This is a genomic window from Methanomassiliicoccales archaeon, from assembly GCA_013415695.1.
Classification (GTDB): Archaea; Thermoplasmatota; Thermoplasmata; order Methanomassiliicoccales; family JAAEEP01; genus JAAEEP01.
Map to the genome: position 1 here is coordinate 1 of JAAEEP010000017.1, position 45,992 is coordinate 45,992.

General features: G+C 52.5%; 44 protein-coding genes. 26 read left to right on the top strand and 18 right to left on the bottom strand.

Annotated features, from left to right (window positions below):
* Positions 1–119: YjbQ family protein (locus GKC03_08325; GenBank protein ID NYT12534.1), on the top strand; the 119-nt coding region annotated here is incomplete at its 5' end.
* A 161-nt stretch (positions 120–280) separates the two neighbouring features.
* Here GKC03_08325 and GKC03_08330 read toward each other — a convergent pair.
* The 4 genes from GKC03_08330 to GKC03_08345 all read right to left on the bottom strand — a co-directional run bounded on the left by GKC03_08330 (position 281) and on the right by GKC03_08345 (position 6,284).
* On the bottom strand, positions 281–979 hold the full coding sequence (locus tag GKC03_08330; protein NYT12535.1) for a hypothetical protein: 699 nt from the start codon (positions 977–979) through the stop codon (positions 281–283).
* A 96-nt stretch (positions 980–1,075) separates the two neighbouring features.
* The gene (locus GKC03_08335; GenBank protein ID NYT12536.1) at positions 1,076–1,867 is read right to left on the bottom strand and encodes an alpha/beta hydrolase; all 792 of its coding nucleotides are present in this window, start codon (positions 1,865–1,867) and stop codon (positions 1,076–1,078) included.
* Positions 1,864–2,664 (bottom strand): epoxyqueuosine reductase, encoded by an 801-nt coding sequence (locus GKC03_08340; protein NYT12537.1) that lies wholly within the window; start codon positions 2,662–2,664, stop codon positions 1,864–1,866. The genes GKC03_08335 and GKC03_08340 overlap by 4 nt, the downstream gene beginning before the upstream one ends.
* Positions 2,665–2,879: 215 nt before the next feature.
* Positions 2,880–6,284 carry a hypothetical protein gene (locus GKC03_08345; protein ID NYT12538.1) on the bottom strand — a complete coding sequence of 1,135 codons (3,405 nt, stop codon included), beginning with the start codon at positions 6,282–6,284 and terminating at the stop codon, positions 2,880–2,882.
* Between the two features lie 13 nt (positions 6,285–6,297).
* Between GKC03_08345 and GKC03_08350 the strand changes: the two genes are divergently transcribed.
* The 4 genes from GKC03_08350 to GKC03_08365 all read left to right on the top strand — a co-directional run bounded on the left by GKC03_08350 (position 6,298) and on the right by GKC03_08365 (position 9,107).
* Positions 6,298–6,471: a hypothetical protein gene (locus GKC03_08350; protein ID NYT12539.1), complete on the top strand. Its 174-nt coding sequence runs from the start codon at positions 6,298–6,300 to the stop codon at positions 6,469–6,471.
* Between the two features lie 225 nt (positions 6,472–6,696).
* Positions 6,697–7,140, top strand: a complete 444-nt coding sequence (locus tag GKC03_08355; GenBank protein NYT12540.1) for a hypothetical protein — start codon at positions 6,697–6,699, stop codon at positions 7,138–7,140.
* 81 nt (positions 7,141–7,221) lie between these two features.
* Entirely contained in the window at positions 7,222–8,703 is a 1,482-nt protein-coding gene (locus GKC03_08360) for an NAD(P)/FAD-dependent oxidoreductase (protein NYT12541.1), read from the top strand.
* Positions 8,704–8,786: 83 nt separating this feature from the next.
* Positions 8,787–9,107, top strand: coding sequence for a Rieske 2Fe-2S domain-containing protein (locus tag GKC03_08365; GenBank protein NYT12542.1), 321 nt, complete (start codon positions 8,787–8,789; stop codon positions 9,105–9,107).
* A 146-nt stretch (positions 9,108–9,253) separates the two neighbouring features.
* Here GKC03_08365 and GKC03_08370 read toward each other — a convergent pair whose 3' ends face one another.
* Positions 9,254–9,997: a hypothetical protein gene (locus GKC03_08370; protein NYT12543.1), complete on the bottom strand. Its 744-nt coding sequence runs from the start codon at positions 9,995–9,997 to the stop codon at positions 9,254–9,256.
* Between the two features lie 117 nt (positions 9,998–10,114).
* Here GKC03_08370 and GKC03_08375 point away from each other — a divergent pair, with 117 nt between their 5' ends.
* Positions 10,115–10,645, top strand: a complete 531-nt coding sequence (locus tag GKC03_08375) for a nitroreductase (protein ID NYT12544.1) — start codon at positions 10,115–10,117, stop codon at positions 10,643–10,645.
* A gap of 21 nt (positions 10,646–10,666) precedes the next feature.
* On the opposite strand, the gene GKC03_08380 is transcribed toward GKC03_08375, so the two are convergent.
* The 3 genes from GKC03_08380 to GKC03_08390 form a co-directional block, all read right to left on the bottom strand.
* Complete coding sequence (locus tag GKC03_08380) at positions 10,667–11,440, bottom strand: hypothetical protein (protein NYT12545.1); 774 nt, start codon at positions 11,438–11,440, stop codon at positions 10,667–10,669.
* 46 nt (positions 11,441–11,486) lie between these two features.
* Positions 11,487–13,595 carry an AAA family ATPase gene (locus GKC03_08385; GenBank protein ID NYT12546.1) on the bottom strand — a complete coding sequence of 703 codons (2,109 nt, stop codon included), beginning with the start codon at positions 13,593–13,595 and terminating at the stop codon, positions 11,487–11,489.
* An 84-nt stretch (positions 13,596–13,679) separates the two neighbouring features.
* Positions 13,680–13,844 carry a hypothetical protein gene (locus GKC03_08390; GenBank protein NYT12547.1) on the bottom strand — a complete coding sequence of 55 codons (165 nt, stop codon included), beginning with the start codon at positions 13,842–13,844 and terminating at the stop codon, positions 13,680–13,682.
* Between the two features lie 252 nt (positions 13,845–14,096).
* Between GKC03_08390 and GKC03_08395 the strand changes: the two genes are divergently transcribed.
* The 3 genes from GKC03_08395 to GKC03_08405 all read left to right on the top strand — a co-directional run bounded on the left by GKC03_08395 (position 14,097) and on the right by GKC03_08405 (position 20,958).
* Positions 14,097–15,122, top strand: coding sequence for a phosphotransferase (locus GKC03_08395; protein ID NYT12548.1), 1,026 nt, complete (start codon positions 14,097–14,099; stop codon positions 15,120–15,122).
* Positions 15,119–16,402, top strand: coding sequence for a phosphopyruvate hydratase (gene eno / locus GKC03_08400; protein ID NYT12549.1), 1,284 nt, complete (start codon positions 15,119–15,121; stop codon positions 16,400–16,402). The genes GKC03_08395 and eno overlap by 4 nt, the downstream gene beginning before the upstream one ends.
* A gap of 380 nt (positions 16,403–16,782) precedes the next feature.
* Positions 16,783–20,958, top strand: coding sequence for a hypothetical protein (locus GKC03_08405; GenBank protein ID NYT12550.1), 4,176 nt, complete (start codon positions 16,783–16,785; stop codon positions 20,956–20,958).
* A 23-nt stretch (positions 20,959–20,981) separates the two neighbouring features.
* Here GKC03_08405 and GKC03_08410 read toward each other — a convergent pair whose 3' ends face one another.
* On the bottom strand, positions 20,982–22,019 hold the full coding sequence (locus GKC03_08410; GenBank protein ID NYT12551.1) for a polyprenyl synthetase family protein: 1,038 nt from the start codon (positions 22,017–22,019) through the stop codon (positions 20,982–20,984).
* 148 nt (positions 22,020–22,167) lie between these two features.
* On the opposite strand from GKC03_08410, the gene GKC03_08415 reads away from it, so the two are divergent.
* Together GKC03_08415 and GKC03_08420 are read left to right on the top strand one after the other, a co-directional pair.
* The gene (locus GKC03_08415; GenBank protein NYT12552.1) at positions 22,168–23,889 is read left to right on the top strand and encodes an ABC-ATPase domain-containing protein; all 1,722 of its coding nucleotides are present in this window, start codon (positions 22,168–22,170) and stop codon (positions 23,887–23,889) included.
* A 63-nt stretch (positions 23,890–23,952) separates the two neighbouring features.
* On the top strand, positions 23,953–24,348 hold the full coding sequence (locus GKC03_08420) for a CBS domain-containing protein (protein ID NYT12553.1): 396 nt from the start codon (positions 23,953–23,955) through the stop codon (positions 24,346–24,348).
* Here GKC03_08420 and acsA read toward each other — a convergent pair whose 3' ends face one another.
* A complete protein-coding gene (gene acsA / locus GKC03_08425; GenBank protein ID NYT12554.1) occupies positions 24,349–26,076 on the bottom strand; it encodes an acetate--CoA ligase in 1,728 nt (575 codons plus the stop codon).
* Positions 26,077–26,617: 541 nt separating this feature from the next.
* Between acsA and GKC03_08430 the strand changes: the two genes are divergently transcribed.
* Positions 26,618–26,863, top strand: a complete 246-nt coding sequence (locus GKC03_08430; protein ID NYT12555.1) for a hypothetical protein — start codon at positions 26,618–26,620, stop codon at positions 26,861–26,863.
* Positions 26,864–26,929: 66 nt separating this feature from the next.
* On the opposite strand, the gene GKC03_08435 is transcribed toward GKC03_08430, so the two are convergent.
* Positions 26,930–27,274, bottom strand: a complete 345-nt coding sequence (locus GKC03_08435; protein NYT12556.1) for a hypothetical protein — start codon at positions 27,272–27,274, stop codon at positions 26,930–26,932.
* A 220-nt stretch (positions 27,275–27,494) separates the two neighbouring features.
* On the opposite strand from GKC03_08435, the gene GKC03_08440 reads away from it, so the two are divergent.
* Entirely contained in the window at positions 27,495–28,748 is a 1,254-nt protein-coding gene (locus tag GKC03_08440; protein ID NYT12557.1) for a 3-isopropylmalate dehydratase large subunit, read from the top strand.
* Positions 28,749–28,750: 2 nt separating this feature from the next.
* A complete protein-coding gene (locus GKC03_08445) occupies positions 28,751–29,236 on the top strand; it encodes a 3-isopropylmalate dehydratase small subunit (protein ID NYT12558.1) in 486 nt (161 codons plus the stop codon).
* Between the two features lie 3 nt (positions 29,237–29,239).
* Here GKC03_08445 and budA read toward each other — a convergent pair whose 3' ends face one another.
* Entirely contained in the window at positions 29,240–29,962 is a 723-nt protein-coding gene (budA, locus tag GKC03_08450; protein ID NYT12559.1) for an acetolactate decarboxylase, read from the bottom strand.
* Positions 29,963–30,155: 193 nt separating this feature from the next.
* On the opposite strand from budA, the gene GKC03_08455 reads away from it, so the two are divergent.
* The 6 genes from GKC03_08455 to GKC03_08480 all read left to right on the top strand — a co-directional run bounded on the left by GKC03_08455 (position 30,156) and on the right by GKC03_08480 (position 34,246).
* The gene (locus GKC03_08455) at positions 30,156–30,329 is read left to right on the top strand and encodes a DNA-directed RNA polymerase subunit K (protein NYT12560.1); all 174 of its coding nucleotides are present in this window, start codon (positions 30,156–30,158) and stop codon (positions 30,327–30,329) included.
* A 9-nt stretch (positions 30,330–30,338) separates the two neighbouring features.
* On the top strand, positions 30,339–30,950 hold the full coding sequence (locus GKC03_08460; GenBank protein ID NYT12561.1) for a 30S ribosomal protein S2: 612 nt from the start codon (positions 30,339–30,341) through the stop codon (positions 30,948–30,950).
* 52 nt (positions 30,951–31,002) lie between these two features.
* Positions 31,003–31,815, top strand: a complete 813-nt coding sequence (amrB, locus tag GKC03_08465) for an AmmeMemoRadiSam system protein B (protein ID NYT12562.1) — start codon at positions 31,003–31,005, stop codon at positions 31,813–31,815.
* A 94-nt stretch (positions 31,816–31,909) separates the two neighbouring features.
* Positions 31,910–32,827, top strand: a complete 918-nt coding sequence (locus GKC03_08470; protein NYT12563.1) for a DUF4234 domain-containing protein — start codon at positions 31,910–31,912, stop codon at positions 32,825–32,827.
* Between the two features lie 164 nt (positions 32,828–32,991).
* On the top strand, positions 32,992–33,516 hold the full coding sequence (locus GKC03_08475; protein NYT12564.1) for a hypothetical protein: 525 nt from the start codon (positions 32,992–32,994) through the stop codon (positions 33,514–33,516).
* A 214-nt stretch (positions 33,517–33,730) separates the two neighbouring features.
* On the top strand, positions 33,731–34,246 hold the full coding sequence (locus GKC03_08480) for a hypothetical protein (protein NYT12565.1): 516 nt from the start codon (positions 33,731–33,733) through the stop codon (positions 34,244–34,246).
* A 16-nt stretch (positions 34,247–34,262) separates the two neighbouring features.
* Here GKC03_08480 and GKC03_08485 read toward each other — a convergent pair whose 3' ends face one another.
* From GKC03_08485 to GKC03_08495, 3 genes are all read right to left on the bottom strand, one after another.
* On the bottom strand, positions 34,263–35,156 hold the full coding sequence (locus tag GKC03_08485) for a hypothetical protein (protein ID NYT12566.1): 894 nt from the start codon (positions 35,154–35,156) through the stop codon (positions 34,263–34,265).
* 2 nt (positions 35,157–35,158) lie between these two features.
* Positions 35,159–36,481 (bottom strand): DNA-binding protein, encoded by a 1,323-nt coding sequence (locus tag GKC03_08490; GenBank protein ID NYT12567.1) that lies wholly within the window; start codon positions 36,479–36,481, stop codon positions 35,159–35,161.
* A 123-nt stretch (positions 36,482–36,604) separates the two neighbouring features.
* On the bottom strand, positions 36,605–37,216 hold the full coding sequence (locus GKC03_08495; GenBank protein NYT12568.1) for a hypothetical protein: 612 nt from the start codon (positions 37,214–37,216) through the stop codon (positions 36,605–36,607).
* 145 nt (positions 37,217–37,361) lie between these two features.
* Between GKC03_08495 and GKC03_08500 the strand changes: the two genes are divergently transcribed.
* A complete protein-coding gene (locus GKC03_08500; protein ID NYT12569.1) occupies positions 37,362–37,877 on the top strand; it encodes a hypothetical protein in 516 nt (171 codons plus the stop codon).
* 70 nt (positions 37,878–37,947) lie between these two features.
* Complete coding sequence (locus GKC03_08505; protein NYT12570.1) at positions 37,948–39,018, top strand: formate--phosphoribosylaminoimidazolecarboxamide ligase; 1,071 nt, start codon at positions 37,948–37,950, stop codon at positions 39,016–39,018.
* Positions 39,019–39,393: 375 nt separating this feature from the next.
* On the opposite strand, the gene pdxS is transcribed toward GKC03_08505, so the two are convergent.
* A complete protein-coding gene (gene pdxS / locus GKC03_08510; GenBank protein NYT12571.1) occupies positions 39,394–40,302 on the bottom strand; it encodes a pyridoxal 5'-phosphate synthase lyase subunit PdxS in 909 nt (302 codons plus the stop codon).
* A gap of 183 nt (positions 40,303–40,485) precedes the next feature.
* Here pdxS and GKC03_08515 point away from each other — a divergent pair, with 183 nt between their 5' ends.
* Positions 40,486–41,640 (top strand): pyridoxal phosphate-dependent aminotransferase, encoded by a 1,155-nt coding sequence (locus tag GKC03_08515; protein NYT12572.1) that lies wholly within the window; start codon positions 40,486–40,488, stop codon positions 41,638–41,640.
* Position 41,641: 1 nt separating this feature from the next.
* Here GKC03_08515 and GKC03_08520 read toward each other — a convergent pair whose 3' ends face one another.
* Positions 41,642–41,824: a Trm112 family protein gene (locus GKC03_08520; protein ID NYT12573.1), complete on the bottom strand. Its 183-nt coding sequence runs from the start codon at positions 41,822–41,824 to the stop codon at positions 41,642–41,644.
* A gap of 84 nt (positions 41,825–41,908) precedes the next feature.
* Here GKC03_08520 and GKC03_08525 point away from each other — a divergent pair, with 84 nt between their 5' ends.
* Together GKC03_08525 and ltaE are read left to right on the top strand one after the other, a co-directional pair.
* Positions 41,909–42,895 carry a Gfo/Idh/MocA family oxidoreductase gene (locus GKC03_08525; GenBank protein NYT12574.1) on the top strand — a complete coding sequence of 329 codons (987 nt, stop codon included), beginning with the start codon at positions 41,909–41,911 and terminating at the stop codon, positions 42,893–42,895.
* 59 nt (positions 42,896–42,954) lie between these two features.
* Positions 42,955–43,983 carry a low-specificity L-threonine aldolase gene (ltaE, locus tag GKC03_08530; GenBank protein NYT12575.1) on the top strand — a complete coding sequence of 343 codons (1,029 nt, stop codon included), beginning with the start codon at positions 42,955–42,957 and terminating at the stop codon, positions 43,981–43,983.
* Here ltaE and GKC03_08535 read toward each other — a convergent pair.
* Complete coding sequence (locus GKC03_08535; GenBank protein ID NYT12576.1) at positions 43,972–45,294, bottom strand: nucleotide sugar dehydrogenase; 1,323 nt, start codon at positions 45,292–45,294, stop codon at positions 43,972–43,974. The two genes, ltaE and GKC03_08535, sit on opposite strands and share 12 nt — an antisense overlap.
* A gap of 226 nt (positions 45,295–45,520) precedes the next feature.
* Here GKC03_08535 and GKC03_08540 point away from each other — a divergent pair.
* A partial coding sequence (locus GKC03_08540) for a hypothetical protein (GenBank protein NYT12577.1) occupies positions 45,521–45,992 on the top strand: 472 nt, incomplete at its 3' end.

Sequence of the window (45,992 nt, forward strand, 5' to 3'; positions counted from 1 at the left end):
CCCGCACATTCCCGATCAGAGGGGGAAGGCTCGTGAAGGGAACCTGGCAGAGCATTTTCCTGCTGGAGCTCGACGGTCCAAGGAACAGGCAGGTCGTGGTGGAGATCATGGGCGAGTAGAAGTCAGATCAGGGTCAAACCGCACCTATCATTTCGGTGAAAGGTATCGGACAGCATCCACGAAGAATGAGACATGCATCACAGCGATACCATGACAGGGGGGCTCAAGCGGTCAGAGCCGGAAGGGCAACAAGGTCCCAGAGAGTCCCACCCCGTCGAGGTCACTTGTAGCAACTCTCACCCGCGTCGTCGTGATCCTGGGGAAAGAAGGGACATTTCTCCTTGATGCAATCGCCGTTCAGTTCGGTGAATTTGCATCTTCCCCTTGCCCCGCTGATAGCCAGGTTGTGTCCTGCAGCTCCAAGCTCCAGAGAGGCCAGCTCGAAGGCGGAGTAAGCCGCTCTGGGGCAGCATCTGGGTCCACCGATCTCAGCCGCACAGGCAAGTGCCCTTGATGTGACCCTCATGACCATCGATCTCCCCCCGTCATGCATGGGGGTGATCTTCTCCACAATGCTGAAGGCGACGCCCACACCGACCGCTCCTCCGCAGGCTCCATGAAATCCGCAGGAGCCCCCGGGGATATTCATCCCTCTCTCCAAGGCCTCTTCGACGTCCTCGACTGAGAGATCCTCTCCAGAGTTGGCGAGGCACTTGATGATTATTCCAGGTACAATGGCATGATGCCAAGCTCCATGGACGGGAAGATGATCGGAGGCGGACCATTCCTGTCTCATGGCATCGATCACCTGCTCGTACATGAGAACCGGATCTGCCCCGGTCATGGAATGAACGATCTCGAATATTCTAGGATAGAAGGATTGGAGCTTTTTCATGTCCGTTCCTTTCCTCCGGTGAGCGGTCTCCCCGAATTCCATCATTCTCCAGATCTCTCTAATATCCTGAGCATCGTTCTCCATTCCATCACCTCAAACTCCTGCCAACCAAGGCACGAAACGACATAACCTTTCCCATGGACCAATCGGGAGTTGGGGGCCATTGTCATAGTGGGGATTTCATCCCTCGATCTCCTTTCGGAGCACCTCGAAGAATGTATCCCTGACCATCTTCTCCATCCATGGTTTGTGACCGCAATCCTCCAGCAGAATGAATCTGAAATCCCGAAGGACCCTAGAGAGCGGTTCTCTGACGCCCTCGGCCGGATGAGGGTCGAAGTCGCCTTGAATGGCGACGACTGGGCACTGGACCTCTGCCGCGATCTCCAGAAGCCTCCCGCTCCTTCTCAGTTCATGGGCCTCACCCCATACACTCTGGTATACATCATAGCTGATCTCCACCTGCTCATCATCAGCCACAGGGTGAAACGAATCTGCCACGGATATCAGGAAACCAAGTCTGGACATCTTCTCGTCCTTATCGATCTCCAAGGGGTCACGAAGATCCTCAATGATCGATAGCACCTCCCCCCTCTCCATCTCCCCCATCCTCTCCATTCTGGTCCTCATGATGCTAGCAGCGTATTTCTCCTCGAAGGGCCCACTTCCGACAAGGATGAGCTTACTGATCAGACGGGGTGATCTGGCGGCGACTATCAGGCTCAGCCAGGCTCCCCACGACCAGCCGATCAGAATTGCAGGTAAATCGGAACTGCTCTCGACGATCGAGCTGAGCTCCTCGACCTGACCTTCGAGCGAATCGACGATCTGGAATGGCTCCAGTACTCCCCTGGTCAACGAGAGCTCACGGGCGACAGGGGCCATCTCCCCGGGAGCACCAGGTCCACCGTGCACCACCACAATGTCGAAGGGCGGTTGACCGTGTCTCCTGGGATTCCCGTTCTCAATCATATATCGGCTTCCCCTTCGCTCACCGGGTCGATGTGTTCGCAGGGTACGCCGGTCTGGCAAAGACCGCAGCCGTAGATCTCGATGCCGTACCTTTCCCTGATCATGTCCGCCTGACCGTAGACGAACTCGGAGCACTTCACCTTGTCATGCCCCTTCTCGGAGATGGCGTTCACAGGGCAGCGCTTGGCGCAGACCTTGCAGCCCCCGTTGTTGAAGTATATGCAAGCGGCGTGGATGTCCCTTTGTCTCTCAGGGGATCGGAAGGGAAAATTCACGATGACGCTGCCTATCCTGTGTGCCTTCCCCCTGGCAGTGATCAGACCGTCGGAGAGGCCGAAGGTACCCAGTCCGCAGGCGAACGCCACATGACGCTGTGACCAGTTCGAGGCCTTTCCCACCCTCGCGTCGTCGACAGTTCTGAAAGCCTTGCTCTGCTCTGGTGCGACTGCTACATACCCCCTGCTTTCGAGTAACGAGACGAGGTGCCTTTGAAGGCACTTATTGAACATCTCCCCGAAGAGTCGAGTGTGGGACCAGCGCTCGGAGGGGCCATCTTTCATCGAGGCATTCTCTCTTCTTGTAGCCTCGGAGATTGGTAGTACGAATGATATTACTCCTACCCCATTCGCCCCAGGAGCGTTCCTGCCAATGTTCTTACAATAACTGGCCATCACCTCCTGAGGCGTCCTATGAAAATCTCCGATGATCTTCTTGAGCTCCATGAAGATGGGATCCCCGCCCGATGCGAAACCCACGAGCGGTTCATCGAAGAATGGTGAACAATCTACGCCTGTCATCCTGTTATCCTCGTCCTCCAGGACAAACCGTCTTATCTCAGACGCTACCCATTCCTCAAAACCATTCACCCAATGACCTCCATGACGCACTCTTTATCAAATGGAGGGATGCCCTCAATACTCTTTCTCTTCAAAGTAGGTCATGAACTGACATCATTGCGGAAAAAGGAAAATTGTGCCCCATGTGGGGCATCATATGTTTTTCCAAAGGTTTCTCAAATGATTTCCGGCTTCACCGCAACTACCTGAATAGTTCCAGTCTCCAACGAATGCTTCTTGCCTCGTTCATCGTACCACTTGAGTGTCGCACCAGAGTTGAGATCGTATGTTCCAGGGGAAGTGTATTCCTGCTTTCCAGCGGGATTGAGCTTGGTGTACACCGTCATCTGGAGCATGAAGGCCTCTCCCTCCACTATCTGGTCGAGTGACCATTCCATCCTGACCTGTTTCATTGTTCCTTTGGAATACGAGATATCGTACTCGGTAAGGAGGTTGGCCATCACCGAGTCGGCTATGTAGTCCAGCTCGGCTCCGAAGTGATCCTTCAGGATGGCGTCCACCATGTCATAGTCGAAGTTGTTCTTCACGATGAAGGTGAACTCCCAGCTGTTGTTTGTGTTCACGATGACCACATCTGGACCGTCGGCGGTTTTGGAGAGTGTGGCCCCCTCGTAGACCAGGATCATCAGGTCATCGGACACTCCGAGGGATATCGCGGGGAAGCATGGTAGCTTGACCTCGACCAAGACACTGTTGCTCACCGTCGTGTCCACGGCGTGAGCGCGGTTGATCCTAACCTCGTAGGTGATGTTCTGATCACCTGTTCCCAGGTCGAATACTAGCTGCTGATGGGGTGGCGGGGTCATCACCTCGTTCACGGTGGGCTCGATGGGAGAGCCGTTCCGGGTCGCAGAGTGCATCACGAAGCTGAACTCGTTGGGAAGGTCATCGGTAAGGTTCAGTGTTTCAAGGTTGTCGATGGCCCATGTTGTGGAGATCTCGATGGAGACCATCACGGGCTGCGCCAGCTCCGCTTCGTCCTCCCAGATGTTCTTCTTCACCCCCATGTAGTGGGCGGTGTACAGCGCTCCCTCGAAGAAGACTTGGACAGTGGGTGGTGCTGCGTATATGGTGAGTACGGTATAGTTGACGGTCCAGCATACGAGGATGTACTTCTCGCTCTGATCGATCTCGATCAGCTCTGTTGCCGTGAGGGTCGTTTCATAGTGCGTCCAGTTGGTCCAGCTGAAATCATTCGCCGAGGAGAGCACGACCACGTAGTCGTCGATATCTCCTCCGGAGACGCTATCGGGCCAGCTCGGATTCGCCGTTCCGATCGTCACCTCGGTCGAAGTGGAATCCGGCAAGCCCTCGGCGGCGAGGGTGATCTTGAACTCCAGGTGGTAATCGAGGACGTAGGTAGTCGCGGCCAACACGGTGTACGATGTCTGATCGTTGGTGTGACATCTCATATCAGAATCGATCAGCACGATCTCGCTCATGGTGATGGTGCTCCCTATGTCGCACCAGTCCTGCCATGGACTGGCGTCACAGTAGTATCCGGTCTGTGCGGTTCCGAACTGCTCATAATTCACTTCTCCAGGATGAAGGGATGAGAGACACATTCCCGTGGCTTGCACGCTGCATTTGTACTGCTCCCAGTAATCCAAAATCGTGGTTGCAGACCCAGTGACCTGATAACTGGTCGTGTCGGGTGTGAACCACCTATGGCTGGCGTCCGATGCTGTTGAGGGATTGGAGAATGTGTAGTAGCTGTTCTCGTCCATCCAGGTCGAGAGGGAAACGGCGTCGTAGAGGTCGTAACTCAGGCTAGCTTCATCCAACTCGTAGTCCAGGTTGACGTGATTCGCCACGTTAAGATCGGTATAGCCCACGGTATCGACACCGCAATTGATCCAATACTGATGGATGTAGTCGACCGTGGCCGTGATATCACCGTTCACGGTCCAGGATGTAGTATCCGTGGTGTGATACCTCTCGGTGGAGCTCACCACCACCACATCCTCGATCTGCACCGTTGTACCCGCATCGCAGAGCTCGCTGAAGCCAGCACCATCCCAGATCAGCTTGGACTTAAGGACCCCATTCTGGGTGTAGCTGACGGAAGCTCCTGGAATCATCGGCATGCCGTTGGTGTTGATGGTGACCTGGTGCTGCTGGTAGTACTGGACTTCGAGATCGATGATGGGCTCCACCACGATGAAGTTCACCTGATCATCGGTCGTGTACATCGACCCAGGTACTGTGGGATCGATGCTGAGGGAGGTGCCATGGTCGCAGTCGATCGAGGTTATCCCGTTCCCGACGTTGATGGACTTGGCGGTGCCACCCTCAGTGTAGGTGACGGTGGTCAGGCCAGCCGGTGCCAGGCCGCTCACATCGATATTCACCGCGTGCTTACCGGTCATTCTCAGCGTTGGATCACCTGTGAGTGACATCCCGTAAACCCACTTCCTGTCGACCTCGGCAGTGGAGGCGAACCAGTCGCCGAACGCCTCACCCACGGTGTCACCGTTACCTATCGGAGTATAGAACGGACCTTCGTTGAACATGCTCCCTGTCTTGGTGGATGCCAGGGCGATCAGCGTCGTGCTTGGATTGAGCACCTGCCAACCCGCGAGGTAGTCTTCGGAGGTGAAGCGACCTCCAGAGCAGACGAACAGGTTGTAGAACATGTTTGGTGAGTCGGTCTCGTCCCATCCTTGCACATCAGGGACCGCATCCACCCTGGCTCCTGGCTCCCATATCGATACGGCGGGATTGTTTGTATCGGGAACCTTGAACCTGTGGCCCGTAGGGGAACCGTGACACATCACGTGGACTATTGTGTATCCGTCGTCAAGGTGGTCAAGGTAGTTGGCCTCGCATGTTGTAGCCTTGTCCGTCACGTGCGTTCGTGATGATATGGCGTATCCTACCCTGTCATAGACATCGTTGGCCGGTGTCCAGTCATCGTCAACATACACCAGGGCTTCTTGGTCATAGGAGATATCGCCAATCCTGAAATCGTGGTTCTTGTCGAAATAGTCGGTCAGTAGGGTGATCTCGTCCCCGGACATCAGATCCGCGCGAATTCTCCCAAGCCAGATATCGGCCTCGATATCACCGCTACCTGCGGTATGGATATTGTACATTCCATCGGTGTCGTTATCCTCCCAGTACCCGTCTAGATCCATGTAGAACAGGTCACAGGGAAACTCCTCATGCTTTGGTGGAGCAGGGCTAGGATCCCATTGTGATTCCATCTCGAACCAGGCTGCAGTGATATTGCCCACCATGAAGCACCCCTGGAGTCCAGAGGCCCAGGCCGTACTGAGATGAGACCTTATGGTATCCGGAGAGGTCCCGGTTGCCACGGTGAAGATACGGACTCCAAGGCCCGTCTTCTCCACGTCGTCGGCATACCTGTCCAGCTCATCATCGATGTCACTGTAGATCCTTGACTCCACGATCACATCCATGAAGGGCGAGAGCGTGGTATCTCGCTGCATTATCGGAATGAAGGAGATGTAGATCGGGAAAAGATAGATGTCCAAAATACCAAGATCCAGTATGAGATTGTAGTAATCAGGAGCAACTCTGTCAACTTCCGTTGTCAAGAGGTTCTCCGATGTGTCAGTCGCTGCGGAGCCCTCACTGGAGCCAGGTAGGATGATCAAGCACGATGTCACCATTCCCAGGGCAACCAAGATGCATACTATGGCCATTGAGATATTCTTTGGATTTCTTCTTGCACTTAAGTCGATATTCTTCGACATAGCTATCACTGTTCTGCGTTCTTCTTGAATAAATAGGTAGAGTTTGAAATCGACAGTAGCCCTTCTGAGCCGAAACTACTTATAATTATATTTAATATATTATATTATATTATATTAACACCATTAATATTTCGAGGAAACTGATGGGGGGTGTCCAAGACGATAACCTATAAATCTTGATGACCTCTATACTAGCCTCACCACAATTTGGCTTGTGAATAATCAAGTCTGGGGAAAGTAAGGAGTCTAACAAATGCTCCGAAGATCAATGATCATTACCTTCATCGCACTGGTTTCGATCACATGCCTTCTAGCACCTTCGGTCGCAGGTGAAATGGCAGACGACCAGACGACGCTCCCCGCTACGATCACGGGACGGACGGTCGATCCCTTTGACGAGCCCATTTCCGGTGTACTCGTTATTATTGATACAGGAGAGAACACCACTACTGACTCCCAGGGCCATTTTACTCTCTTCACCACCAGACAGGACCACACAATCAGCTTCTACAAGGAAAACTACACCACCGAGACGTTCTTCATCTCAATCTCCCATGACCAGGGCACTCTTAACATTGGTGAGATCACACTACAAGGTGATCCCAATCCTAACATGACGATGATTTTCATCATATTCATCGGCTGCACCGCTTTCATCGTCATCGTTTTGGCATTGGCTTTCATGAGCAAGGATTAGCTGGCATAGCAGATCTCGTAGTCAGGTTTATTATGAATGTTCTCAGATTGAAAAGGGAGACAATTTCTTTGGAGATTCTAAATGTCACGCAGATCGATCTTGATCATTGGAGGGGGCATCGCCGGTCTGTCGACCGGATGCTATGCCCAAATGAATGGATACGATACCACTATCCTTGAAATGCATGACCGCCCTGGGGGCATGTGTACCTCTTGGCAAAGGAAAGGCTACACATTCGATTACTGCATCCATAATTTGGCGGGAACAAGACCCGGTTCCGGATTGAGTCAGATGTGGGATGAACTGGGTGCGTTCAAGGGGACGGAGGTGATCGACCACGAGGTCTTCCAACGGGTGGAATCCTGCGACGGAAAGGAGTTCAACCTGTACTGTGACCTAGACCGTTTGGAAAGGCATATGAAGGAAATATCTCCCGATGATTCCAAGGTCATCGATGAGTTCGTGAACGCGGCGCGATCCTTCTCCAAGATAGACTTCTTCGGAATGGGCACGGGCGGCTTCAAGCTGGGCATGATCAGCAAGATGGGTAAGCTCATGAAGTACAGCAAGATGACGATCGAGGAGTTCTCCAGCAAATTCAAGGATCCCTTCCTGAGAAGGGCGTTCCGAACGGTCCAGTACAATATGTCGGAGATCCCAATGACGGTCATTCTGGTATTCATGTCCGGCTTTGACAATGGAGACCTTGGATGGCCCAAGGGAGGTTCATTCGAATTCAGCAGGCGGATCGAGTCCCGCTTCATAGAGCTGGGTGGGGAGATTAGGTACCGCCATAAAGTAAAGAGGATAATCGTGGACAACAACCGAGCTGTGGGGGTGGAGATGGAGGACGGGTCGGAGCAGATCGCCGATATCGTGATCTCCGCGGCCGATGGTTATTCCACAATATTCGGGATGCTCGATGGCCGATACCTGAACGACAGGATCAACTCCTACTACGAGGCCATACCAAAGAACGAACCGTTCGGCATAGAGGTCAATCTGGGAGTGAATCGCGATGTCTCCAGCGAACCGCACGCCATCACCCTACTTCTCGAGACCCCTCTCAAGATAGAGGACAGGGAGGAAGATTCAATCTACCTCGAGCTCTTCGACAACGATAGCGGATTGTGCCCCAAGGGCAAGGGTATCATCAAGGCCGATCTGGTGGGTAGTTACGAGTACTGGAAGGCGCTCCGCACCGACCTGGAGAGGTACCGTGCGGAGAAGGACGAGATTGCCAGGCGCGTGATCGATATCCTCGAGGAGAGGTTCCCCGGGTTGAGGGACCAGGTCGAGGTCGTGGATGTCACCACTCCCGTGACCTGCGAGAGGTACACCGGCAACCTTCATGGGTATCAGCCATGGCCATCAAAGGTGCACACCAGGAAAGTCATGAAGGAGGGTCTGAGCAGGACGCTACCAGGACTCGAAGGTTTCTTCATGGTCGGCCAGTGGGCCGGAGCCACCGTCGGCGTGAGCACCGTAGCCCTCATGGGAAGGGACACGATCGAGAAGCTGTGCAGGATGGACAAGAAGAGATTCGTGAGCCAGATTGTTTGATGAGTAATTCACCACCCAGCGAATCTTTCAAGCATTCGGTAACTAGTATATATGCCGGGTTAGAATCGATTAGGAGGGATACAATGGCCAAGGTCAAAGTGGCAGCGAAATCGGAGCTTGGTACGAACAAGATGATGGGGCTGGACCTGCAGGGTAGATACATTCTTCTGGTGAATATAAATGGGGAGTATCATGCGATCGATGGGCTTTGCTCCCACCTCAAGGGAAGGCTCTGGGAAGGAAGCTTGATGGGTAACATCGTCAAGTGCCCACGGCACGGGGCAGAATTCGATATTCTAACAGGCAGGGCTGTCAAGAAGCCGAGGATCCCACTCGCCAAGGCCAAGAACCTGAACAAGTACGAGGTGACTGTGGAAGGGGACGACATATTTCTTGACCTTTGATCCGAGACGATGGGGTTTGTCAGAGAACTCTTAGGAACCGACGATATTTCACTCTTTGTACACATCAGAAGAATACAATTCAAACGCTGGAAGGGGTCAGATATGGATATCGATGATGCGTAAGTACCGACATCCTCTAGATCATCTCAAAGACGGAATCTGATGGGTCTTTCCAGTGTCGTAATGCCCAGGCAGTCCACCTCACCGCCTATCTCCCTTGGGAGCTTAGATGCCTCATATAGGTCTGAGATGAACTTCACCCAAGCTGCAAGGAACCGGATCCTGCCCTCCAGAGAAGGATAAGGGACGTCGAAACCGGTTAACGTGTTCACCCTTTCCAACCCCTCCTCGACCCCGGTCCGAAGGTTCTTGTATAGGCCGTAGTCTCCGTTATACCAGACCGTCTCGACCTTTTCATCAGGTTGGAGGTCATGTCCGTACTCCTTTCCGGTGATGTAATCGTGGATCTCCAGATCCGTGTAACTTCCCTCGCAGTTGCGCACATGATAGAAAGCGGGCCACCTTTGTCCCCTGAGCTCCTCGTATCCGGCCAGGTGGAAACCAAGAGGCCTCTTCTCCTCACCCATGGACTTCTGGAGCTCTTCTCTGAGGGCATCGGCGAAATCACCCAGTGTGGCTATTCCTTCGTACCTGCGGATGAAATCCTCCATCCAGATATCGGCGAACACCTCGCCGGTAATTGATCTGATCCTGCCGGCTCCCCACATGGATACCCCCGCGTTCAGGTAAGGGATGTATTGAAGCTTTCTAGCACCCTGGAGAACCCTCTGCCGTATGGCTCCTGAGGGCGTCAGCTCCCTGAAGTTGTAGGCACTGTCGGCGACCATCGCTATACCGAACGGCGTGATCTCGGTGATTATCAGGGTCATGTGTTCACCACTTATTGGATGGATATCGAATTCCTTTAGGTATCATTTAAGGTTGCTGAACCGCTTCACCCATAATCTTAATATCATTGCGCAAGGGTTGAGGACACAGGTGTTCAATTGGAGGTTTGGGAAGCAATAGAGACCCGTCGTTCTATCAGAGCATATCAACCCGATCCCATCCCAGATGATGTCCTGAATAGGATTCTTGAGGCAGGCAGGCTCTCTCCATCAGCTGTAAACAGACAACCCTGGCACTTCGTGATCGTCAGGGACGAGAACATGAGAGGCAAGTTGGCCAAGAACGCGAGGTTCGGCAAGTTCATCAAGGAGTCGCCTGTGGTGATTGTCGCTTGCGGTGATACTGAAAATTCTTCCAAGTGGTATATGGTGGACACAGCCATCGCCGTCCAGCAGATGGTGCTGATGGCTACCTCGGAGGGCATTGGCAGCTGCTGGATTGGAAGCATGGACAAATCCGAGGTAAGTGAACTCCTGTCCATACCTGAGAAGTGGGAGGTCGTGGCCATGCTGACACTTGGATACCCTCGGAAGAAGATGAATCTCGGTGCAAAGATCATCGGTGCGCACCGGAGAAAATCGCTGGACGAGATCACTAGCTGGGAACTCTTTGGCTCACCCTTGCACTGAACCTTATGATCCAGTTGGAGATCAACGCTCATCTGAGAGGTACTCTCCCAGTAGCAGCCTGGTATCCTCGGATATCTCTCCCAGGACGCTAATGTCATAGGCTACCTGCATCTTGATCGTTGGGGGGGAAGATCTTAAAAGCTCTCTCAGTCGGCTCTCGGTCGGTTCGGGTCCAAAAGGATGCAGCAATCTGAGGGTCATCGAATATGTTGACCGGAGATCGTTCTCCTTCGGAATAGGATGGGATAGAACGATGTCCAGCACGTCCTCGCCAGGAAGTGTTTCCTCATTGAGTGCGATGTTGATCGCCCTCATTGCAGCGGATCTGCGAGATGGAGCATTGCTGGAGAATTGTTCCCTTAGCAAACCCAATACCTCGTCTGGATCGCTTCTTGCCGCTCCCCCAAGAAGGGCGGATGCAAAGATGGCCGTCACCTCCTTTTCCTCGGAGAGGAGATCCTTCGCATGGGACAAGGCTTCGTATGGTTTCTTCTCTGCCCCATCGACCAAACCGCTCCAGAACATCTCCCCCGCTAGCTTCTCGTTGACCTTCCGAGATAGTTTTTCGATCATAGGCATGAAGTCGGGACTGCCTATCTCTGATTCAAGAACGTGACAGACAACCGGAAGCCAGTACCAAAAATCTGTTTCCAGCATCATCGAGAAGGCGGTCGTCCTCTCTTCGCTGCTCATCTGGAGACTTCTCTCGTCCCAGTTGACGATCAGCGCCTCATGGCTTTCCGAATCCGATCTGATGGTATATAGAATCTCACCGATCTCTCCGTCCGAGGTCATTGGTCCAGTTAGGTGGCTTCCCATCTATTATGATTCCCATGGCTGTCTATTCATCCTCAAGAACCAGTTCCAGGAAGTGGTCCGCGTCAACATGAAGGTACAGCTGATCCTTAGGGGGCAGGGCGGCCGGCTCGAACTCTTGCCTATCGGAGAGAAGTGACATGTCGATAACCGCTTCCATTGAGCGGACGCCGTGCTTGTATCTCCTGACCTTGATGAGAGCCCTTATCACTCCTGGATTGATGAGCGCCTTCCCGTCCTTGTCGAATATGTGTCCAGCCTTTGCCCTCAGGATGGATCGGAGGATCATGGCCCTCCTGATCATGTAGCATCGATCCGTCTTGTTGGCCGGATTGATGCCCATGATGTTGACGTATCCCCTAAGCCGGCTTACGAAATCTGGCCCCTTCGCTTCGCAGAACTGATCCCATTCCTCCCACGCGTGACGGGCCTCCTCCATGTCGTTGAAATCGTTCTCATCGGTGTACTCCGTGAAGAAGTCCTCGAAGGTATGGCTGGTCCCACCAGCGAAAACGAAAATGGACTTGCCTATGGGGTGGAATGTCTCTCCATCCCTGAATATGCCGTCCTGCATCGGTGCCAGGAAGTACTTGAGCCATCCCTTTCTCTGACCGTAGAAGCAGTCAAACTCGTCGAAGAAAACCAACGGGATCTTCCCTTCAAGTCCAGTGCTCTGTACCTTATGGAATGCGTTTACAAGATCATCCAGCGAACGGAACTGGGAGACGTTGAACTCCAGCTTCTCGATCTTATCGGGCTGAAGGCTCTTCGATATCTGAGTGACCCCGTATGTCTTACCTGATCCAGGTTGTCCGAACACCGCGATGGAAAGGGGTGTAGTCACATCCCTCTTGGAGAGGTACTCGTCAAGCAGGTTCATGATGCTCTTGTAGCTCTCGATCTCGGTGCGGTCCACCGTTCGAAGCTCTCCGAAACTGGCCACAGGCACGCGGATCATGGGTGATACCGCTCCTTCGATCACCAGCTTATAGGCGATCTCCTCGAGCTCCTCTCCTGCCAGCTCATCCAATATCGTCCAATGCCGCCCCTTTCCCTCACTGAGGGAGGGAATGTCGATACTCGTGAACAGTGGATCGGTCTGGTGGGACTCGAAGATCTCCTTCAGCAGGTAATCTGGTTCGTCTGGTGGACTTCCGTAACCGTGGAGGAAGAGTCTCCTTGCCGCGGCGAGCCCGTCCTGCACTCCCTTGCCTATCACCTCCATTCCATCCTGGAACAGCCTAGCGGTGAGAGCGGACACGAAAGCCGAGGTTAGGCCCTGCATCTGGCCTGGCCAGTCATCCTTGTAGTCATCCTCCATGACCATCGGGTCGTAATAGAGGGTGTTCATCATCGTCTGCTGATCCTTATGGCAGAGAATGGCCCCCTCTATGCCGAACATCACCACCAGGTACCGCGATCTCATCAGCTGAGTGATCACCGGGTCGTGATAGGCGTGCCATTCGAAATCCTGGGCTGTCCGCTCCCAAGAAAGCCTCCTGGAGATATTGATCCCGCACAGCCTGAGGCTGTTGGCGTTCACCACCGTTACCAGGTTCTCACCGTTCTCCTCTACAAGGTGTTCCCAGAGAGGTCCCTCGGCCAAGGGTCGGTTCATCTTCACGATCACCAAGGGCTTCGATTCTCCATCAAGGACAGAAGGCCAGACCTCCGGCCGATCACGAAAACCGTTTCCACTATCGTCCAGGACGACAATATCGACCTCATCGATATCTCTGCTAATGGTGAGAGGAGAGAGTACGCAACTTCTGGGTCCAGAGTACCCCTCGAATTTCTCCACCCGGTATACCAATTCTCCCTGGTCCTTATCCAGATTTGAGAGGGAAAACACCCCCACCTCTGCCATTGAGTGGAGGACATCCTCCGAGGACACGTCAGATAGGTCCTTCACTTCCTGCCCGATCACCTGGGCACTGGTAGCGGCTTCCACCATCTTTGCTAGGAGAAGTGAGCCTCCCGGTCTGGGCACCATCTTGAACACAGGCCCGGCAAGCCAGTTCTGCTCCCCCTCATCCTGACGAACCTGGCATTTCCATTGGAGCCAGTCTATTGCGGCATCACCCGTGACCACTAGCTTCCTGGTTCGAGGCGATGGTTTAGATTCCTGATGCATTGGATCGAATCTCCTAGGTTTCCCTCAATTCTACAGACGGACTTAAAAAGGTATCTGAAGGCCAGGCTTCTCTGGGCAGTGGTATCAGCTCTTGCGGTCCACGTTGCGCTCTTCTTCCTCCATGTATGCGGAACCACATGCAGGGCAGGTATTGGGCTTGACGCCCTCTCTCCTGAGCCAGGAGTGACCACAACTTCCGCAGCGGACCTTGTTGAATTCTATGTCCTTTATATCGGCGTTGGATATCATGTCTCCATTCCTCTGAAAATCAACACACCGAGTTCCATATAAGGACTTCGGAGCTAATCCGTGCTGATAACGACCGGACGATATTAGGGAATAATCACGCATTTTCAATGAGGGAAAGAAGGGATTTCAGCTCAATGAAACTCGATGTACCGGCATCCACGCATTTCGCAGGTCCACTTGAAGACAAGTTGTTCAAATACCAAGAATTACAAACTCTATTGCCCATTAGCTCCCTAGCTAGGGAGAATCATCATGCTGGAGATCAACCCACGATCCGCGGTGGACTATCTGAAACGAATTGAAATGACTCCAGAGGATTCCAAGCCGACCGCAAGACCACTTGGCGGTGGGATTTCCAATCAGGTCATCATGATAGAATGGGACGATGGTTGCCTCGTGGTCAAGCAGCCACGTGAGAAACTCAATGTGAAAATGGATTGGCCGGCTGACCTTCGAAGGATTCATATCGAGGCCGATGCGCTGAGAACATATCGAAGGCTGATGGAGGAATCAGACCTGGACTGGGCCAGTGTTCCGGCGGTACACCACGAGGATTTTGAGGAGCACATCATTGCGATGGAGTGCATACCTAGCGAAAAGACAGAAATGTGGAAGACCGAGCTCCTGGGAGGTGATGTAGATATCGAGGTGGCCCAAAGATTAGGAACTCTATTAGGAAAGGTACAGTTCCTGGCTTCGAAGGATTCCCGTATAAGGTCCAGGTTCTCCTTTAAGGAACACTTCGATGAGCTCAGGATTGATCCCTACCACCGTACCACGGCAAGCAGGAATCCGGACGTTGCCAAAATAATTCTCAAGGAGGCGGATAGGGTGTACTCGGAGGGGATGACCATCGTCCACGGAGATTACAGCCCTAAAAGCATCCTGGTGAACCGCTCTGGACGTGGAGCACAGCTCTGGTTATTCGACATGGAGGTAGCCCATTGGGGAGATCCCTCCTTCGATACGGGATTCATGCTCAACCACCTGTTCATCAAGTCCGTCCATTTGACAGACAGGAGAGAAGAGTTCATAGAGGCGGCCATGAGATTCTGGGAGTCGTACGACACATGCGTCGATTGGGATATTGAGAAGGAGACGGTGAGCGAGCTGGGATGCCTGATGCTGGCCCGAGTTGATGGGAAATCTCCAATCGAATATCTGAACTCAGCTCGAGAGGCGCAAACTCTCAAGCGGATCTCCAAGAGATCGTTGAAGGAGGGCCTGAGATCGCTGCAGGATTTCGCCGATATCGTCAGAGAGGAGGTAAATCAATGACTGTCATTAGGGAAGTCGATGCCTGGGAGGTCCTCGATTCGAGGGGAAACCCTACGGTCAGGACAATGATCCGAACCGATAGTGGAAAAGGGATATTCACCGTACCTTCTGGTGCTTCAACGGGAGCCCACGAGGCGCTGGAGCTGAGAGATGGCGGATCAAGAATGGGTGGAAAAGGAGTACGCCGGGCTGTCGAAAACATCCTGAAGGAACTTGCGCCTGTGGTACAGGGCATGGATGCATCAGACCAGAGGGGCATAGATCTCGCCCTGGTCGAGAAGGACGGTACTGACAATCTTTCCAACCTGGGAGCAAACGCCGTACTGGGAGTATCTGGAGCGTCAGCTCATGCCGCTGCTAATTCACTGGGCATACCGCTTTACGTCCACTTATCTGACGGGAAACCTGGCAGAATTCCCATGCCCCTGTTCCAGATGCTCAATGCTGGAGTTCATGCCCAGGGGGGCATCGAGGTCCAGGATTTCTCGATCATCCCCACCCGTGCCCATTCTCTCATGGAGGCCTATGAGATTGCCTGGGCGGTCTTCAATGAGATAAGGGGAATGGTCATCGAATCCGGTAACCAGCCTGTGGTGGGAGACGAAGGCGGCCTTTCGCCACCGCTGGGAAGTATTGCTGAAGCGTTCGAGCTTGTTGAGGGAGGCATCGAGAGGGCAGGGCACAGCCATTCGCGGGGTGACGTAGCTCTGGCGTTGGACGTTGCATCAACACATTTCTGGGATCCTGCTTCTGGCGATTACCTGTTGGAGAGCGAGGAAAAGAGGTTCTCCAGAGAAGAATGGGTCGATCAAATCAGTGAGTGGGTCGAGGACCATCACATCGTTTCCGTCGAAGACCCCTTAGGAGAGGATGACTGGGATGGCTGGAGAGAGCTCACACTCAGGATCGGTGGTAGATGTCAGGTGCTTGGTGACGACCTTCTCGTCACCAACCTGGAGCGGCTGAAAAGAGCAATAGAGGAGGGGACAGCCAATGCCATTCTGATCAAGCCCAACCAGGTTGGAACGATTACCGGTGCGGTGGCGGCCACAAGAAAAGCAAAGGAGGCAGGCTTTGGAACTGTCATATCGGCAAGGTCGGGGGAAACCTGTGACACGACCATATCCGACCTAGCAGTAGGTCTCGACGCCGGGCAGTTAAAGCTCGGCTCTCACATAGGCTCCGGGAGAACATCGAAGTACAATCGGCTCTTGGAAATCACCAAAGAATACGGAGCGAAATATGCGGGATTCGCAGCCCTTTCCTTTAACGGCGATTAATGTTAACACCATTGAATTATCCACCTAGAAAACTTAGAGAATAATCAAATTTTTAGAAAAGAGCGCACAATATTATTATTCTCAAAATAGATAATATGTGATTTTACGAATGTAACTTAACGGAGTTTATATCTATTTTTCTAGACAATTTTGTATATAATTTTCTTGCTATTTCCCTTATTAATCCAGTAGAGAAGTACTTATAAGGTGAGAAGGGTTCTCCGACCCAATGGCAACCCAACATTGGAAGGGATTGTTGGGTATATTCGATGATTAGGGGGCTTCAAAGAGCAGCTTGCCTTTTTGAAAGCAGCATTGAATCGATAAATGCCGTGAACAGAAACCCTCCCACAAAAGTAGGACGGAAGGGGGAGGAACGTTTGAAGCAATCGAACAGAATACCACACATGCTAGCCACCATCATAGTGGTGGCTGTTGCGGCGATGTTCATCGGTACAGCGATTTCTGGGATATCTAGCTCAGCTGGTGAGCATCAGGAGCAAATAGACATCTCCGTGGGGGCGGACAGTCCCCCAATCATGATGAGTATCGTCAATAGCAATCTAAGTATCACTTACCATAATCCGTCTCAAGATGATTTAGCGAGTTTGAAGAGCGTCTGGGGTGTAAGGGATGAGAGTGGCAATTACAATGTGCTCATGGACAAGATGGGTACAGGTCTTGCCCCTCTGACCAGTAGTGAATGGGACGCTTTATCCAGCAGTATCAACCTGGTAGATGGCGTAACCAGCCTCGGAAGCATACCGAGCTCGGTCGACATCTCCACCGAACCCTACTTCCCCAAGGTCGCTACCCAGGGGCTTCAAGGTTCATGCGCTGCGTGGGCGATCACTTACTACGCCTATGGATATCTCGAAGCAAAGGACAATGGATGGACCGGTGCCAGTACTGGTAACCCCGCCCACCTGATCTCCCCCGCATGGACATACAACCGTGCGAACGGAGGTACGGATTCAGGATCCTCGATCATCAGGAACACCGACATCATAAAAGAGTGGGGGGTGGCAACGATGGCTACCATGCCTTACTCCGACACAGATTTCAGTTCCTGGGGAAGCGAGAGTGCTATGAGAGAGGCTCCACTTCACAGGTCTGTTGATTTCTTCACAATGAGTTTCAACGGCGATGCTACCGTTGAAGACGTGAAGGAACTTCTCGCATCAGGGACCCCAGTAACGATCGCCTTCGATGCCAATATGTATCAGCCTGGATTCGCTGATGGCAACTGGAAGATCTCCTCAATTGAGTACGCGTCCTCCACAATTAACCATGCCCAGACAATCGTGGGATATGATGATTATGTTAGTGAGGATGGGGAGGTCGGTGCCTTCAGGATTGTGAATTCCTGGGGTTCCAATTTTGCCGATAGCGGATACTACTGGCTCACGTACGAAGCGTTCAAGGAGATAGGTGACAGACTCGGTACTGGATACTTCATTGATTCCACTGATTACCAGCCCAAGCTGCTGGCGACATGGGAGTTCTCCCAGTCGCCTACCAGGGATGCTGACATCTCATTTGACATTTCTTCCAACGGCATGCAGAGGGACAGCAAGGACCTATACTACGCAATTAACAGCGGTGGAAGCACTCTAAGATTCCCGAACTTTCTGTGCTTGGATATCACTGAGTTCAACAACGATCTCCTAGCTGGTGCGGATGAGTTCTCCATGACCGTGGGTTCATCGACCTACTACGGTCAGGTGAGCTCGTTCAAGGTGGAAAAGTACAATGCTTACACACCTGGAGATCCCGATGACATATCTGCAATGCCCGGAAATGTCCCAGCCTACACGCCCTGCGAGCTGACTACCAGCTTCGCATCTTCGGGGCCTTCTTTACCAGGATCGCCCACGAATCTTCAGGCTTCGGCCGGAGATGGAAGGGTGTCTCTAGGCTGGAGCGCCCCATCGAATGATGGCGGTTCGTCGATCACCCAGTACAGGATATACAGGGGAACTAGCTCCTACAGCCTGTCCCTGGTGACCTCGGTCACCTCAACATCCTACACCGACAGCTCGGTCACCAACGGAAACACCTACTACTATTCAGCCCGGCCAGAGGCTTCCTCGGGTACCGATGTTCCATCGGCACCTCAGAACCTCGTTGGGACCCCAGGGGACTCTACGGTTGTTCTCTCATGGAACCCTCCGGCTGATGATGGTGGATACCAGATCACCGGGTACAAGATCTATCGAAGGACCGAGGGGGCTTCGTGGTATTACGTCTACACCATAGGGGTCCAGACCTCGTACACCTTCAGTGGGCTGACGAACGGAGTTACCTACCTATTCTCTGTCTGCGCCATGAATGATTTGGGCTACGGGCCGAAATGCAGTGAGATCTCTGCAGTTCCTGGTGCCTCTGCGTCCACAGTGCCTGGGGCCCCAACATCGCTCTCGGCGACCCCTGGAGATTCCCGGGTTACATTGAGCTGGAACGCCCCATCGAATGATGGCGGTTCGTCGATCACCCAGTACAGGATATACAGGGGAACTAGCTCCTACAGCCTGTCCCTGGTGACCTCGGTCACCTCAACATCCTACACCGACAGCTCGGTCACCAACGGAAACACCTACTACTACGTGGGGGAGGGGCCAAAGTCCAGCCAGGTTTCAGCAAAACCTGAAGCACAGTCGAATGTACCTGGAACTCCGGTAGGGCTCTCAGCCTCACCTGGTGATTCCAAGGTCACACTCAACTGGCAGGCACCTGCCGATGATGGTGGCTCCCCAATCACTGGATACAGGATATACAGAGGATACAGTTCTGGCTCGCTTTCTTTCGTGGCATTAGTGTCCTCGACCCAGTACCAGAATACCGGGCTCACCAACGGTCTGACCTACTACTTCAGCGTGTCTGCGGTCAACTCGGTGGGTGAGGGATCTCGCTGCACGGCGGTCTCTGCGACCCCGACCCAATCGACCTCTCCTCCATCGGCACCAATCGGACTCAATGCCAACGCTGGTAACAGCAGGATAGACCTTAGCTGGAACGCTCCCTTGGACAATGGAGGCGCGGAGATCACCAGTTACAAGGTGTACAGGGGAACCAGTTCCTCCTATCAGTCCTACCTGACAACTGTGATCTCAACGTCGTACGCTGACACTTCCGTGACCAACGGGGTGACTTACTACTACTCCGTATCAGCGGTGAACTCAGCGGGCGAGGGAGACAGATCTAGCGTTGCGTCGGCCACTCCGCAGGAACCTGCGGAGAAAACGGTTCCATCGGCACCTCAGAACCTTGTCGGGGTTCCAGGTGAAACAACCGTCATTCTCTCATGGAACCCTCCGGCTGATGATGGTGGATACCAGATCACCGGGTACAAGATCTATCGAAGGACCGAGGGGGCTTCGTGGTATTACGTCTACACCATAGGGGTCCAGACCTCATACACCTTCACCGGATTGACCAGTGGCCAGAATTACCTGTTCTCCGTCTCCGCCATGAATGATTTGGGCTACGGGCCGAGAAGTGAGGAGATTACGGTGAAGCCGGGAGGGGGCATCTCAGTACCCTCCTCCCCGCAGAACCTCAATGCCGTTGGTGGTAATGGTGAGGTTAGTCTGAGTTGGCAGACTCCCTCTAGCGATGGGGGTTCACAGATCACCAGCTACAGGGTATACAGGGGGACCTCTTCCTCAACACAGTCTTTCCTCGTACAGGTCTCAGGACTTGGATATGTGGATAGCTCTGTTGTCAACGGGCAGATCTACTACTACAGGATAACCGCTGTGAATCTTGCTGGCGAGGGGCCAAGCTCCTCTACCATTTCGGTGACACCGCAGGCCACGATAGAGAGACCGTCGGCACCTCTCTCTTTGTCGGCATCATCTGGAGACGGTACGATCGGCCTGACCTGGTACAAGCCAGCAGATGACGGAGGTTCTTCGATCACCGGATACAGGGTCTACCGCGGGACCTCTTCAAGCTACATGCCTCTGTTCACCACGCTGACCGGGACATCATTTACCGACAGCTCGGTGACCAACGGCGTGACCTACTACTACAAGGTCACCGCGGTCAACGCGGCGGGCGAGGGAGATTCCACCGGAACAATATCCGCGACACCCAGGTCATCTTCAGAGTTGACCGTACCGGGTAAACCATTGAACCTCTGGACCGAGACTGGAACCCAATCGGTGATCCTACATTGGAGCCCTCCGGCAGATGACGGTGGATCTCAGATAACCGGTTACAAGGTCTACAGAATGATGGAAGGCCAATCATGGTACTACGTCTTCACGGTTGGCAACGTCAACCAGTACACACTCAGCAATCTCAACAACGGCCAGACGTACTACTTTTCGGTGAGTGCGGCAAATGAGGTCGGCTATGGACCACGATCGAATGAGGTGTCCGCCACCCCGACCCTATCGGCGCTGAGCGAGTCGTCAATCTCAGAAACACCGTTGCTACTCGCCGCGCAGACTATGCCTGACACATCGTCTCTACCTCAATTGGCCGCGAAGACCGGGATAATTTCCGCAGATCCTCAGATAGATCCTTTGATCTGGCGAACCACCCATTAAACCTCTTTCTCTTCTTTTCATTCTTAACTATACCAATCCAGGCTTTCTTTCACAAAGTCGATGAAAGAGATGAAGAAATCCTTTGATCGATCCTCCATGCTGGTGGCCCTGATCCTTTCAATTGCGATATCAGCATGTTGCCTGGAGATATCCTTTGCTTCTTCCAGGGCCCCCGATTCGACGATTCTGTTCCTGACCTCATCCACCTCTACTGCACCTTCCCTTCCGTAGGCTTGGATCATCAGCTGGGCAAATCGATCGTCCTTTTCCATCGCCAGGACGATGTGGAGAGGCTTCTTACCCTTATGGACATCACCGCAGGGCACTCTTCCATACTGTTCCTCGGACGCGAAGGTGTCGATGATGTCATCCTGGATGTCAAAAGCGAAGCCGATGTGTTCCCCCGCTTCTCTCAAGAGGAACAGGTCCTCAGCTGGGGCTTCGCCAAGGATGGCACCCGCGAGAAGGGTTGCCCTGAAAAGTGAGGCAGCCCTCTTGCTTGCCATGATCTCCCACTCGATCCTGTCAGGGGAGGTGTACTCGAACATGAGGTCGAGTATCTGGCTCTCATTGACCTCCTGGTACTCGGTGTTGATCATGTCCACCACCTCCATGATCTTCTCTGCCTCGAACCCGGAATGGATGATAGGCCTCAACGCCATGGAACTTAGAATATCACCGGCGAAAACCGCCGTTCCCTCCCCGAAACGGTTATCCATTTCACCTATCATCATCATATGCAGCGTGCCACCGCCCCTTCGTGTCTCGTCCCTGTCCACGAGATCATCATGGACCAGGATGCAGTGCCTGTACACTTCGACACCGCAGGCCACCTTAACGATCCTGTCGTCAATATGGCCCGTGTATCCTTCATAGGTGACAAGCGTCGAGCAGGCGGCCAACCTCTTCCCGCCTCTGGTAGAGTACTCCTCGATCGCATCGTAGAGCTGTCCGATCAATCGGTGGTATCCATGCCCTCTCAGCCTCTCTTCTCCCAAGAACCTCTTCAGCTCTACCTCCACTAACCTGCTCTGTTCGTCCAGTACCTCTTCGAAGCTCATATTACCTTTCGGAACTATTGTTGTCAGAAACGAATAACCTTTTTGATTCGAAGGAGAGGATCGAGACTTCTAGGGATGGATATCGCTTTTCAAGAAGACCGCACAAGAGTTATCATGGACGATCACGATAGCCCAAAAGGTCTGAAGTATGAAGAGGGAAATCGATCTAAGAAACACTCTCAGTCGCATCGATGGAAGGGGATACAAGGCCTACTTGGACATCCGCGGAGAGTACAATTTCGATCTCTTCACACTCATCATCGACCATGTTCAGGGAGATCCATTCGCGACTCCGAGTCGAGTGAGGGTCATGGTCCCACAGCGTCTTGCCGGCTTTCCAAAGGAGACCTTTGCAGGCAAGAGCAGATCAATTGCGTTAAGGGATTTCATCACTCGTAGATTCTACGAATCTGCCCGCCAATACTCGAAAGGCAGCAGAGGTATGGGTAAGGGAGGGTTGATCGCCATCGATCGTCCCGGCCAGGAGATCCTGGAAAGGACCTCAGCTTTCATCGATCCAGGGAAGGTGGAGGTCCGCTTCGTGATGGGGCTTCCAGCGTTTGGACGCCGTGTGGCCGGAACCCATGCGATTTCGATGTTCATGGAGGAGCTTCCCAGCATCGTGCGAGCGTCCCTCCTCTTCGAAAGCATGAATGAAAGGGCACTCTTTCAACACATCAAGGCGGCGGAAGATGCGGATTTCCTTCGTGATAGTTTGGATGGAATGGGACTTGTGGCCTTCGTGGCAGATGGGGCGGTGCTGCCCAGAGCCAGCGGTGTGGACCCGCGTCCTCTGAGAACTGGTAATGTGGTAGGATTTCGATCCCCACGATCCCTTCGTATGGAGGTGAACTTGCCCAATGCCGGTAAAGTCAGTGGAATGGGCATACCAAGAGGGGTCACCCTCATAGTGGGGGGAGGATATCACGGCAAGTCCACCTTCCTGAATGCATTGGAGCTGGGCGTCTACAATCACATTCCCGGAGACGGTAGGGAGCTGGTCGTCACCGACCCAACCGCCATGAAGATCAGGGCGGAAGATGGAAGGAGGATAGAGAAGACGGATATCTCCCCTTTCATAGACAACTTGCCATTCGGAAGGGACACGGTCCAATTCAGTACCGAGGATGCCAGCGGAAGCACTTCCCAGGCGGCGAACATCGTTGAGTCGCTCGAAGTGGGCTCATCCCTGCTGCTCATCGACGAAGACACCTCGGCCACAAATTTCATGATCCGCGACCAGCGGATGCAAGAGCTGGTCTCGAAGGAAAAGGAACCGATCACCCCCTTCGTGGACAAGGTGCGCCAACTTCACAGCGACCTGGGCGTCTCCACCATACTCGTGATCGGGGGATCAGGTGATTACTTTGAGGTGGCGGACAGGGTTATCTGCATGATAGACTACCTTCCTCACGACCTCACGGATGAAGCACGGAATGTAGCCGAGAGGTACAGGACTCAGAGGATTCAGGAGGGAGGGGACGCGTACGGCAGTCTGACGCATCGCATTCCACTGGCCCGCAGTTTCGATCCATCGAAGGGGAGGAGGGATGTGAAGATATCCTCCAAGGGACTGCAGTCTATCACCTTCGGCACTCACAACATTGATCTGGGAGAGGTGGAGCAGCTCGTAGACTCCTCCCAGACCAGGGCAATAGGGGATGCCATTTACTATGCCATGGGTCTAATGAGAGAGCACATGACCATCAAGGAGCTGGTGAGCAGGGTCATGGAAGACATCTCCAAGCGTGGGTTGGATGTCCTAAGCGAAAGGCCTGTTGGCGACTATGCCCTTTTCAGGGCTCAAGAGCTCGCTGCTGCGATCAACCGATTGAGGACGCTCGAAGTTTACCAATCTCACAGAGGTTAATGCCGGAACCGAACCCCAGGACAATTAACTTAATTTACCATATTCCAATCACAGTACGATAAAATGGCTCGAAAGGTCAAGGAATTCATGACCCCCAAGAACGAGATCGTGACTCCGGGGGACTCTGTCATCACCGCGGTCGAGGTCATGGTGGAGAATGACAAGGGCAGTGTTGTTGTCATTGATGATGACAAGTTGGTCGGGATCTTTACCGAGAGGGATCTGCTCAGGCACTACCTCATGAGCCAGTCTAAGTTTCTTTACATGAGCGTTTCCGAGGTCATGAGCTCCCCACCAGTTACAGTAGGTCCAGAAGATGACCTCATAGATGCATTCACGATCATGGCCCAGAAGGATATCAGGCACCTACCGGTCGTAGGGGAGGATCAGGAGCTGGTGGGTTTCCTCAGCTGGAAGAGCATGTTTGACTGGTGCTCGGCCAAGATCGCCTTTGAATGATCAATCCTCGAGAGTTGAGGTATCTCCTACCTCAAGTCCCATCTCCCGAGCTTTGAGGAGGCGCCTCATTATCTTCCCGCTTCTTGTCTTGGGAAGGTTATCAACGAATTCAATCTCCCGTGGCTTGGCATGTGCGGCCAACCTCTGACCAACGAACTTGATGATCTCCTTCTTGAGCGCTTCTGAGGGCTTGTAACCAGGACGAAGGGTCACGAAGGCCTTGATGATCTCTCCCCTCAATTCGTCAGGCTTGCCGATAACGCCCGCCTCGGCGACCGAAGGGAATTCGATGAGGGCACTCTCCACCTCGAACGGACCGACCCTCTCTCCTGAGGTCTTAATGACATCGTCGGCGCGGCCCATGAACCAGAAGTATCCTTCCTCGTCCATTATGGCCACATCGCCTGAAACGTACCATCCAGGCACCCGGAAGTACTCTTTGAATCTGGGGACGTTGCGCCAGATCCCGAGCATCATGGCGGGCCATCCAGGGCGAATCGCCAGGAATCCCTCGTTCCCAGGGGGCAGCTCATTACCATCCTCGTCAACTACCGCAGCGCTGACGCCTGGGATGGGCCTACCCATGGAACCTGGTTTGATATCCATGCACGGATAGTTGCAGATCATGTGACCTCCCGTCTCCGTCTGCCACCAGGTATCGTATACTGGGAGGCCAATGATGCTTCTCGACCATCTTATCACTTCAGGGTTGAGAGGTTCTCCCACGCTGCAGATATGCCTCAGAGATGAAAGGTCGAATTGGCCGACAAGCTCGTCGCCAGCCTTGATGAGCATCCTCAGTGCCGTGGGGGCAGTGTACCAGACGGTGACGCCGTATTTCTCAAGAAGCGAATACCAGGTAGCGGCATCGAATCTTCCCGAGTAACAGACTATGGATGATCCAAGCAGCCAGGGACCGAAAATACCATAAGATGTTCCAGTCACCCATCCAGGGTCGGCGGTGCACCAATAAGTATCATCCTCCTTGAGATCAAGCACCCACCTAGATGTGGTCAGTTGGTGCTGCATGGCCCTATGGCCAAGTAGAACGCCTTTGGGTTTCCCCGTTGTGCCTGAAGTGTAGTGGATGGCGTAGGGATCCGTGGGCGAAAGCGGGACAACCTCGAAATTCGAAGACGCATCCTTCATTATGTCCAAGTAATGGACGCACTTCTCGTCCAGTGGTTCGCAATCTCCCTCTATAAGAATTACTTTCTCAAGGGCGGTAAGGTCCTCCATGATGGGCTCGATCCTCTTGTAGAGGTATGGTTGGGTGACAAGGAACTTGGCCCCGGAGTCCAGCATACGGTCCTTAACGGCCTCGGGTCCAAAGGCCGAGAACATGGGTCCAAAAATGGCGCCCATCTTGATTATCCCCATTGCGGAGACGTAAATCTCGGGGATTCTGTCCAGGAAGACCAAAATACGGTCACCCTTCTCTGCGCCCATGTTCTTCAGAGCATTTGCGAACTTGTTTGAAAGTGACATCATCTCCCCGAAAGTGAATTTCCTCTCCTCACCATTGGGGCCAGTCCAGTACAGGGCGATCTTGTTCTTGCGCCAGCTATTGGCGTGGCGGTCGATGGCCTCATGGGCGATATTGTATATGCCACCATCATCAGCCCAGTTGAAATCGCAATCTACCGATGCCCAGCTGAACTCCTTGCTGATCTTTTCGTAATCGCTAAGATTGCCTATAGCATCCGCTGCAATCCTCTCATTCACCATAATCTAGCTCCCCTGTTGGAAGAAAGGTCAACGTGTGCTTATTATTAAAAATTATCGAACAATGGGTTCGACAATTGCAGAAGTGTAAAGGGCGTTTGCACTCGATACATTATGCGAATCTCGAAAAAACCAAACACCGTAATAACCGTTTTGGAAGTTCATTCGCAAAAACATTAAATGTAATGAGAGAACGGGCAATTCCAGAAGTTGTATCATTCTCTAGATTTCTTTTCGGGAGAATGGTTATGGTGGTCCGCCATTTGAGAATCAGGAGGCAAGGTGTTCTTGTAAATTTCTCCATGTTTAACAATGTGAGTATTAGGGGGTCCATCATTGACAGGAAAGCCGCGGTTCCATTGGTGGCAGAGTTCATACTCACATCCATCTGTCATGACCGCCGTTATCCTCTTGGTAGCTGGTGGCATCGCACCAGATCCCCTCCCTGAACCGCTGATGGCATCTACTCAAGCTAAAGGATAGCTCTGGAATAAGATCGACCTTATTCCATAGCATACCTGACACAGAATTCATTCAATTCAAGTTGGCTGCCTATCCACCAGGATCACTCGATGCTCTCGTTGCCACATTCGACGGTCCATCGAGTTATCAGCTTAACGAAACACTCACGCTTCATCTCTTAGACATAGCTGGAGATGGCCATGTCAGCAATGGCGGCTATCTGACCATTGCAGGCTCCTCGGAATTCGATAAAGGAATCTGGACATTCCATATGATCTTACTGAGCAACGGCGCTGCCGCGGTATCGATCTGCCTGATCGTCATTTGAAAGGAACGAATGCAGAGCTCGAAAATTGAATTCCAATCTAGTGAGGTCACTCATGGCAAACGTCATTCATGGCTTACCCAATCTCTCCTCATGGAGGCGGGAGATCTTCCATTCGCCTTTACTGATCTTGGTCTCTATCACATGCATTCGGATGCCATGGACCGTATCCACAATACATGTCTCCCGCGTAGGTTCACCTTCCTCGTTATCGTATTCCGCTATCTCTTCGAAACGAAGACCATATCTCTCTCTGAATTCCGGATCCCTCGCCACCCTATCGATCCATTCAATCCAATCCTCGACCCTGAGTTCTTCTCTAATCGTGACCAGTTTCCTCTCGCATCCACATTCAGGGCATTTACCAGCCTCAATATCGAAATCCACCCCGCAGATGGCGCATATGACGGTCATGCTATCAGGAAAATTCACGAATGATTTCCTATTTAAGGTTCGGGCGATTCGACCTGCCCCAGAACGATAGATGGACAGATCAATTTGGGAGTGGTATGCAATAGGTCATAGGCGGGTGAAATCTATGCGGGTGTCTTTGTTACCCCGCAGGCGGACTGTGTAGGTTTCCACCAAATGAATACCAATATAGATTTATCCGGGCAACCGTTTCCCATCTCAGATGGCCGGAATGACATTTGCCCAGAAAGTTCTTGAAAGGGCTAGCGGAGAGAAGGCCATGCCGGGGCAGGTGGTCAATGCCAAGGTAGATCTGGCAATGTCACACGAGAGCGCTGCGATGGTCCTCAAGTCCTTCAGAGAGATCGGAGCCCAAGAGGTTTGGGATCCCAATAGGATAGTGATACTCTTTGATCACAGGGTACCAGCATACTCTACCAAGGCCGCGGAAAGCCATAAGGTGGTCAGGGAATTCGCCAAAGTGCAGGAGCTTCCCTACTTCTACGACCTGGGGGAGGGAGTATGTCACCAGGTTCTTCCTGAAAAGGGGCATGTCCTCCCAGGCATGCTGATAGTGGGCACCGACAGTCACACCACCACCTACGGCGCATTCGGAGCCTTCTCCACCGGAATTGGAGCGACGGAGATGGCTGCGATCTGGGCAACGGGGGAGATATGGATGAGAGTTCCCGAGACAATGAGAATACACGTCGATGGATCTCTTCCTCAACGGGTAGCTTCCAAGGACCTCATTCTGGAGATCATTGGTACTCTGGGAGCGGATGGTGCGGACTATATGTGCGTTGAATTCGTAGGGCAGGCTATTGATGTGATGAGCATTGAAAGCCGCATGACCTTGTCCAATATGAGCATGGAAATGGGGGCTAAGGTCGGAATATGCTTCCCGGATAGAAAAACCGCAGATTGGCTGAGGGAAAGGACTCCGAATGAGTTGAAACCGGTTTTCACCGATCCCTCTGCAATAATCGAGAGGGAAGAATGGTTCAATGCTTCCCTGCTCCAGCCAAAGGTGGCGTGCCCTCATAGGGTCGACAACGTCGTAGATGTGGAAGAGGTGCAAGGAAAAAGGATCGACCAGGCCGTTGTGGGATCGTGTACCAACGGCCGGCTCGAGGACTTCGCTGCAGCAGAGAAGATACTCAGGGGAAAGAAGGTCGCAAAGGGCACCCGACTGATTGCAGTGCCTGCTTCTCGAGACGTTTACCTGCAGGCCATAGAATCGGGGATTGCCATCTCCCTTATCAGATCGGGCGCGATAATCGTGAACCCCGGTTGCGGACCGTGTCTGGGGGGGCATCAGGGTCTTCTGGCCTCAGGCGAGGTGTGCATTTCTACCACCAATCGCAACTTCAGGGGAAGAATGGGCAGTGCCAATGCGGAGATCTATCTCGCTTCGCCGTACACTGTCGCCGCGAGCGCATTGAAGGGCCAGATCACTGATCCTAGAGAGGTATGAGCATGGCCAGGGTCTGGAAGTATGGTGACCATGTGAACACTGACCTGATAATTCCTGGGAGGTATCTCGACGACTACGATATCACCTCACTTTCGAAGCACGCCATGGAGGACATCGACCCGAGCTTCGCCAATGCCGTGGCGGGGGGAGACGTGATCGTATCGGGTCGCAACTTCGGCTGCGGATCCAGCCGGGAGCAGGCCCCAGCAGTCTTGAAGGAGAAAGGTGTCGGGGCGGTGTTCGCAAGCTCCATTGCGAGAATATTCTACAGGAACGCCATCAACGTCGGTCTGCCGGTGATAATCTCCGACGAGGCCGTCAAGATTCTGGATGCGGGAGACGAGGTCGAGCTCGATCTCAAGTCTGGGACGCTGACCAGAAAAGCTGACGGCGTCAGGATAGACTTCGAGCCCCTGCCTCCCTTCCTTCTTGAAATACTTGAGAGCGGGGGGCTGGTCAGCTACATGAAGCGAAAGCTTGCCATCTGACCATTACATATCTATTATGAGTCTAGAAGTATCATCCAATGATACTGCCCCTGAGGATATCTCGCAGTCCAGAAGATGGCCTCCCATGGTCCTGTCCTCACTGATGAAATGGAAGTGAAATCCTGCGGCGTTCATTTCCCCGATGTAGGATGGACACCATATTCCCACTATCGTTCCGTCGATATCGCTGTAGGTGAACTTCGTCTGGTTCTTGATCACATCCTCAAGTGGAGGATAGGGCTTCTCCTGTTTGGGGACGCTTCTGGCAAGTACATTATCAAAGTGCCCCCGGATCTCAATGATGTAGAACGTGTCGTTCGAGGGCAACCTCTCCGAGATGTACGCCTCGAGATCGCTCATGTTCATCGATGTGTTCACGTCGAAGCTGAGGTCCACATCCATGTAACCAACGCACGCGAACGGTACACCCAAATCGTTGGAGGCCACTTGCACCAAACCATCGGATGTCACCTGATAACATTTGCCGTCGTAAACGATCATCTCTCCGTCCAGGCCTTCGAATGTTCCCAATCCGGTATCGCCGCATGCCATAAGGTCATCCACATCCTTTACCCCATCATATCTACCCTCGAACAGGGCTTCAAGGGTGGAGATCTGGTACATATCATCGCTACCATGGCCCGTTGGTAGGAGTAGGTAAGCGGTCGCTCCGCATACACAGGCGACGATTGTCACCGCTGCGACTGCCGTAAGTAGCTTGCCCATAGGACCCCGCACCACCCATGGATTAATAATGCTATTACTGCAATTTCCAGTATGGCGTGGTGAAGAGAGCGAGAAGAAAAGAACGGTTTGCTCTTTGCTCCAGAGTCCCCAGTCGCTCTAGGTCAAGTCATGGAGTTACAAAAGGTTTATAAGGGCCATGCTAATATCGGGACACTCCCGAAACGGTGAATTCATGGAGTATACTAGGTTTGAAAAGGCGCGAATCATAGGTGCGAGAGCACTTCAGATATCACTAGGCGCGCCTGTAATCATAGACATCCCCGAAGAGATGATCGATCCCATAATGATCGCCATGCTCGAGTTCGATAAGGGATTGATTCCCATCACTGTAAATAGGGATATATGAGGTTATTAGATGAGCGAGGATGCAACAAACGAGCTTCTGGTACCCGAGGATGTTTATCTAACCTCTGGTGTTCACATTGGTACTCAGCAGAAGAGCGCTGACATGAAAGGATTCATCTTCAAGGTGAGGTCTGACGGCCTATACGTGCTCGATGTGAAGCAGACTGACTACAGGATCAGGGCGGCATCCAAGTTCCTCGCCAGGTATGACCCCGAACGCATCCTGGTGGTCTCTGCCAGGCAGTATGGGCAGAAGCCAGTCAAGACCTTCGCCAAAATCATTGGAGCCAAGTTCTTCGCGGGAAGATTCGTACCTGGGACCCTTACCAATCCTGAGATCCCAAAGTATGTTGAGCCCGAAGTGCTCTTGGTGACCGACCCAGCAGCGGACAACCAGGCGCTATCGGAAGCGCTCAACATCAGCATTCCGATCGTGGGATTGTGCGATGCCAACAACGAGACGAGGAATGTGGATCTAGTGATCCCCACCAACAACAAGGGCCGAAGGGCACTAGCCTGCATCTACTGGCTCCTTACACGGGAATTCCTCAAGCAGAAGGGTCTCATCACCAACGATGAGGACTTCAAGCTGGCCATAGAGGACTTCGAGGCTAGCCTCTGAAGCACCTTCGAAACAAAGAAATATCTCACCCCCTATCTTATTCAGCGATAGCATGAGATATCCCGCTGTCGCTGGGAGGTTCTACTCTGATTCAGGAGGTTCCCTGAGGAAAGAAGTGGAACGTTGCTTCCTTCACCCCCTTGGACCAGGGGAGATCCCCGCCGTTATCAGGGGGGAAAGGAGCATAGTGGGGGCAGTAGTACCCCACGCTAGCCTTGCCGCATCAGGTTGGGTCGCAGCCTATGTGTACCACGCTCTAGCTAGAGACGGTTTTCCAGAGGCTTTCATAATCATCGGTCCGAATCACCAGGGATTCGGCTCCGCTATCTCACTTACATCCCAGGATTTCCACACACCTCTAGGTGCCGCCAAGGTGGACAAGGACCTGGTCAGGAAGCTGACCAGATGGATCGAAGACGAACCTTTCTCTCACCAGTATGAGCATTCGATCGAGGTCCAGCTCCCATTCATTCAGTATCTATCGCCAGGAACCCCGTTCGTGCCGATACTGATGTCATTGCAGGACTACGAGACCGCTATTGAGCTGGGAAGGGCGATCAGCGAGGCCATTCACGGAAGGGATGTGGTGGTCATAGCATCCAGCGATTTCTCACATTACATTCCCGCCAAAGAGGCAAGGGAAAAGGATGGTGCAGTTATCGAGAGGGTGCTGGATCTGGACACTAAAGGAGTGTATGAGACCGTAATGAGAAAGGACGTGTCCACCTGTGGATATGGCCCCGTCATAGCCATGTTGGAAGCGGTGCACGGCTCCAGGGCTGAACTGCTCAGGTACGGAAACTCGGGGGAGGTATTTTCCTCCACCGAGGTCGTAGGCTATGGTGCAATCGTGGTGAGACGATGAATTACGGGGGATAGAATGTCCCCCCCTTAGCTATTTTTATTACCGAGGAGAGGGATTCCTTAGACTGTTGCCAATATCAAGAGGTGATTATTGAATGGCAAATCTCAAAACGTGTCCGAACTGCAAGCGGATGGTGGATGAAAGCATCGCCTTCTGCCCTAACTGCGGGACTGACCTTACCGCTGCTCCGGCGCCTGGTCCGAGTCAATATCAGACTCCTCCCCAGGACTACAGTCAGCAGCAATGGCAGGCCCCAGGAGCGCAGCCTGGACCCAGGGACACCAGCCCAGAGGGTATGATCAGAGAAGCAGTGCAGATGAGAGGAGGAACAGACGAGATATTGAACGAGATCTGGGCCTTCATACCTCTCATCAGTGTGATACTAATCGGTGCTGTATCGGGGATATTATTCATCACGACCTCTGATGTATACCTTACCTATGGAATCACTCTGGGAGTAAGCGTCATCGCCGTTGTCCTTATCGTCATCCTGATCTACAAGCTGTTCAACCGGAACAACTTGCACAGTAGAAGGGAGGCAATGTTCAGAGCCGCGGTCGTCGACTACATCAAGAGGAAGGCGATCGAGAAAGGCTTATCGCAAGCGGTGGCATCCCAGGTCCAGACCATGGAGAGCATCAATTATGAATCGAGGTCTTACGAGCCTGAGCGGAGTGCGGTCCTTTGGGCCGTACTGCCTATCATTCCCGTCGTGGGTTGGATCTTTCTGATCATAGCCCTGTACTACCTCACACATTTCCCAACTGGTCATGACCGGAGGTGGCACGCGTTCACCCAGCAGACACAGTACGCAGGGTCGCAACTGGGCATGAACCTTATGCTTCCTTCCTGGAGAATGCTCCCTGAGAGGTCCTTCATTATCTACTTCATTCTGACAATTGTGACATTTGGTATCTTCATGATCTATTGGTACTACGTGCTGATCAAGGACATGAACGATCACTACAGGGCACAGTGGCAGTTTGAGGACCAGTTCGTTAGGGAGATCTAGTAGGACCTCAGAAATCCTACTTTTTTCTTTATTTTTCGAAGAAGCATCTAGTTCATTCGCCGGAACTGATCTTGGTCAATACACTCCTGTGAACGGCCGGAGTATATTTTTAATAGGTATTATGGTGATGATTTAACAACCTTAAGGGGTAAGGTGGCGAGAGCATGGTGGAAGAGACACCATATAGCGAAATAATCGAGGAGACCTGCCCCAGCTGCAGGCACACAGTCCCCCAAGGAACTGCCGTTTGCCCAAACTGCGGCTTTCAGATCAGGGAAGAACCGAAGCCAGCACCCACACAAAAGGCTGCTCCTGCCAAGGTGGAACAGGTGCGACAATTCACGGAAAAGGCTGCTTTCGGCGGCTGGTTGATTCTGGTATCCGGCATACTCGCTGTTATTACCGGGATATACATGGTCATCGATCCCGAAACCTTCGTGCAGTTATATACCAACATTGGGTACACGTTCTCCACCGACATTATGGTCGGCGCAGGGGTCATGACCCTGATTTTTGGAGTAGTGGCCATAGCCGGAGGTGTGGCCGCCCTGAAGAAGAGGTCATGGGGTCTTGCCGTTATTGGCGGATTCCTTGGTTTCATTGCTTCGGGAGCATTCTTCCTTGGAACGCTGTTAGGACTGATAGGACTCATTTTGGTGGCGGTCTCAAAACGCGAGTTCAAGAGCTGAACTCCCAAACCATTTTCTCTTTCTTTTAATCCTCACAAGTCAGGATCATCCTCCAATGCGGCAATCCTATGAATAATTGATGAGCTAGTCCCTGAAAACACTCGATTTCGTTCTGAAAATCGAACGTTCAGGCCCATAAACCGAACAATCTGTCAATTCCGTTATCATTTAATAATGATTGATGTAATATTTTCCTCTACAATGAGGTTTGTTCATGGTTGAAGAAACCCCTTATGATGAGATAATCGAGGAGACCTGCCCCAGCTGCAGGCGGACAGTCCCGCAGGGAACGACCAAATGTCCAAACTGCGGCTTCAAGATTAGGGAAGAACCCCCTCCGTCAAAACCAGTAAAAGACAAATTCTTAGCGGAGGAGAGGGCCAAGGAGAGGGCTGGCTATGCTGGGACATTGATAATGATCTCTGGATTGCTAGCTTTTATCACTGGTCTTTCAATGGTAGTTTACCCAGATCCATTCATTAACTGGTACTCGCAGGTATTCATCAATCTAAGTAGTGATGCTATCATGATATGGGGGGCCATCATGCTAGTATTCGGCCTAATATCGATCGTGGGGGGAGTCAGAGCCACCAGGAGGAGATCTTGGTCGATAGCAACCCTCGGAGGATTTCTCGGATTCATCGCATCTGGAGGGTTCTTCCTTGGAACGATCTTCGGCCTCATCGGACTGATACTGGTTGTGATCTCAAAGGATGAGTTCAAAGATTGAATCCTCTGGCCATATCCTAGATCCTCTTCATCTTCCCGAGAACAGGCTCATAGATAAGGCCCTTATCGAGTAGTGAGTTGGTGAGCTCCTCCAGTTCGGTTCTATCAATTCCTTCCTTACCGGCTTCGTCAACTATCTCATCCCAGGGAGCTCCTTTTCCCGATGAGTCAAGGCGGTCGATTATTCCCAGAACGATATCTTCCTGGTTGAGTTCTTCATCTTCGACCTCTTCATCGAGCTCGATCTCCTCTGGACCGCTCACTTCTCTAGGTATCTCCATCTCCATTTCATACTCGGGAAGCAGATACTTCAGGGCGTCTATCACCATCTCTCGATATGTATCCAGGTTGAGGCCCATATAGTGACCAACGCTATTGATCACGCCTTCAGAGAGGTTCGGATCATGGCCCAGATGCGCCATTTCCTCCACTGAAGGTGATTCCATGTCCAAGGCGTCAGCGAGGGCATCGATTCGCTTTAGGGTCTGCCTGCAAGTATCCAGTACCCAGTAGTCTCTTATGGCCTCATCCACCACCCTGATGCTCTCTGGCCTTATCGACACATAGAGCGTTCCCTCATCCGGCGAGTAGGTCCTTGCCTTGCCCACCACCGCAACGAATGCTGGGGGATCTATTCTGGATATGGCCATTGCAGCTTCCGGTTGGTACTGTCCCGCCGAGATGTAGAATATTCCGCTTGGATCGGAGATTCTCCCCCTCCAAAGAGGTTCGTCCTCAGTCCCTATGTTTTCGCTGTCGGTAAGTACACCCACGACGAACATGCGGTTGACCATCGCTCCCAGGGGGGTTACGACATATGATGGTGAACGATCACCCTCACCCTTTATCTCCAGGGTTGAAGCGTTGAACTCACCGGCAAAGATACGCCACGCGACCTCTCTCGATATCATTTTCAGACCCCCAGCAGTTCAAGGAGAGTTTTCGCCTCGCCCTTCACATCGTCTCTCATAAACCTGGCGTCGGTGACGATCATCATCAGCCCAAACTCGTCGCTCGTGACATTGCCTCTGAGTTCGACGGGCGAGGGGAGTAGCAGATCTTCCATATCCTCCTTAACGATCTCCTGGTCCATTGCAGCCCTTGCCTTGGTAAGGGCATCATCTAGGGTGATTCCAAGGAGTCGTTCCGTTACCTCCCTGTTGATGATGGCTGTCAGGCTTCCCTCACCGTCGTCAAGGACGGCTTTAATTCTAAGATCAGGGATCGCTTCAACCTTTCCGTGGATCCTGCAGCTGCCTGATTGAACCTGGCGGTTGCACTCTGGGCACCTGAAGATGAGCCCCGATCCTCTCTTTATATCCACCACTACTCCCTTGATCGAGACGTCGATCCCCCCACCGATACGCTCCATGTCTGCCACGCTTCTAGCGAAGGGAGATGATAGCTCGAACTCTGAGGGGAGACTCTTCTCTACTCTCTGAACCTTTGCCCTCTCACCGAAGTTCAACTGGGGGATCCCCCTCCAGCTCCTCGTGTAGGCGTTTTCGATCTTCACGACCTCGCCCTCTTTAAGGTCGAAATCATGCCAGGCTGTAAACTGGGCTTTTCCGGATTCATCGGCAATTGTTCCCGAAAAAAGGATTCGCGGCTCACCCTGAACGGTCACTTCCCTACTCTCTACAGAGAGGATCCTTCCCGTGACATTGATGCCGTTCATTCCATCCTGGAGCTGTGATAGTGTGATATCTCCGCCTCCAGAGAACACCGGGCCGAAGTCTTCCATTAGGGGTAGAGAGCCGGGATCCTGCTTCTCGACGAACGCTCGGTTTCCCAGATTGATCTGAGTGTTGCCGTTCCATTCCTTTGTATAGGCGTTCCTTATTAGGATCACATCGCCCCGTCCGAAGTCGAACCGATCTCCCTCCCAGGCGGTATAAGACAGTGTGCCCGTCTCGTCGGCGAAAATGCCGTAGAGGATCGTCCTGATATCTCCTTCCCTCTCGAGTTCCTTCTCGTTGACGGACACGACCCTGACCAGAATATCGACGTTCTGCTCGGTCGGGCCTACCTCGTTTATCTTCTTTCTGTCCTGTCTGATCAGAAGGCGGGGGTCCCCACCGTACTTTCGAACGATGCCCCTCTTTGCGGACTCGAGGGTCACTCTATACTCATTCAAATAGATCTCCAGTTCTTCCTGGATCTCTTTCCTGTCAACCTTTCCTTCCAACACCCTGGCAAGTTCATCTACATGGGGTGTAATTTCATCCTTCTGCATTGCTAGACCTCCGTGTGTGACACGGTTACCTTGGCATATCCGAGTTTCGCTTAAAAGTATTCTTCGAGGTGACTGAAAGTGACCTCTTTGAAGATAGAATTGGGGGAATGATTTGAGGGGAGCTCACTGGGTGAAGGTCTCTCCCCTCTCGAAGTTATCTTTGAGATGCTTTATGAGTATGTCCCTGTTCCTCCGAAGATGGGATTCGTACCATGCCTTTATGACACTTCCCAACTTCTCATGGAACTTATCCATGTTCAGGCGTGCAAGGGAGTTATCGAATATGATGAACTGACCGAATATGCGCTTCCATCCAGCGTACTTATAATACTGCTCTCCCTCACAATACTCGAAGACCACTCTGAAGCGAGGGGCGGACTGGTCCGTGTAGTAATGGATCCGGAGAGAATCCCCCATCCTGCCCTGATCCTGGGTTCGATCTACCAGCTGGATGGTGTTCACACCGGCATAGTTGAAGTCTTCCTTGAATTTCCATTCGCTGGGGAATTCCTCGAACTGACCCCAAGAACTATAGGAAGGCTCCATGGTGAAATGGACATTGATCTTCCCAAACCTCTGCAGAATATTCCAGAAGTCCTCGATGACTGTCCTATTGATAGTGATCTTCTGGTTACTGAGCTCAACGACGTCTTTCGTGATGGCCTGGGTCTTGCGCTCAAGCTCATCGTCAAGCTCTTTGAACCAATCTTCTTGACTTCCACCCTTAGCCGCCATTTTAATCCCTGGGAGCGTAATCAAACTACCCACATAAAAAGCTTATCCAACTTTTCTGATGTCTGGATGCGCTTTAACAGGGGTATTTTAAGTTGGACCGAACCAAGGGGAAAAGGCTTTTAATTGCATATCGGATGCCTCAGCGATGGCGGATATCTGGCAGCAGATCATGGATTTTCTATTCCAGTACTCTGCAGATCCGCTGACGTACGGCATCATATTCTTCATCTACTGCGTTCTTGCGGCGGTGATACTCCCCCTTCCAGTGGAGTTGGGGTTGTTCTGGAATCCCGGTACGCCCTTCTTCATAAAGGCTCTGATTCTTGGGTTGGGAAAGGCGGTAGGCAGCATCTTGGTCTTCTATATTGGCTACTCGATTGAGGATAATGTAAGGAGCTGGCAGCGATGGCGTTGGTTCTCCTGGTTGGTCGAGAAATCCGAGTGGTTGGTGGAGAAGTTTAGTTATCTTGGCCTGTACTTCATACTGAGCATTCCGGGCATGGTTGACACCATCCCCATCTATATCTTCTCCGTATTCAACCGGGAAGGCAAGGTCTTGGAAGCTAAGTATTTCTTCATTTGCAACTTCTTGGGCGGATTGAACAGGGCATTCTTCATTGGCATACTCTTCTATGCCTTTGGAATCGAGATATTCGGGTAAGCATCCTTGGAGATACCCATTGGGATTGTAGCATTGAAAAGCTTTAAGTAAAACATGAATATGTGTCAATATGGTTCCAAAGGAGAGGATCCTTGGCATCCTTGATGATTATGACAAGGACGACGTTGTAGTAGCTACACTGTGCTCTCATTCTTCTCTTCAGATTTTCCACGGAGCCAAGATGGAGGGGTTCAAGACCCTGGGCATTGCCGTGGACCAGAATACAAAATTCTACGATGCCTTCCCACTGGGTAAACCAGATGAGATATTGCGTCTAGGCAGCTACTCCGATATGCTGGACATGACGGACGAGTTCATCGACAGAAATGCCATAATCATCCCCCACGGATCTTTCGTGGAATATATGGGCCATGAGAGGTTCGAGAGCTTCGAGGTACCAACGTATGGAAACAGGCAAGTACTCCACTGGGAGAGCGACCGGGAGAAGGAGAGGGAATGGCTCATCTCCGCCGGGATCAGCATGCCCAGGAAGCTCAACGATCCCACACAGATCGACAGGCCAGTTCTTGTCAAGTACCACGGCGCAAAGGGCGGTAGGGGTTTCTTCATAGCCAAGGACTACCCTGATTTCAAGCTTGGAATTGACCATACCCAGCCTTACACCATTCAAGAATACATCCTTGGGACCAGGTATTATCTTCATTATTTCTTCTCACCCATCAAATCTGGCGGTTACCGCACGGGCAACGGATCGCTGGAGCTTCTATCCATTGACCGGCGTGACGAGAGCAACATCGATGAGATGTACAAGCTGGGTGCCCAGGAGGAGCTGAAGAAGCACGGTTTCTTCCCGTCTTTCGTGGTGACTGGCAATATTCCCGTGGTGGTGAGGGAGAGCCTGCTGCCCAAGATCTTCGAGATGGGGGAGAAGGTCGTAACGAGGTCACAGGAGCTTTTTGGAGGGATGATAGGTCCCTTCTGTCTCGAGTCCATCGTTACGGACAAGTTGGAGTTCAAGGTGTTCGAGATATCTTCCAGAATTGTTGCTGGCACCAACCCCTTCATATCAGGCTCACCCTACTCAGACATGATCGAGCCCGGGATGTCCACCGGTCGCAGGATCGCAAAGGAGATCAGGGAAGCCGTTGACGGTGATCTTCTTGGAAGAATCATAACATGAGGGCGAAATAGCACTGCCAGAGGCGGAGATTGAACCCTCCCCTCAGGAGGAGGTCCCATCCTCGATTCCAGAGTTCACAAGCACCTCTACGAAGGAAATTCAAAATCTTGGAGTAGGAGATCAGGCGTCCTCCACAGATCCCTCTTCCTTTGTCTGGATTCCCGGCCGCGACGAAAGAGGAGAATTCGTCCTTTTATCCACATCGTGAATGGCAGCTTCGTTGAAATTCTCTTGGAAGAGAGGCTATCATGGAACTATCTTGGCTTGAGAAGCAGACATTGAAGCATCCTTGAACGGCGATCATCTAAAAGTATAGGTCGTGACCTGCGAGGTTATCGCAAGCCTTGCCCATGAAAATGGTAAAGGTAGAGGTTTCTACCAGCCTCGCTCCTGAAGCCGGGATTCGGGACTGATATTCTCGATCTCCAGGCCTGGCATTGCGTCGCCGAGGTTCTTTGAGACCTCTGCAATTACCCGAGGGTCGTCGAAGTGTGTAACTGCTTCCACAATTGCCTTTGCCCGGGGCGCCGGATCGGTCGACTTAAAAATACCAGAACCAACGAAGACACCATCTGATCCCATTTGCATCATCATTGCGGCATCTGCTGGTGTTGCTATACCACCAGCAGCGAAGTTGATGACAGGCAGGCGCTGCATATCGGCAACTTCCTTGACCAGATATAAGGGCGCCTCTATCTCCCTTGCAATGGTCCAAAGCTCCTCCTCGTTCTTTCCTCTGAGCTCCCTGACCTTGCCCAATATCTGTCTCTGGTGCCTCATAGCCTCGACGATATTGCCAGTCCCAGCTTCGCCCTTGGTCCGGATCATGGCTGCTCCCTCATCGATCCGGCGAAGGGCTTCGCCAAGGTCCCTGGCACCGCATACAAAGGGTACGGTGAATTCCTTCTTGTTCACATGATAGAATGGATCTGCAGGAGTGAGTACCTCAGACTCGTCGATCATGTCCACTCCAAGTGACTCCAGGACCTGCGCCTCTACGAAGTGGCCGATCCTGCACTTGGCCATTACCGGGATGGTAACCACATCCATTATCTCCAAGATCTTCACAGGGTCGGCCATGCGTGCGACCCCCCCCTGGGCCCTGATGTCGGCCGGGACACGCTCTAGCGCCATGACCGCCACCGCTCCAGCTTCCTCTGCGATGGCTGCCTGATCGGCGTTTGTCACATCCATCACCACTCCGCCCTGTTGCATCTTGGCGAAGCCTCTCTTCACCAATTCGGTGCCGAAGCGAAGGTTGGTCATGTCTAGCTCGAATGGCATCTCTTCACCACTCTGCCTTAGTTCTGGACGCTTATTTAGCACTTTCGAATGGCCCGTTCAAGTAATTGGGGCGCCCCTGATGATAATCAGTTCGAAAATCAGGATAAGAGTACGCACAAAGGGCGATTTTCTTGACCATGCGGCGGAAATTGAATAAACTTTGTGAACGATATGCGCAGTTTGATGGTTGCGAGACGAATGGGCAATATGCCTGAATCAGGAACGGTGAAGATAGCCAACCTTGTTTCAAGATTGAAGCAGGAAGGCAGGGACGTTCTTTCCTTTTCAATGGGAGAGCCCGATTTCCCCACCCCAGAGAATATAATGGAAGCTGCAAAGAGGGCTCTGGACGAAGGGTTCACACACTACACTCCCTCGGCCGGAATCCCCGAGCTGAGAGAACTGGTGTCGAGGAAAAGCGTCAGGGAGAATAACATTCCCTGCAACGCCTCTAACGTTCTTATCACTCCCTCCAAGCACGCCATCTTCATGAGCATGCTTGCCATAGTGAACGAGGGGGACGAGGTCATCATACCAGACCCTGCTTGGGGTACCTACGACGCATCCATCAGGTTAGCAGGTGGGAAGCCAAGATATGCCGTCCTCCATCAGGACAACGAGTTCAGAATGGACCCCGACGCCATTGCCGAAATCATCACACCCAGAACAAGCATGATCGTGGTCAACTCTCCATCCAACCCCACGGGTTCAGTGCTCGAACAAGGGGATATGAAGGGGATAGCCGACCTAGCGAAGGATCACGACATCACCATTCTATCGGATGAGGTGTACGAGCACATCGTTTACGAGGGAGAGCACATATCCATGGCCTCCATCGATGGGATGTTCGACCGCACCATCACTGTGAACGGATTCTCCAAGACGTATGCGATGACGGGTTGGCGTCTAGGGTGGGCGATCGCCCCTCCCGAGATCTTCAAGGAGCTGAGCAAGCTGCAGTCCCACTCGGTTACATGCGGGGTTTCATTCGCCCAGAAGGGAGGAATAGAGGCGCTGAAAGGTCCCCAGGACTCGGTAGCTAGTATGAAGGAGGAGTTCCGGATGAGGAGGGATCTTGTCTGTGACCTTATCGACGAGATTCCATTGCTCCACTGCAGCAAACCAAAGGGCGCATTCTATGTCTTCCCGTCATACGATTTTGAGATGAACTCGGAGGATTTCTGCACCTATCTGCTTGAGAAAGCGAATGTCGGGGTGACACCGGGCACAGCATTTGGGCCCAACAGTGAGGGGCATTTCCGCATCTCGTATGCCGCCTCCAGGGAATCTCTACAGGAAGGGCTTGAAAGGATAAAGGAAGCGCTTTCCAAACTCTGATTCAGCGGTTCTCGGGTGGGAGCATGTTGGGTATCGAGCCTTCGATGGGATAGTCGATATCGCAACTCGCGCATCTGATCTTCCCCGAGACGATATCCCCGTCCTTCTCCTCCCAGACCTCGAGCTCCAGAGGATGACCCTTGCAAACGGGGCAAGCTAGAATTTCCATAAGCTCTCTTTTCATGTGCCGTTCAATGGGCTCAAGGGAATTTATCATTTCTGCTGGGGAGAACAATTTTTAACTCACAGCTGCGTACCCTTTTTTGTGTTGAAGGTCGGGGTATTGGGCGTGGGTTCCATGGGTCAGAACCATGCACGCTTGTACGCGGACGTGGCCGAACTCGTGGGGGTCTTCGACGTTGATAAGAGCACCGCGAAAAGAGTCGCGGAAAGGTTCAGGACGAAGGCTTTCGATTCTCTTGATGAGTTCCTGGCAGAAGTGGAAGCTATCAGCATCTGTACCCCAACGGTCCTGCACCACGACCTCGCCAATAAAGCGATTGAAACCGGAGTTCATTTCTTGTTGGAGAAGCCCTTCACAGGTTCTTCGGTTAGGGCGGAAGAGATCTGCAGGCTTGCTGAAGATAGGGATATCGTTGTGGCCGCTGGCTTTGTGGAGCGCTTCAATCCTGTTGTCTCGGCTGCCAAGGAAGCGGTCGCCAATAATAGATTCGGGGAGGTCATCTCCATGGCCTCGAGGAGGGTTTCATCCCTTCCCAGCAGGATCAAGGATGTCGGGGTGATCATGGATCTGGCCATCCATGACATTGATGTGATGAGGTATATCACCTCTTCAGATGTGAACTCGGTCTACGCTCTTGGCGGGAAGTTCTCAAACAGCGATTTCGAGGATCACATTAACCTGCTGATGGAGATGGAGAACGGGATCAAATGCTTCGTGGAGGCCAACTGGCTCACACCGATGAAAGTCAGACGCGTCTCTCTAACATGCAGCCAGGGATTCGTCGATCTAGATTACATGACGCAGAGTTTGGAGGTCTGCTCCACCCGATTCCAGGAGATCGACCCGGGAGACCTGTTCCATCTACCGCTTGAACAGGATGTGAGGCGAATGTCAGTGAGGAAGGAAGAGCCTCTGAGGCGGGAACTAGAGTCATTCATGAGAGCTGTGGAGTCGAGGGGGAGGGCCGAGGTCGACGGCTGGGAGGCCGTGGCCGATCTAAGGGTTTGCGAAGCTGCATACGATTCCCTGAAGAAAGGCGCAAGAGTGGATGTCCTTTCGGCAAGTTTTTAAAAGATATTGTTCTACGCCTCAACAAGGATGCGAAATCCGCATTTGGAAGTGTGATCAGAATGAAGGTTGTTGATCTGCGGAGCGACACCGTGACCTTGCCCACACAGGAGATGATCCAGAGCATCATTGACGCTGAGCTTGGCGACGATGTGAGCGGGGAGGACCCCACCGTCAACAAGCTTGAGAATCTGGCCGCGGATATGTTTGGAACGGAAGCAGCCCTTCTTGTACCATCTGGGACCCAATCCAACCTGGTGAGCTTGATGGCACATTGCAGGCCTGGCGATGAGGTGATCATGGAGGCCGAGTCCCATGTCTATTTCTATGAGGTGGGAGGAATGTCTGCCATTGCCGGATTGATCCCAAGACTGGTCAAGGGGAAGAGGGGCGTCTTCACCCCCGAGCAGGTACAGGATGCTCACAGGGGATACAACATACACTTTCCCAATTCTTCTTTGGTCGAGATCGAGAACACACACAATCGAGCAGGCGGGACCATATGGAAAGTGGAAGAGGTGGCTGCTATTGCTAGGACGGCCAAAGATCTTGATATGGCCGTCCACATAGATGGCGCAAGAATCTTCAACGCCGCTGTAGCACTAAACGTATCGGTCAAGGAATACGCCCGTGAGGTGGACAGCATATCGTTCTGCCTGTCAAAAGGATTGGCCGCCCCGGTGGGATCATTAATTGTTGGGGATGAAGATTTCATCAAAAGGGCCAGGAAGATAAGGAAGATGCTTGGAGGAGGCATGAGGCAGGCAGGGATTATTGCCGCCCCAGGCATAGTGGCCTTGACCAAGATGGTCTCCAGGCTGGAGGAGGACCATAGAAACGCCAGAAGGCTCGCCTCAGGGCTCGAATCGATCCAGGATCTTTCAATAGACATGGAGTCGGTCCAGACTAACATCGTGGTGGTTGATGTGTCAAATACTGGAATGGACTCCGTCTCCTTCGCTGCCCTGGCCAGGGAAAAGGGCGTTCTGGTTTCCATCTTCGGACCTAGGACCGTGAGGTTCGTGACACATTACGGGATCGAATCCACGGACATCGATGAAACGCTGTCCAGGATAGACTCATCTTTTTGAGATCCTTTTACTCTTTCTTCCTTTTCCGATACCTGAGTAGTAGAATCCAGCATTTTCGCACATCTCCGCATCGAAGAGATCGCGCCCGTCCACGATCACTTTCGTCCTCATCCTACTGGATATGAAATCTAGGGTCAGTGTCTCATATATGGTGTGATCGGTAACAAAGATGGCACAGTCTGAACCATCCAGCGCTTCATCCAGTTTCTTGGTGAGTGGAGCCCTATACTCCTCATTCGCGTAGGGGTCGTGGACCACCACATCAGAATCCTCGATGAACTCGTCGATTATGGGCTTGGCCGGCGAGTTACGCGTATCACCGGAATCTTTGAGAAATCCCAGGCCAAGGATCGTGACCCTTGCCCCCTCGATGTCGACACCTGCCTCCGCCATGGCTATTCTAGCAAGCTGCGCAAGATGGATGGGCATCATGTCGTTGATCTTTCTCGCTACTGGGATGAGGTCCGTTGTGTCCTTGGACACGGATGAAACCAGGAGCCATGGGTCCTTTGGAATGCAGTGGCCTCCAACACCTGAGCCTGGATAGTGCATATCTCGGAAGGGAGATGTGTTGACCAGTTTCCGGATCTCAAAAGCATCAGCCCCCAACTCTTCGCAAGCAAGGGCGATCTCGTTCGCGAAAGCGATCTGCACATCCCTGTATGCATTCTCCACGGTCTTCGTGATCTCAGCGGACAGCATATCAGTCTCGTGAATTTCGGCATCTACCAAGCGGGAATAATATGCCCTTGCCTTCTTGATCGATTCCTCATCAAGGCCTCCAAGCGTTCTTTGATAGGTACTCATATTCAACAGGAGTCTCCCAGGCATGACTCTCTCGGGACAGTGCACTAGCAAGAAGTCTTTCCCTGCTTTGAGGCCACTCTCCTCCTCGAGTATGGGTAGGACCATTCCGTCCATGGTTCCAGGTGGAATGGTGGATTCGATTGATATCAGAGTGCCATTGGCCATGTTCCTCCCGATGTCTCTGATTGCATTCTCAAGAGGCTCCAAGTTAGGTTTTCTCTTCTCCTCCATTGGAGTATTCACGCAGACGAACACCGCATCAGTTCCAGAGATTGCGGAGGTATTGTTGGAGGCAGTAAGAAGCCCTAAGGACACAACCCTTTCCAGCAGTTCGTCCAATCCAGGTTCCTCTCCCTTGAGCGGGTTCCTGCCTGCATGGATGTGGGACACCCGAATCTCGTCCTTGTCGATTCCAATGACCTTAACGCCGCTCTCTGCCAGCTTGCAGGCGAGCGGGAGACCTACGTATCCCAGCCCAACTACCGACACCGTGTCCTCGTTCATCATCCTCCAAATGGGAGTGCGTCCAATAAATGTATCCTCCTCATCGATACGGTTATAGTCTCAGTCAAGGATTCATTGATATCTAAGACCGGGGGAACGGCGGACACCATCGTTTTTCCGGGCATCAGGGGGGTTCACAGAATTGGGGGACAGACCGCCGACTTCCCAAGGCCGTCCAGCAACTTGGAGTGCATTATTCCTCACCATATTATCTGCCGTGTTGATCATGGGCGCATTCATAATTCCTATCCATCCGGTCATAGCCGAGGCGGGGGAGTGGACATCGACCGTGATCGACGACGAGGGCGATGTCGGTCAGTACTCATCCATTGCCATCGATCCCGAAGGCGATGTCCATATCAGCTATAGCGATCAGACAAATGAGAATCTGAAGTACGCAAGTAACGAAAGCGGTCAATGGCACCTGACCGTGGTAGATAGTGAGATGACCGTGGGAGCCTGGACCTCGATTGCGGTGGATTCAGAGGGCAACTCCCACATAAGTTATATGAACTACACCCTCGGAGAGTTGAAGTACGCAACCGGTGCTTGGATAGGCTGGTCGAACCAGACCGTTGATAATTCGACCGTCGCGGGAAGATACTCCTCTATCGCTCTCGACGAAGATGATAAGGTCCACATCTCGTACTATGACAGCACCAATAACAATCTCAAATACGCCACAAACTTCAATGGAT

What these genes read in the sequence shown, in the direction of transcription:
- GKC03_08500 (NYT12569.1), top strand. Translation starts at nt 37,362, where the DNA reads ATGGCGGATATCTGGCAGCAGATCATGGATTTTCTATTCCAGTACTCT.
- GKC03_08380 (NYT12545.1), bottom strand. Translation starts at nt 11,440, where the DNA reads ATGACCTCGGACGGAGAGATCGGTGAGATTCTATATACCATCAGATCG.
- GKC03_08435 (NYT12556.1), bottom strand. Translation starts at nt 27,274, where the DNA reads ATGACCGTCATATGCGCCATCTGCGGGGTGGATTTCGATATTGAGGCT.
- eno (NYT12549.1), top strand. Translation starts at nt 15,119, where the DNA reads ATGACTGTCATTAGGGAAGTCGATGCCTGGGAGGTCCTCGATTCGAGG.
- GKC03_08385 (NYT12546.1), bottom strand. Translation starts at nt 13,595, where the DNA reads ATGCATCAGGAATCTAAACCATCGCCTCGAACCAGGAAGCTAGTGGTC.
- GKC03_08495 (NYT12568.1), bottom strand. Translation starts at nt 37,216, where the DNA reads ATGGCGGCTAAGGGTGGAAGTCAAGAAGATTGGTTCAAAGAGCTTGAC.
- GKC03_08485 (NYT12566.1), bottom strand. Translation starts at nt 35,156, where the DNA reads ATGATATCGAGAGAGGTCGCGTGGCGTATCTTTGCCGGTGAGTTCAAC.
- GKC03_08475 (NYT12564.1), top strand. Translation starts at nt 32,992, where the DNA reads ATGGTGGAAGAGACACCATATAGCGAAATAATCGAGGAGACCTGCCCC.
- GKC03_08505 (NYT12570.1), top strand. Translation starts at nt 37,948, where the DNA reads ATGGTTCCAAAGGAGAGGATCCTTGGCATCCTTGATGATTATGACAAG.
- GKC03_08395 (NYT12548.1), top strand. Translation starts at nt 14,097, where the DNA reads ATGCTGGAGATCAACCCACGATCCGCGGTGGACTATCTGAAACGAATT.
- GKC03_08455 (NYT12560.1), top strand. Translation starts at nt 30,156, where the DNA reads ATGGAGTATACTAGGTTTGAAAAGGCGCGAATCATAGGTGCGAGAGCA.
- GKC03_08340 (NYT12537.1), bottom strand. Translation starts at nt 2,664, where the DNA reads ATGACAGGCGTAGATTGTTCACCATTCTTCGATGAACCGCTCGTGGGT.
- ltaE (NYT12575.1), top strand. Translation starts at nt 42,955, where the DNA reads ATGAAGGTTGTTGATCTGCGGAGCGACACCGTGACCTTGCCCACACAG.
- GKC03_08360 (NYT12541.1), top strand. Translation starts at nt 7,222, where the DNA reads ATGTCACGCAGATCGATCTTGATCATTGGAGGGGGCATCGCCGGTCTG.
- amrB (NYT12562.1), top strand. Translation starts at nt 31,003, where the DNA reads ATGAGATATCCCGCTGTCGCTGGGAGGTTCTACTCTGATTCAGGAGGT.
- GKC03_08515 (NYT12572.1), top strand. Translation starts at nt 40,486, where the DNA reads ATGGTTGCGAGACGAATGGGCAATATGCCTGAATCAGGAACGGTGAAG.
- GKC03_08470 (NYT12563.1), top strand. Translation starts at nt 31,910, where the DNA reads ATGGCAAATCTCAAAACGTGTCCGAACTGCAAGCGGATGGTGGATGAA.
- GKC03_08445 (NYT12558.1), top strand. Translation starts at nt 28,751, where the DNA reads ATGGCCAGGGTCTGGAAGTATGGTGACCATGTGAACACTGACCTGATA.
- acsA (NYT12554.1), bottom strand. Translation starts at nt 26,076, where the DNA reads ATGGTGAATGAGAGGATTGCAGCGGATGCTATAGGCAATCTTAGCGAT.
- GKC03_08420 (NYT12553.1), top strand. Translation starts at nt 23,953, where the DNA reads ATGGCTCGAAAGGTCAAGGAATTCATGACCCCCAAGAACGAGATCGTG.
- GKC03_08490 (NYT12567.1), bottom strand. Translation starts at nt 36,481, where the DNA reads ATGCAGAAGGATGAAATTACACCCCATGTAGATGAACTTGCCAGGGTG.
- GKC03_08460 (NYT12561.1), top strand. Translation starts at nt 30,339, where the DNA reads ATGAGCGAGGATGCAACAAACGAGCTTCTGGTACCCGAGGATGTTTAT.
- GKC03_08335 (NYT12536.1), bottom strand. Translation starts at nt 1,867, where the DNA reads ATGATTGAGAACGGGAATCCCAGGAGACACGGTCAACCGCCCTTCGAC.
- GKC03_08440 (NYT12557.1), top strand. Translation starts at nt 27,495, where the DNA reads ATGGCCGGAATGACATTTGCCCAGAAAGTTCTTGAAAGGGCTAGCGGA.
- GKC03_08365 (NYT12542.1), top strand. Translation starts at nt 8,787, where the DNA reads ATGGCCAAGGTCAAAGTGGCAGCGAAATCGGAGCTTGGTACGAACAAG.
- GKC03_08330 (NYT12535.1), bottom strand. Translation starts at nt 979, where the DNA reads ATGGAGAACGATGCTCAGGATATTAGAGAGATCTGGAGAATGATGGAA.
- pdxS (NYT12571.1), bottom strand. Translation starts at nt 40,302, where the DNA reads ATGCCATTCGAGCTAGACATGACCAACCTTCGCTTCGGCACCGAATTG.
- GKC03_08520 (NYT12573.1), bottom strand. Translation starts at nt 41,824, where the DNA reads ATGAAAAGAGAGCTTATGGAAATTCTAGCTTGCCCCGTTTGCAAGGGT.
- GKC03_08410 (NYT12551.1), bottom strand. Translation starts at nt 22,019, where the DNA reads ATGAGCTTCGAAGAGGTACTGGACGAACAGAGCAGGTTAGTGGAGGTA.
- GKC03_08355 (NYT12540.1), top strand. Translation starts at nt 6,697, where the DNA reads ATGCTCCGAAGATCAATGATCATTACCTTCATCGCACTGGTTTCGATC.
- GKC03_08370 (NYT12543.1), bottom strand. Translation starts at nt 9,997, where the DNA reads ATGACCCTGATAATCACCGAGATCACGCCGTTCGGTATAGCGATGGTC.
- GKC03_08480 (NYT12565.1), top strand. Translation starts at nt 33,731, where the DNA reads ATGGTTGAAGAAACCCCTTATGATGAGATAATCGAGGAGACCTGCCCC.
- budA (NYT12559.1), bottom strand. Translation starts at nt 29,962, where the DNA reads ATGGGCAAGCTACTTACGGCAGTCGCAGCGGTGACAATCGTCGCCTGT.
- GKC03_08390 (NYT12547.1), bottom strand. Translation starts at nt 13,844, where the DNA reads ATGATATCCAACGCCGATATAAAGGACATAGAATTCAACAAGGTCCGC.
- GKC03_08415 (NYT12552.1), top strand. Translation starts at nt 22,168, where the DNA reads ATGAAGAGGGAAATCGATCTAAGAAACACTCTCAGTCGCATCGATGGA.
- GKC03_08535 (NYT12576.1), bottom strand. Translation starts at nt 45,294, where the DNA reads ATGAACGAGGACACGGTGTCGGTAGTTGGGCTGGGATACGTAGGTCTC.